The organism is Oryzibacter oryziterrae, from assembly GCF_021864535.1.
Lineage (GTDB): Bacteria > Pseudomonadota > Alphaproteobacteria > Rhizobiales > Pleomorphomonadaceae > Pleomorphomonas > Pleomorphomonas oryziterrae.
On the sequence record NZ_JAKJIC010000001.1, the window covers coordinates 396117 to 451753 of the forward strand.

Here is a 55637-nt window from a genome sequence, read left to right on the forward strand (position 1 = left end):
GCATGGGCCAGATGCGCGACAACATCAAGTATGTGCATGTGAAGATGCGGGGCGCCACGCCGCCGGGTATCTATAACCTCACCTATCGCGAAGCGCTGTTCCACGGCGTGCAGGCGCTGCGCCTGACGCCCACCAATGGCGTCGCGCCGCTTGGCCGCAATGGCCTGTTGGCCCACACCTACATGCTGCGCGTGCCCGGCGACTCCAACGGCTGCGTGGTGTTCAAGAACTACAGCCGCTTCCTCGCGGCCTTCAAGCGCGGCGAAATCCGCCAGATGAAGGTGGTGCCGAGCGTGAAGCCGTCGGCTACACAGCGGGTGGCGTCGCTGTTCTTCGGCTGAGAGCTTGGCCTAAACTTTACCGGACCCTGCGTGTGATACCTGTATTTTGCTATTTTAACGGGCGGCCGGCAGGGCTGTACTGACGATTGGCAAGGCTGCCGGAGAGGTATCGATGCGAAGCGAGATTGTAGAGGTACTTTCCGATCAAACCAACGCAGTCATCATGCGGCATCCTGCCCGTGCCTATCCGGGGGTACTCGTGCAGGGCGACAGTCTATATACTTTGTGTCAACGCGCTGATGCTGCGTGCAATGAGGTAGGGCGAGGTCAACCAGGCTTCAGTGAGGTCAATTTTCTTCGCAATGCACTATGGGTTTACCTTACTCACTACAAAGTTTCACTATTTGAGCACGGTATAGCGGTGCCCTTTTCTGAAGATTCGGTACCATGACGTGGCTATTCCGACAGACAGAGGCTTCAGCAATTAAGCCGTGCCCTTGCCATTTTCATTCCAAGGCGCTTGAGGCAATCTGGTGGTGGGTGTCGAGCCGCAGGCTGGTTCGGGCTCTTTCTTTCGCGCTGCAACAAGACGTCTCGACATCTTGGGCGGGGATCGCTATTCGGTTTGGCGGTTGTTTTCCTGCTGGATCGCGTTGAGGCGTCATGATCGTCGACAGTCATTGTCACCTGGACTTCCCTGATTTTGCCGATGAACGCGACGCGCTGGTCGAACGGGCCGCGGCGGCCGGCGTCGGGCTGATGGTGTCCATCTGCACGCGGGTGCGGCGCTTCCCTGAGATCGCCGCCATCGCCGAGGCCTATCCGTCGGTCTATTGCTCGGTCGGAACCCATCCGCATCAGGCGGATGAGGAGAATGACGTCACCACCGAGGAACTGGTGCGGCTCGCCGCCCATCCCAAATGCGTGGCGATCGGCGAGGCGGGGCTCGACTATTTCTATGATCACGCGCCGCGTGTCGAGCAGGCCGAGGGGCTGCGCCGGCATATCGCGGCGGCGCGCATCACCCAGCTGCCGCTGGTGATCCATTCGCGCGACGCCGATGACGACATGATCGCCATTCTGGAAGACGAGATGGGCAAGGGCGCCTTTCCGGCGCTGCTGCATTGCTTCTCGTCGGGCCGCACGCTGATGGAGCGGGCGGTTGCCATCGGGCTCTATGTGTCCTTCTCGGGCATCCTGACCTTCAAGCGTTCGGAAGAGATCCGCGAGATCGCCCGCGACGTGCCGATGGATCGGCTGCTGGTGGAGACCGACGCGCCCTATCTGGCGCCGCTGCCCTGGCGTGGCAAGCGCAACGAGCCGGCCTATGTGGCGCATACCTGCAAGGTGCTGGCCGAGGTGAAGGGCGTGCCCGTGGAGGAGATGGCGCGGGTGACCACCGACAATTTCTTCCGCCTGTTCGCCAAGGTGCCGCGCGAGGCCTTGCAGCCATGAGCGGAGAGCGTCTGCGCGTCACCATACTCGGATGCGGCTCGTCGCCCGGCGTGCCGCGCATCGGCAACGACTGGGGGGCGTGCGACCCCAACGAGCCGAAGAACCGGCGCCTGCGCTCGTCGGTGATGTTTGAACGGATCAGCGGGCAGGGCGTCACGCGGGTGATCGTCGACACCGGCCCGGACTTCCGCGAGCAGATGCTGCGCGCCGAGGTGGGCGTGGCACATGCGGTGATCTACACCCATCCGCATGCCGACCATATCCACGGCATCGACGAGCTGAGGCAGTTCGTCATCAACGGCAAGCATCGCGTGCCGATCTATGCCGACGCAGCGACGCTCGATCGGCTGAAGCAGGCCTTCGGCTACTGTTTCGAGACCCCAACGGGCTCGGCCTATCCGCCGATCGTGCGGGAAAATCTGGTGACGCCCGGAAAGGCCTTCACCGTGGACGGTCCCGGCGGCCCGATGGAGATCCTGCCCTATGCGCAGGTGCATGGCGACATCATCAGCATCGGCTATCGCGTTGGCGACGTGGCCTATTCCTCCGATATCAACGCGTTGCCCGACGAGACGGTGCCGCTGATCGAAGGCGTCGGCATGTTCATCGTCGACGCGTTGCGCTACACGCCGCATCCCAGCCATTTCAGCGTCGACGAGGCCATTGCTGCGGCCCGGAGAATCGGCGCGAGGCAGACCATTCTGACCCACATGCATATCGATCTCGACTATGCGACGCTGAAGGGGCGGCTGCCGGCCGACGTGGAGCCAGCTTATGACGGGCTTTACGTGGAAAGGACTATCTGAAGGCGGGTGAAAGAAATTCTGAATCTCGCTTTTGCGAAATTGCACCTTCCATTTTCACAATCATAGATTGCTCAAATGCGGCGAATCCTTGATTATTAAGGATTTATAAATGTGCCAACCCCTTGATTTCGCTTGGCAGGGCGTATCCGTGCCCGCTGCATTGCAGCAATTGTTCGTTCGGCCAATTAAGTCGACATTCCATTTTCGCATGACAGAAATGATCTAAGCCATCTGGTATGCACGAAAATGATGAGTATCTTTCCTATGCACAGAGGGAAACCAAGGGTCTGAAAGAAGCCAAAGGGCACCGGACCCCAGCTTGGAAAGAGGTACGAAATGTTGGCTCGACTGAAGACCATCACCCGCAGTCTCAAGGCGCCGTCCGCTCAGGAACGTGAAGCAGCCTATCTCGACGAAGCCTGTGACCGTCTCGAGCTTGAATATCGCCAGCGGCAGATCGATCGCGGCCTGTTCCGGGCCCGCGGCAGCTATCCGCTCTGATGATCGCCGGGCGCATGGGGCGCCCCGATCGACCGATGACTTGAAAGGAATATAAAATGTTTGGACAGATCAAGAAGATGGCCAACGCCCTCAAGGCCCCCAGCCTGCGTGACCGCCAGATGGCCTACCTCAACGAAGCCGCCGACCGCTTCGACCTGGAATATCGCGAGCGTCAGCTCGATCGTGGCACCTTCGGTCGCCGCGGCCTGTGATTGACCGCGGCTTGAGCAATCAAGCCTCGGACTTGGCGGCCTGCCAAAGGGCCTCCATCTCTGCAAGCGACGCCTCCTTCGGCTGGCGTCCCGCGTCGGCAAGCCGGCGCTCGATGTAGGAAAAGCGTCGCCGGAACTTCTCATTGGTGACGCGCACGGCGCCCTCGGGATCGATGCCGAGGTGGCGCCCGAGGTTGGCAAGGGCGAACAGGACATCTCCCAGTTCGCCTTCGATGGCAGGCCGGTCGCCGGCGCCATCGATCTCCGCCTCGAGCTCGGTGAGCTCCTCCCGGATCTTGGCGATCACCGCCTTCGGGTCATTCCAGTCAAAACCGACGCTGCCGGCCTTGTCCTGCAGCTTCACCGCGCGCATCAGCGCGGGAATGGCGACGGGCACGTCGTCCAGGAGGCTGGCTGCCGCCGGGGCGGCCGTCTCGCCGCGACGGGCTGCCTTCTCGGCCTTTTCCTCCGCCTTGATGCGAGCCCACGCGCCCTTGGCCATCTGCGGCGAGCGCGCCTCTTCCGGCCCGAATACATGCGGATGGCGCCGGATCATCTTGGTGGTGATGGCCTCGACCACGTCGGGGAAGGCAAAGGCGCCTTCCTCCTCGGCCATGCGGGCGTGGAAGACCACCTGCAGCAGCAAATCCCCCAGTTCATCACAGATATCGTGCCGGTCGCCGCGCGCGATGGCCTCGGCCACCTCGTGGGCTTCCTCCAGCGTATAGGGGGCGATGGTCTCGAAGGTCTGCTCGACGTCCCAGGCGCAGCCGGTTTGCGGGTCGCGTAGGCGCCGCATGATCTCGATGAGAGTGCCGATATCGCGCCCTGGCTGCATGGGGTGGTCCTTTCCTTGGCTTGACGCTGCAATGCCCTGTTTGGGCGGGGCTTGTCAAATGGGGGAAGGGTGGGGCACCCCAGCCGTCATGATCCGCGGAGGCGGACCATGACGAGCTTGGGGACGAGCTTGGGGGCGGGGAGATTGACGTCGAGGGGCGCAGGACCGCTTCGATAACGAACAGGCAATCCACGGCCCCCTTGTGCGGCTCCGCCTCTGCGCGCATGATCTGCGCACCTCAGGATCGTCCCGTATTTCAGGCTTGAGGCCTTTTGTTACCGGAGAATTTCCATGTGGGATTTCAGTATTGCGCGCGCCATCGGGCTGATGGTGCGGACCATGCCCTTCATTCTGACGCGCATGGCAATCTATTTCGGCATCACCTTCGCTTATATCGTCGCCACCGGCATCGGGGCGGCGATCGGTTATGGCATCGGCCATGTGGGCAGTGATCCCGCGGCCTTCGGCTTCTGGGGCGGGGCGGCGGGCTTCGTCTTCGTATCGATCGGTGTCTACTGGATCCGCGAGTATATCCTCTACATCGTCAAGGCCGGGCATATCGCCGTGCTGGTGAAGCTCATGGATGGCGAGACGCTGCCGGACGGGCAGGGGCAGGTGGCCTATGCCAAGACGGTGGTGACCGAGCGCTTCGGCGAGGCGAGCGTGCTGTTCGCGCTCGACCAGCTGATCAAGGGCGTCATCGGCGCCATCACCGGGTTGATCGGCGGCATCGCGTCCTTCATTCCCATCCCCGGGCTGGACGGTCTGGTGCGCTTCGTCAACGCGGTGATCCGCATGTCCATGACCTATGTGGACGAGGTGGTGCTGGCCTATAACATTCGCATCGGCTCGACCAACCCGTGGGAGACGTCCTGCGACGGGCTGGTGCTCTATGCGCAGAATGCCAAGACGATCGTGAAGAACGCCATCTGGCTGACCATCTTTCTCTACATCTTCGCCGGACTGGTGTTCGTTCTCATTCTCGGGCCGATGGCGGCGCTGTTCTATCTGTTCCCCGGCGACGCCTCGGTGTGGGCGGTGCTGGCGGCGATCGTGTTCGCCTGGGCCTTCAAGGCGGCGGTGCTGGAGCCCTTTGCCATCGCCTGCCTGATGGAGGTCTATTTCAAGGCCATCGAGGGCCAGACGCCCGACCCGCTGTGGGATCGCCGGCTGAGCGACGCGTCGGCCAAGTTCCGCGACCTCAAGGACAAGGCGTTTGGCGCCGGCGGACAGCCGGCCACCGCCTGATGCCTCCAGTGCATTGATTCAGTCAGAGGAGTCACCTTGAGCGGTATTCAGCGCACTCGATTTTCTTGTTTGTGCCGCGACTTATCCACTCGGACTACCCCTTGCGGGCCGTACCATCCGAGTGGGTCGATGCACTAGGCGTTGTCAGCCCTGGAGCCGCAAGGCGACCAGGGCCGGACGGGAGAGGTGGCCGATATCGGGCAGGACGGCGTGGGCCAGGTGCTGCAGGACGTCGCGCGAACTGGTGCCGGACAATACGGCCACCCGGACGCCGGCGCCGGCAGACCGGCCCATTTCCATGTCGTGGGGATTGTCGCCGACCACGGCGATTTCCTCGGGCGGGATGGCGAGGGCCGCGGCGAAGGCCTGCACCATGCCAGGGCCGGGCTTGACGCCGTGGCCACTATCATAGCCGGCTACGAAATCGACGAGATCGGTCAAGCCGAAATGGGCGAGCATGGTGCGGATGGCGCCTTCGCTGTCGCTCGAGGCGATGCCGATCCGAAGTCCCTCGCTCTTGAGTCGGCTGAATAACGCGGCGAGATCGGTCAGCGGCACCGAGCTTGTGGCCGAGCGGGTGAAGAGGTCGTCGAGTTCGACAACAAGCGTGTCGGGGGCGACGGGGCTGCCGGCCTCGACCCAGGCTTCGGCGATTTCGCGGGTGTTGCCGGCGGCGAGCAGGCTGTTGGACCGGGTGATGCCGGTCGTCTCGTCCATGCCGCCAAGGTCGAGCAGGACCGAGGCGAGGGCCGTGTCACCAGCGGCAGCGAGCAGTGCGGCCTTGCGGTTCATCGGGCCCCAGGTGAGGTGATAGTCGATCAGGGTGCCGTCCTTGTCGAACAATACACCCTTGATGTCGTCAGTCATGATGAGCCCTCGTCCGTCGCGCCCCGCAAGGCGAGGTTTCAGCCAAGTACAATGATGCGATTGCCTCGGCAAGATGAGTCCCGACAAGCAACTGGTCGATCACGCAGTTTTTGATCGCGTTATCGCAAACATCGCCGTGGGAGCGGTTGCGGCGGGCGCGTCGGGCTTTGATCGCAGCTGCCGGGATGGGGCGATCGCATCGTGGCGCGCGCGCAACCGTCTGAAATTCGAAAATCGCAATATTCATAAGCGGTTATGCAGCGATCATCTTGCCTGGTTTCCGGGCAGCGTCATTCTTGCGGCAAGTCGCCGGTTGCGCGGTAACATGTTACACCGGCCGGGCGCGGGCGTTAACGACGATTTTTGCTGCAAGTATTGAACACCACTACATTTTTCCGCCAGATTTCGATATTCTATTAACGGCTTCGAACTAGGCTGGTGCCGGTCTCCTGAAATCGCAGGTTCATCGTGGAACAGATGCTGAGTGGCTCCGGTTTGGCTCTGGTGGGCTCGATGGTGGCTGCAACCCTTGCCTTTGCAATGGGTTTGGTCTGGCTGAGCGATCGAAGCCAGAAGGCAGTCGGTTGGATCGCCATGGCGTTGGCGCTGGGCGGGATCGCCGCGGCGCTGTCGGCGGCGCCGGATGTGGTGCCGTCCCTGCGCTCGGGCCTGATCGCCGACATCGCCATTGCGCTCTGTCTCGGCGTGATGTGGCACGGCTTTGCGGTGTTCGAACATCGCCAACCAAAGCTCTGGGCGACACTCGGCGGCGCGCTGCTCTGGTGTGTGCTGGCCTTCGTGCCGACGCTGGTGGGCCATCACACACCGCTGGTCGTGATGCAGGCGGCCATGGTGACGGCCTATGCCTGGGCGGTTGCGGCCGGGCTGATCCACGGCGGACGGGAAGAGCCGCTGCCGGCCCGCTGGGCGGCCGCCACGCTGATGATCTTCCACGGCGGGCTGGCGCTCATGCGCATCCCCATGACCTATTTCTACGACGTCTCACCTCAGGACTTTGCCGTCGAAGATTCGCTCTTCGCGCTGGAAGGTACGCTGTTCGCCGCCTGCGTCGCCATTGCCATGCTGGCGCTGGCTACCCAGCGGGCCTCGGCGCGCTATCGCAAGGCGGCGGAGACGGATTCGTTGACCGGCATCGCCAACCGCCACATGTTCATGCGCCACGTGGATCCGATGGTGCGCCGGGCGACGGACAAGGGCGTGCTGATCCTGCTCGACCTCGATCATTTCAAGGTGATCAATGACATGTATGGCCATGTGCAGGGCGACCTGGCGCTGATCGCCTTTGCCGACACCATCAAGGGTGAGGTGAGCGAACCCGATCAGCTGGGCCGCATCGAAGGCAAGCAGTTCGCGCTGTTCATGCCGGACGTGACGCTCGACATCGGCATCCACGTGGCCGAGTATCTGCGCCGCAAGACCGAGGCGGTGCGGCTCGACATCAACGACATGCGCATTCCCCTGACCATGAGCGCCGGTGTCGCCGCCGTGGCCGATACGGGGCCGGATCTCGACGCCCTGCGGGCTGCCGCCGAAATCGCCCTGCGCGATTCCAAATCCGGTGGCCGCAACCGGGTGACGCCCTTTTCCAAGGTATTGAAAGTGCGCGAGCTTGCCCGCAAGGGCGGCCTCAAGGCGGTGAGCTGACGTCCAAGGCTTGATAAGTGGCCCCTCGACGCGCAAAATATCGCCCGGACTTGGTTGCCAAGCGACAATCAGTCGAGTATGTGGGGGCCGCGCGCCTGTTGCGACCGGCCGCGATCTGGTGAGAGCTCGTAGCTCAGTCGGTAGAGCACGTGACTTTTAATCATGGGGTCATGGGTTCGAATCCCATCGAGCTCACCATTTTCCACTTAAAATCAGTAGTTTATACGAAGGGCCTTGTTCGCTTTAGCAGGGCGGTCGCGGTCTGCGTTGGGTCTGCGCTGACGCTGGCAAGGCGCAGCCATTTCAACAGGAAGGGCGCTCTCAGTGCTTATCGCTCACTGCGATTTTGCCGGGCGCGTCCAGTACTGACTTTGCCTTGTTCCCGGATTTGACCTGCGTACAAAAAATTAGTACGATTGACCATGATCAAGAGTTTTCGGGACCGTCGAACGGCTGATCTCCATGACGGGCTGGCGGCAAAGGGCTTGCCGGCGGATGTGTTGAAGCGTGCGGTTTCCAAGCTTTTCCTGATCGACACCGTCACACGGCTCGAGGATCTGCGCGTTCCACCTGGCAACAGACTGGAAGCCTTGTCCGGACAGCGTTCCGGCCAACATTCGATCAGGGTCAACGATCAATGGCGCATCTGTTTCATCTGGAAGGATGGCGACGCCCATGAGGTTGAGTTCTGTGACTATCACTGAAGGAGCCACGGCCATGACACGCGAAATACCGCTGCCGCACCCCGGTGCCATCCTTCGTGACGAGTTTCTGGAGCCCATGGGACTGTCGGTCTATGCCTTGGCCAAGGCGATCGAGGTGCCGCGAAGCCGCATCAACGAAATTTGTCATGGCCGACAGGGTATCACGGCGGCGATCGCGCTGCGGCTGGGACGCTTTTTTGGCGTTGATCCGCAGTGGTTCATGAACATGCAGGCCAGATATGATCTGGAAACGGTCGCAGCAGACATGGCCGACGCGCTGCAGCGCATCAAGCCGCGGGACGCGGCCTAAGGGTAGGGTTTGGGGGCGGCACGAGTTGCCGGAGATCGGACGACCCGAGTTGGCGGGAGAGATGAAACGGGCGCGAGACGGGATGAAGTCACGTCTTGGATGTCAGTGTCTCTGCATGTCGAATGGTGTTGTGATGCTTGCAACAAACGCCCTTCAAATAATGCGTGATCATCCGGATTCCGTTGGCCGATAGTCATAAAAACGTCTATGTTTTCGTGAATCGATTTTTCGATCCTTCCCAAGCTGCGTCCATTCCGTCGCGCTCGTCCCCTCACGGTGATCGAAGTGAATTTTGGTGTCCGTATCGGAGCGTTGTTCTACGTCTCCGCCTTCATGTATTCGACCTGGTTGACCCGCATGCCCGACGTGCTGGCGCATTTGCAGATCGACAAGGCGACCATGGGGCTGGCGTTGCTCGGCGGGCCGGTTGGGGCGCTGGCAATCGGGCCGTTTGCCGGGCGGCTGATCGGGCGCTTCTCGGCCGGCTGGGCCGGGGTGATCGGCGTCTGCGGCGCCTCGCTGATGCTGATCGGCATCGGCAACGTCAGCCATTGGTTAGCGCTGGCGCTGGTGCTGTTCGGCATGGGCCTGTTTGCGGGCCTGTTCGAGATCGGCGCCAACTCCGGTGCCGAGCGGCTGGAAGTGGCCACCGGCAAGAAGTTCCTGTCGCAGTGCCATGGCTTCTGGAGTCTCGGCAACATGTCCGGCGCGCTGGTGGCGGGCGTGTTTGCGCAGGCGGGTGTGAACATCGGCGTGCATTTCTCGCTGGTCGGCCTGGTGCTGGCGGCGGCGGCGCTGGCCATCCGCAACCTGCTCCCCGATCCGATGTTCGTGCGCCCCGACGCGGCGGCAGCGGCCGAAGAGAAGCCTGAAGGCAAGCGGCGCAATCTGCTGCCGAGCCTTGCCATCGTGGGCATCTGCTGCATGGCCTTCGGCGTGACCGTGGCTGAAGGCGCCGTCTACGACTGGTCGACGCTCTATATTCGCGCAGACATCGGCGGCAGCCCGTTTGGCGCCTCGGTGGCCTATGCCATCTTCGGCGTGTGCATGGCGGTGGGGCGGCTTGGCGGCGACGCGATCCGTGCCCGCTTCTCGGCGGTGTCGATCGTGGTGGTCTGTTCGGTGATGACGGGCCTTGGTCTGGTGGGCTTCGTCTTCGCGCCCAACGTGATCCTGGCCGCCAGTGCGCTGGCGCTGATGGGCGGCGGCGTGTCGCTGGTGATGCCGATCTCGATCATGGCCGCCGGTGCCAAGCCCGGCGATCCCGCGCAGAATGTGGCGCTGATGTCGATGCTGATGACCTTCGCCTTCATGTTCGCGCCGCCGGTGTTCGGCTTCGTGGCCCAGCATTTCGGGCTGGAAACGGCCTTCCTGATGCTGCTGCCCATGGTGGCTCTGACGCTGGTCTGCGCACCCTCTGCACGGACGCCGACGGCAGCGAAGGCGGGGCCTCTCACCGAGACGCCGCACGCCCATACACCGGCAAGTCTCTGATCCCAAGGGATGCACGGGGCCGGGCCTGCCTGGCTCCGTGTTTATGCTCGATTGTCCGCCTGTTCGATTTGACTAAGGTGCGCGCCGCATGAAGCCGAGGTCGGCTTCGCTCCGTCCGTACGAGTGGGGGTCTCGTGCCGGCGGTTTGCCTTATCGAACACGGGACACATACAATGAGCCACGCGACAAGCGGTGATTCCTCCGCCAATCCCGCGCCGATCGGCCTGATGGGCTTCGGCATGACCACCGTTCTGCTCAATCTGCACAACGCCGGTTTCTTCCCCCTCGATTCCATGATTCTCGCCATGGGCATCGTCTACGGCGGTTTGGCGCAGGTGATCGCCGGCGTGATGGAATGGAAGAAGGGCAACACTTTCGCCGCCACCGCCTTCACGAGCTATGGCATGTTCTGGCTGTCGCTGGTGACGCTGCTGCTGCTGCCGAAGACCTCGCTGGGCGTAGCCGGTCCGGATGCCAGCGCTATGCCGGCCTATCTGGGCATGTGGGGCCTGTTCACCGCCGTCCTTTTCATCGGCACGCTGAAGCTCAATCGGGCGCTGCAGGTGGTGTTCGGATCGCTGACCGTGCTGTTCGTCCTGCTGGCGGTGGGCGACGCGCTGGAGAATCCGGCGATCAAGCAACTGGCCGGCTGGGAAGGCCTGTTCTGCGGCGCTTCGGCCATCTATGCGGGCCTAGCGCAGGTGCTCAACGAGGTCTATGGCCGGACGCTCTGGCCGCTCGGACCGGTGGCGCGCGCCTGACGCGATGTTCCTTGCCTTGGCAGAGGCGGGAACCGTGACTATGTTCTGACTTCCGAGTGGATGGAACGCGACATTTGAAGCCCGAATGTCATGACAGTTTTATCCACCAGATTCAAAAGCTTGTGAGCCTCGATACCGCGAACCTCGGGTAGCCGATATCGCGCTCGGGACACAGGCTTTCAAGCGGAGGTCGCGCCATGGTCAAGGTCATCAAGCAATACAAGCCCGGTGGGCCCGAGGTGCTTCAGGTCGAGGATGTCGATCTGGCACCGCCGGCTCCGGGCGAGGTGCGCCTGCGTCATACCGCCATCGGCGTCAACTTCATCGATACCTATTTCCGCTCGGGGCTCTACAAGGCGCCGGGCGGTTTTCCGTTCACGCCCGGCAGCGAGGCGGCCGGTGTGATCGAGGCGGTCGGCGAGGAGGTCGAGGGGTTCAAGGTGGGCGACCGTGTCGTCTATACCGATGCGGGCGGCGGTTACGCACAGGCGCGCAACATCGGCACCGACGATCTGCTGCTGATCCCCGAGGGCGTCGACGACAGGACGGCGGCGGCGGTGCTGCTCAAGGGCATGACGGTGCAGTATCTCATTCGCCAGACCTTCAAGGTGGGGCCGGAGCATACGGTGCTCTGGCACGCCGGTGCCGGCGGCGTGGGGCTGATTGCCGGTCAGTGGCTGAAATCGATCGGCTGCACGTCCATTGCGACGGCTGGTTCGCCTGAGAAGGTGAAGCTGGCGCTGGAGGCGGGCTTCACCCATGCCATCGACTACCGGACCGACAATTTCGTCGAGCGCGTGGCCGAGATCACGGGCGGGACGAAGTGCGACGTGGTCTATGATTCCGTCGGCAAGGACACGTTCCCGGCGTCGCTGGACTGCCTGAAGCCGCGCGGGCTGTTCGTGTCCTTCGGCAACGCCTCCGGGCCGGTGTCCGCGTTCGAACTCAGCCTGCTGTCGCAGAAGGGATCGCTGTTCGCCACGCGGCCGACGCTGTTCAGCTATACCTCGACCCGTCCGGCGCTGGAGGCTTGTGCGGCGGATCTGTTCGCGCAGATCAAGAGCGGCGTGGTGAAGGTGACGATCGGCCAGGAGTTCCCGCTGGAAGACGTCGCGAACTGCCATCGGGCGCTTGAAAGCCGGGCGACGGTGGGGGCGACGATCCTGACGGTGTAATACCAATTCTGCCCTAGATGCTGATGCATCGGCTCATTGAAGACATTTCGAATGTCTCATCTGCATCAAGGGCATGAGAAGTTCGAAAGCGGCATGCCGAGGGTCATTTTCAATGATGCTCGGTATAAGCGGGCCGCTGCCACGATCTCCTGCTGTGCGAATGACGGCGGCATTCCGCCGTCATTTCGCCGGTGCCAGGGCATTGCCGGGCGCAATTGCATGCGCTTGCCCATGGAACCTTTGTTTCTCATCCGTATCTGTGCTTATCTTTCGCAGCGTGGACTTGTTCGGGTCTGCGCGAATCCCGGGTTGTTTCGTTGTGTGCCGTTCCCTTGGGAACAGCGAGCAAGCTGATGGCAAGACATATTGGCTGGAACGGCGGCGTGCCTATGGCGCTGCATCAGCAAAATGGAGTTTGAAATGCCCTTTACCGTGATCACCGGGACCGATGGACCCAACACTGTCACCATCGGCGCGTCCCAGTCTGGCAAGTTCGACATTCGAACCCTGGGTGGCAATGACACGATCAAGCTGTTGCGATCCGACGACCTCGGTGGCGGGCACAAGGTCGATGCCGGTTCGGGCAATGACACGGTACTCAATCTGTTCGAAGGCAACAATGTGATCGTTCTCGGCAGCGGCAACGACACCTATCTCTGCAACGGATTCACGGCCTTCAACGAAAGTGATGTGGTCAGTGGCAACGCCGGCAATGACACTTTCGGCTTCAGCACCTTCATGAGCACCTACAATGGTGGGGACAATGACGACCTGTTCATCAGTGACGGCTGGCAGAATGTGATCAACGGCGGCCCTGGGTCGGATACCGTTTCCTATCAGGACCGTGCGCTGAACTCGGCCTTCATCAACTCCGCCGTGACCGTCGACCTCGCGGCCCAAAAGGTTGCCACGGGCGCCAGCCGGATCGAGACACTGTCCAGCATCGAGAATGCCAAAGGATCGGCCAAGAATGATCTGCTGTTCGGCAATTCGGGCAACAACAAGCTGACCGGGCTGGCCGGTGACGATGGAATTGATGGTGCAGCCGGCAATGACACTCTGGAAGGTGGTCTGGGACATGACGAACTGCTCGGCGGTGCCGGCGCCGACAAGTTCGTCTATTACCACCTGCGCAATGACTCGGGCGATCAGATCGACGACTTCAACCCCGCTCAGGGCGACAAGATCGAACTCAAGAACGGCGCCCCCTTCGGCGGGCTGACTGTCGGCGCATTTTCAAACAGCGGCCAGTTGAAAGTTGGCGCCAATCCGGTGCCGAACGCAAGCAAGCCGACGCTGCTCTACGACACCGATACGGGCATCCTCAGCATGGATCCGGACGGCACGGGGGCGAAGGCCAAGGTGGAGTTCATCCAGTTCGTCGGTGTCCCGACGCTGCATGCCTCCGACTTCCACGTGTTCTGAGACGACTCACACCGCGAAAGAGGTGCCGCAGCCGCAGCTGGCTGTGGCATTCGGGTTGTTGATCTTGAAGCTCTGGCCCATGAGATCGTCGACGAAGTCGATTTCCGATCCGTCCATGAAGGGCAGGCTCATGGCGTCGATCAATACGGTGGCACCGTTGCGGGTGACGACGGTGTCATCGTCATTCTGATCGCTCACCAGGTTGAATTTATAGGAGAAACCAGAGCAGCCGCCGCCCTCGACGGAGATGCGCAGGGCGGTCTTGCCGGATTCCTTTTCCATGACCTTGGCAATGCGACGGGCAGCGCGTTCGGTGAGTTCGATGTGTCCGGTGGCAGTCATTTGGATCGGCGTCCCAATCATCGCTTGAATGTCATCAATTGCTTGCAATAGGTAGGTCTGCGAAGCGCAAAGTCAATTGGTGCGTTCATCAGGATTTCGGGAGGCGGGTTGTGAGCGGATTGGGTTTTGGCGTCGAGCCGCGTGCGCCTTATGCCGTGGACCCGTCACAGAGCCGGGGGCGTCTTGTGGACGAGCCCGACAGCCCGACCCGTACGCCCTACCAGCGCGACCGCGACCGCATCGTGCATTCGACGGCTTTCCGCCGGCTCAAGCACAAGACGCAGGTGTTCGTCTATCACGAGGGCGACCATTTCCGTACGCGGCTGACCCATACGATCGAGGTGGCGCAGATCGCCCGTGCCCTGGCGCGCGCGCTCCGGCTCGACGAGGATCTGGCCGAGGCGCTGGCGCTGGCCCATGACCTTGGCCATACGCCCTTCGGGCATACGGGCGAGGATCAGCTCGATCTCTGCCTCGCGCCCTATGGCGGCTTCGACCACAATGCACAGTCGCTCCGGATCGTGACCGAACTCGAGCGGCGCTATGCCGAGTTCGACGGGCTGAATCTTGCGTGGGAGACGCTGGAGGGGCTTGCCAAGCACAACGGGCCGCTGACGACGGCGGATCGGCAGCCGATCGGCAAATATGCGAGCAAGGGGTTGCCGGTGGCCTTCCTGAGCTATCCGGGCATCTGGGGCCTCGACCTTCACACCTATGCCAGCGCCGAAGCGCAGGCGGCGGCGATTGCCGATGACATCGCCTATGACGCCCATGACATCGACGATGGCCTCCGTGCCGGACTGTTCAAGATCGACGATCTCAGGGGACTGCCGCTGATCGGCGGGTTCCTGACGGCGATCGAGACGAAATATCCCGGTCTCGACGAGCATCGCACCATCAACGAGATCACGCGCAGGCTGATCACGGCCATGGTCGAAGACGTGATCCGGCATTCGCTTGCCAATTTCGACCGGTTGAAGCCGCGGTCGGCCGATGACGTGCGCAACGCCGGCGAGACTTGCGTGACCTTCTCCAGCGAAATGACGGCAATCGACAAGGCGATCAAGGGCTTCCTGTTTCCGCACATGTACCGGCATCCGGCGGTGATGCGCGTGCGCCGGGATGCCGACCGGGTGGTGAAGGACCTGTTCGATCGCTACTTCCTGCATCCGGACATGATGCCGGCGGAATGGCGCGAGGGGCTCGACAAGACCGACGACACCGTGCTGGCGCGCCGCGTGGCGGACTACATAGCCGGCATGACCGACCGCTTCGCCGTGCAGGAGCACCGGCGCTGGTTTGACGACACACCGGAATTGCGGTAGTCCCTCGGCCCGAATTTCCTGCGCAAAACGCGCTTCCGAGGTAGAAAATGAATATCTTCGATGTGTTCGGCGACCGGATCCGGGGCGCGATCAAGGGTCTTGGCCTCGCGATTGCCGATGCCGACCTCACGCGCATCTCCGTCGAACCGCCGCGCGACCCGAGCCACGGCGATCTCTCCACCAACGCGGCCATGGTGCTGTCCAAGCCGCTGGGGCTGAAGCCGCGCGAGCTGGCCGACAAGATCGTCGCAGCGCTCTCGGGCGATGCCGACGTGACCTCGATTGAGATCGCCGGTCCGGGCTTCATCAACCTGCGTCTTTCCACGAGCTTCTGGCTTGGTTTCCTGGGCGCTGCGCTGAAGCTTGGCGCCGACTATGGCCGCACGGGTTTCGGCAAGGGCAAGAAGGTCAACGTCGAATATGTGTCGGCCAACCCGACCGGGCCGATGCACGTGGGGCATTGCCGTGGCGCCGTGGTGGGCGACGCGCTGGCGCGCCTGCTGGCCAAGGCCGGCTTCGACGTGACCAAGGAATATTACATCAACGACGCCGGCGGGCAGATCGAAGTGCTGGCCCAGTCGGCCTTCCTGCGCTACCGCGAGGCGCTTGGCGAAGAGATCACCATTCCCGAGGGGCTCTATCCCGGCGACTATCTGAAGCCGGTGGGCGAAGCGCTGAAGGCGGCGTATGGCGACAAGCTGCTGTCCATGCCCGAGGCCGAGTGGGCGCCGATCGTGCGCAAGACCACCGTCGACCTGATGATGGACATGATCCGCTCCGATCTGGCGCTGCTGGATGTGCGGCACGACGTGTTTTTCTCGGAGAAGACGCTGCATGATCGGGTGGGCGACAAGGCCTCGATGATCGACGAGATGGTTGCCGAGTTCCGCGGTCGCGACCTTGTCTATGACGGCCGCCTGCCGCCGCCCAAGGGGCAGCTGCCGGAAGACTGGGAAGATCGCGAGCAGGTGCTGTTCCGCGCCTCGGCCTATGGCGACGACATCGACCGGCCGCTGATGAAGTCGGACGGCAGCTACACCTATTTTGCCGGCGACGTCGCCTACATGCGCGACAAGTATCTGCGCGGCTTCAAGGAAATGATCTTCATCCTCGGTGCCGACCATGGCGGCTATGTCAAGCGCCTGCAGGCGGTGGGCAACGCCATTTCCGGCGGGACCATCGATGTGGTGGTGCGCCTGTGCCAGCTCGTCAAGCTGTTCCGCGACGGCGAACCGGTGAAGATGAGCAAGCGCTCGGGCGACTTCGTCACGCTCGCTGACGTGGTGGAAGAAGTGGGCCGCGACGCCGTGCGCTTCATGATGCTGATGCGCAAGAACGACGCGCCGCTTGATTTCGACTTTGCCAAGGTGATGGAACAGTCCAAGGACAATCCCGTGTTCTATGTGCAATATGCACATGCACGTTGTCATTCGATCTTCCGTCAGGCGGGTGAGCAGGCTCCGGAAATCGACCTGAAAATTGTCGCGAACAGCCCACTTGAGCCTCTGACTGATTCGAGCGAGCTTGCGCTGGTCAGGAAACTGGCGGAGTTTCCGCGCATCATTGATGCCGCCGCCGACGCGCATGAGCCACACAGGGTTGCATTTTACCTGTACGAACTCGCCAGTGACTTCCATACCCATTGGAACCTCGGCAAGGAACAGGTACATTTGCGAATTGTTAACCCTGTTGACCCAGTGTTGACCAAAGCGCGCCTTGCTCTCGTGCAGGCGGTCAGCAACACGCTTGCGTCAGGTCTCGACGTTCTTGGGGTGAGTGCTCCGAACGAGATGCGGTGAGCGGAGGCTGACGCCGAACCGGGGAACGAGCGTTGCCAGAAGAGATTACGCGGCGGAAAGAACCAAGGTCGATGCTCAGAAGCAATGCTGCCGAACGGCGAGTGCCTGCGGGACAAGAGCCCGGCGTCTATGACGACGCCGAGGATCAGGAGATCCTTGCCGAACTCCTGAACATGCCCGGGCAGAAGCACCCGACACGTCTCGACGATTTCGCCGAAGCTCTGGCCGCCGAGCTGGACAGTGAAATCGCATCCATGAACCGCGTCGATCCCGTGACGGGCCGCGTCAGCCGCCCGTCGAATGCGCGCAAGCCGTCCTATGATCCGTGGGACGATGATGCGCTGGACGAGTTCCTCAACGAAGCCGAGCTGAGTGGCTATGACCTTTCAGCGCCGGACATGAACTTTGCGCCGCCCCAGCAAGGGCAGGGCGAAGAGCAGTCGCAGGGGCGCCGCCGTTTCGGCCTGATCGGCCTTGTGGCCGGCATTGCGCTCGCCGGCAGCCTTGGTGTTGCCGGTTGGATGGTGCTCAGTGGCGGGGCCGGTCTTGGCGAAGCGCCCTTCGTGAAGGCGCCGACCACACCGTTCAAGGTGGCTCCCGATCCGAGCGTGGCCGATGCTACGCCGACGCAGGAAGGCGAGGCGGTGTTCGACAGCGTGGGCGGTGTTCCGGCCAAGAGCGAAGAACGTCTGGTGACGCGCAACGAGCAGGTGCCCGAACTGCCGTCGGTGACGCCGCAGGTCTCTCGCGTGACCTTGCCGGATGGCCGCCAGGTGGATGCGGATCTGCCGGCGGGCATCGATCCGACCGACACCGGCGCACGCCGTGTCCGCACCGTGCTTGTGCGTCCTGACGGCACGCTGATCGAAAATCCTGACAGCGCTCCCGGTGCGTCCATGGCGCAGCCATCGCAGCCGCAGCAGCCTTCGGTGATGGATGCCATTGCCGCAGCCGATCCGTCTGTGCCGCAGTCTGAAGACGGCACGTCGGCGAGCGGCCTGCCGCCGCTTGCGTCCACCAACCAGACGACACCTCCCGACCCGGCACCGCAGCCGCCGGTCATTCAGTCCGTGACGCAGCCGGCGCCGGTGGCGGGACAGACCGGCGAGGCGCCGGCGATGCCTGACGCCACCGCTGCTGTTCCCACGATGACCAATGTGCCGCTGCCGACCGCGCGTCCGCCGGTGCCTCGTGCGACCGCCCAGGCGGCCGACGCAAATGGTCCGCTCGATCTTGCCGCCGCCGCGCAGACGACGCAGCCGGCTCCGGCCGCCGTTGCTGCGCCGCAGCCGGTGGCCCAGCAGCAGGTGGCGGAAGCGACCCCGGCGCCTGCCGTCCCGGCTTCGACGGGTGGTTCGGCGGCTTATGTGCAGCTGTCGTCGCAGCGGAGCGAAGATGCTGCCCTTGCGGCCTTCCGGTCGCTGCAGAAGAAGTTCCCCTCGGTGCTCTCCGGTGTGACGCCGGAAGTGCAGAAGGCCGATCTTGGTGCCAAGGGCATCTACTACCGCGTGAAGATCGGCAAGGCATCCAAGGCGGATGCGGTGAGCTTCTGCCAGTCGCTGAAGGACGCCGGGGGCGATTGCCTGATTACCCGCTGACCTGCGTTGTTGCTATGATCCAACATGAGCCGCGCTGGAACTTCATGCGAGTTCGGCGCGGCTTTTCGTTTGACAAGGGACTGCCATGACACTTGCCTTCGTCACCGGTATCGCCGGCTCCGACCTGTTGCCCGAAGAGCGCGCCTTCGTGCGTGACGCGGCGCCCTGGGGGCTGATCCTGTTCCGCCGCAATGTGGTGTCGACCGAACAGCTCAAGCGCCTGACGGCTGACTTCCGCGACGCCGTGGGTTGGAATGCCCCGGTGCTGGTGGACCAGGAAGGTGGCCGCGTGCAGCGTCTGACGGCGCCGAACTGGCCGAAATACCCCTCCGGCCTTCGCATTGCCGCGGCGGCGCGGCTTGCCGGCGACGAGACGCTGATCGCCGATGTGGCGCAGGTGATGGCCGAGGACATGCGCCTTGCCGGCATCACCATCGACTGCGCGCCTTGCCTTGATCTCTACATTCCCGGAGCAACCATCGCCATCGGTGACCGCTGCTATTCCGGCGATCCGCAGGTGGTGGCAGCGGCCGGGCGACAAATGGCCAACGGCTTGCTCGCCGGCGGCATCCTGCCGGTGATCAAGCACCTGCCGGGCCATGGCCGGGCCATGGTGGACAGCCATCACGAGCTGCCGGTTGTCAACGAGAGCCTCGACCTGTTGGCGGCATCCGATTTTGCCCCCTTCGTGGCGCTGGCCGACCTGCCGGCGGCGATGACGGCGCATCTCATCTACAAGGCCGTGGATCCTGATCGCCCGGCGACGCAATCGCCCATCGTGATCGGGGAGATCATCCGCGGGCTGATCGGGTTTGAGGGGCTGCTGTTCTCCGACGACCTCTCCATGAACGCGCTGAAGGGAACGCTGGGCGAGCGCGCCAGGGCGACCATTGCGGCCGGCTGCGATATGGCGCTGCATTGCAACGGGTTGATGGACGAGATGCGCCAGGTGGCGGCGGAAGCGCCGGAACTCAGCGGAAAAAGTCTCGAACGGGCCAACAAGGCATTGAACAGCGTTCCGGCTCCGTCGCATATGGATCGCGAGGCCGTGCTGGCGCGACTGGCGGCGGCTCTCGCCGTGCATGACGGCGCTGCTAGCATTTGAGCTTTGAAGGCGGAGCATGGGCAAGGCGGGCGATGAGGACTGGGGAGCCGAAGTGCCTGTCGTCGATGACGACGGGGAGGGCGCCTTTGTCGTCGATCTCGCCGGCTTCGAAGGACCGCTGGACCTGCTGCTGACGCTGGCGCGCAGCCAGAAGGTGGACCTTTCCCGCATCTCCATCCTGGCGCTGGCCAACCAGTATCTCGATTTCATCGAACGGCTGCGCGGGATGCGTCTGGAAGTGGCCGCCGACTATCTGGTGATGGCGGCCTGGCTCGCTTATCTCAAGTCGCGGCTGATGCTGCCGGTGGAGGAGAAGGCCGAAGACGAGCCGAGCGCGCAGGAGCTGGCCGAGCTGCTGGCGAAGCGCCTGAAGCGGCTGGAAGCCATCCGGCTAGCGACGGAGCTGCTGATCGCCCGCCCGAAGCTGGGCGTGGACGTTTTCGCCCGCGGCGCGCCGGAAGCGGTCGGCGTCGAGCGGCGCTTCGTGTGGGAAGCGAGCCTCTATGACCTGCTGGAAGCCTATGGCAGCCAGCGTCAGCGCGACATGGTGCGGGTGCATCACGTGCGCCGGCGGCAGGTGTGGGCGCTGGCGGACGCGCGCGAGATCCTCGAACGGCTGGTCGGCGCGATCCCCGACTGGTCGCCGATCGAGGCCTATCTGATCACCTACATGACCGGTCCGGAGTCGCGGGCCACGGTGCGCGCTTCGGCCTTTGCCGCCTCGCTGGAACTGGTGCGCGAGGGCAAGCTGGAGATCAGGCAGTCGGAGCCCTTCGCGCCCATCTATCTGCGCAAGGGCAGCGGCAAGCCCGATGACGGAAGCGAGCCGGACACGGCGAGCACGGAGGAAACGCCATGAGCCGACAGGACGACCACGAGGGCCATGCGGGGCTGCACGTGCTCAAGGGCAATCGCACGCCCGAGGAGCACGAGCGCTGGATCGACGCGCTGCGCTCGGTGGAGGCCATCCTGTTCGCCGCGCAGGACCCGCTGTCGGTGGAGGAAATCGCCGAACGGCTGGGACCGGGCGTCGACATCAAGCGGGTGCTCAGGGACCTCAAGACCATGTATGCCTCGCGCGGCGTCAACCTCGTGGAGGTGGCGGGCAGCTGGATGTTCCGCACCGCGCCGGACCTCGCCCATCTGATGCGCAAGCAGGCGGTGGAGACGCGCAAGCTGTCGCGCCCGGCGCTGGAGACGCTGGCCATCGTGGCCTATCACCAACCGGTGACGCGCGCCGAGATCGAGGAAATCCGCGGCATCACCACCGCCAAGGGCACGCTGGACGTGCTGCTGGAGACCGGCTGGATCCGCATGCGCGGCCGCCGCAAGGTTCCGGGGCGACCGCTGACCTACGGCACCACCGACACCTTCCTCAGTCATTTCGGCCTGGAAGCCATCACCGATCTGCCCGGTCTCGACGACCTCAAGGGCGCCGGCTTCATCGAAGGCGTGGTGCCGCAGGGCTTCTCCATCCCGGTGCCGCGCGACGGGGACAGCCTGCTGCCGGACGAAGAGCCGCTGACGGAAGTGGACCTGATCAACCTCGCGCCGTTGCCGGTGGAGGAGTGAGAGGTGAGCGAATTGAACATGTTAGCTTGTTCAAACAGACAACGTGCAGAGGTGCTGGTCGGGGAGCCGTGGAACTTCGAGTCCAGCGCAGGTAAAGGCCGCCTCACCCTGAAATTCTATGGCAAATTCGTATATAATAACAAATATTATTCTATTGCCAAATGCACACCGTTCCTGTGGAAGGGGGCTATAGTTTCTAAGGTCTTTGTATCATTTAGGCATATTCCAGATTTTAACTCTAATGACTATCAGGTGTATTTGGTTTTTCACGTATTTGGAAAACGCATTCGACCAAAGGATATAAGCTTTGACGATGAGAACCTTGGGTTCATCATTGGTGGACTGAAACTGATGTAGTCACAATCCAGCGGAAATGAGTGAGATTTCCGAAGTACAAGACGGCGGCTTTCAGGCGGTACGAAGGCCTCAACCCGCTTCTGGTTTCAGTGACGCAGCGTAAATGCGCTGCTTCTCAGCCTCAACTTTGGCTCCTTCCATGCAGAAGAAAGTTACATCCGCACCGTCAGAATATACAGGTTCCCCGTTCAAGCTCATTTCATGGAATGGAGGACTTGGCCCCTTGCGTCATCCTGAAAACATGTGCGAGAGGTTCAGGATTGATGTCGGCGCTTGTACTGCCGGCTAGGGAATCCTTGGTATGGCGTCTTCCTCTTCCAGCGATGTCGACTCGATTGTGCCGGTGCGGCCCCGGCGCGGGACGGCGGCGGCGACGATTGCGGCGAGTCTCTCGTTCGAGAACATCATTCATGCCTATGACGGCGTGCCGGCGATCAAGGACGTGAGCCTGACTGTCGAGCCGGGGCGGATCCTGTGCCTGCTCGGGCCGTCGGGCTGCGGCAAGTCCACCATGTTGCGCATTGCCGCGGGGCTGGAGCAGCCGCTGTCGGGGCGGGTGACCATCGGCGGGGTGGAGGTGACGGGGCCGGATCGCTTCGTGCCGCCGGAAAGGCGCGGCGTGGGGCTGATGTTCCAGGACTATGCGCTGTTCCCGCACATGAGCATCAAGGCCAATGTGATGTTCGGGCTCACCTCGCTCGACCGGCGCGAGGCGGAGCGGGCGGCGCTGGCGGCGCTGGCGCGGGTGGGGCTGGAGTCCCATGCCGAAGACTATCCGCATGCGCTGTCTGGCGGCGAGCAGCAGCGCGTGGCGCTGGCGCGGGCCATCGTGCCGCGTCCGTCGGTGCTGCTGATGGACGAGCCCTTCTCGGGGCTCGACAGCCGTCTGCGCGACAGCGTGCGCGACGAAACGCTGGCGGTGCTGCGGGAAAGCCGGGCGACGGCGGTGATCGTGACCCATGATCCCGAGGAAGCGCTGCGCATGGCCGACCATGTGGCGCTGATGCGCAAGGGGCGGCTGGTGCAGTTCGACACGCCGGAGCGGGTCTATTCGCATCCGGCGGACATCAAGGCGGCGCGATTCTTCTGCGAACTCAACGAGATTGAGGCCGTGGCGCGCGGCGGCCGCGTGGAGACGCCGCTCGGTACCTTCAGCGCGGGCGCGGTGCCGGACGGGGCCAAGGCGACGGTGTGCATCCGACTGCCGGGCGTGCTGATCGGCGAGCCGGGGCAGGGGGCGGCGGCGCGCGTGGTGCGCCAGCGGTTCCTCGGCGTGGTCTGGCTGGTGGAGCTGGCGGTGGAGGGGATCGACGGGCTGATCTCCGCCCGCGTGCGCAATCCGGATGCGCTGCAGCCGGGCAAGGATGTGGGCGTCAGCGCCGATCCGCGCGACGTGCTGGTGTTTGCCGCGTGACGAGACTGTCAATTTTGCCGTGGACATTGTCCTGGACAGTGTTCGGTACTAAATGTCCGGCTAAGGTGGGTGTTGCGCACGGGCTTTGTTGCGATGGTCTGACCATTGTGCAAGAGTGCGGCACGTTTGGTGTGGGTCGATGACCCGGGAGTAAGTGATATGGGTTCGCTGAGCATCTGGCACTGGCTGATTGTGCTGGTCGTCGTCCTTCTTCTGTTCGGCAAGGGCAAGATTCCCGAGCTGATGGGTGATTTCGCCAAGGGCATCAAGAGCTTCAAGAAGGGCCTGTCGGAAGACGAAGAAAAGGCTGCCGACGCCAAGGCGCTCGATTCCCAGCCGGGCACGCCAGTGTCGAAGTCGGAAGACCAGAGCAAGGTCTGACTTTCGCCGCTTTGCTGGAAAAAGCTCCCCCGGACACGCGGGGAGCCTTTCTTGCGCCTTTGATCCGCTGAGATGGACGTGGCCGAATGTTTGAAGTTGGCTGGAGCGAAATCCTGGTGATCGCCATTGTGGCGCTCATCGTGTTTCCCACGAAGGATCTGCCGAAACTCTTGCGCACCGTCGGTCAGGTGGTGGGAAAGGCGCGGCGGATGGCGGGGGACTTCCAGTCGCAGTTCAACGCGGCCCTGAAGGAAGCCGAGCGCGAGATTGACCTTGAGAATACCAAGGAAGGTCTGAAGTCGATCAATCCGATGACCGATCTGCGCAAGACGCTTGATCCGATTCGCTCGCTTGGCGACGACATCAAGAAGTCGGTGACGGCAGCTTCCACGGTCACCCCGGCTGCGACGGCCTCAACGGTGGATGGCCCGATGGATCTGGGCAAGCTGGTGAGCGAGCCGGCCCCGGCTGCCGCAACCGAGCCGGTGGCAGCGCCGACGGTTCAGCCGGTTGCTGAGCCCGTGGCCCAGCCGGTGGCTGCCTCTGTGACCGAGACCAAGGAAGGAGGCGCCGCATGAGCGCCGATGACGACGAGATCGAGGCCTCCAAGGCGCCTCTCATCGAGCATCTCAAGGAACTGCGGTCGCGCCTGTTGAAGTCCATCTTGGCGCTGCTGGTCTGCTTCCTGGTCTGCTTCTATTTTGCCAACGATATCTTCAACATCCTGGTGGTGCCCTTCGAGCGGGCCGCCGGTGCCGACCAGCATGTGCAGCTAATCTATACCGCGCCGCAGGAGTATTTCTTCACCCAGCTGCGTCTGGCGCTGTTCGGTGCCTTCTTCATCGCCTTTCCGGTGATCGCCACGCAGATCTACATGTTCGTGGCCCCGGGGCTCTACAAGCACGAGCGGCAGGCCTTCCTGCCTTATCTGGTGGCGACGCCGGTGCTGTTCCTCTGCGGTGCGCTGCTGGTCTATTTTGCGGTGATGCCCGGCATCCTGCATTTCTTCATGGCGATGCAGCAGGCCGGCGGCAACGGCAAGGCGGAAATCTCGCTGCTGCCGAAGGTGTCGGAATATCTGAGCCTGATTGAGACGCTGATCTTCGCCTTCGGGATCGTGTTCCAGCTTCCCGTGGTGCTGACGCTGGTGGCGCGCATCGGCCTGATTGACGAAAATGACCTCAAGAGGTGGCGGCGCTATGCGATCCTGCTGTCCTTCGTGGCGGCTGCCATCCTGACGCCGCCCGATCCGCTCAGCCAAATCATGCTTGCGGTTCCGACCATGCTTCTCTACGAAGTGTCCATCGTTGCCGTCAGATTCATGAAGAAGCGCAGCGAGAGCCGGGACGTAGCCACCACCGAAGACTGATGGCGGCATTCCCTCTCGTTGCGGGGAAGCCTCAAATGCTCGATATCAAGTGGATTCGCGAAGATCGTGATGCTCTCAAGCGCGCGCTGATGCGCCGCGGGCAGTCGGAAGAGGCCGCCGAGGCGGTGGTTGCCGACGTCATTGCCCGCGACGATGCGCGCCGCGCCCATATCAAGGCGCTGCAGGAAGCGCAGGAACGCCGCAACTCCGCCTCCAAGGAAATCGGCAAGGCCAAGGCTTCGGGTGACAACACCCGCGCCGCCGAGCTGATGGAAGAAGTGGCCAAGAGCAAGGCCTTCATCCAGGACGGCGAAGCGACCGAACGCGAACTCGATGCCGCGCTGGACTATGCGCTGGCGACCATCCCGAATTTCCCGCTCGACGACGTGCCACAAGGCGCCGACGAGAAGGACAATGTCGAGCATCACCGCCACGGCAGCCCGCGCGAGATCAACTGGGCCAAGGAGCATTTCGAACTCGGTGAGGGCCTCGGCCTGATGGACTTCGAACGCGCCGCCAAGCTGGCCGGCGCCCGCTTCACGGTGCTGAAGGGCAATCTGGCCCGGCTCGAGCGCGCGCTCGGCCAGTTCATGCTGAACCTGCACACCACCGAGCATGGCTATACGGAAGTGATCCCGCCGCTGATGGTGCGCGACGAGGTGATGTATGGCACGGGCCAGCTGCCCAAGTTCGCCGAGGATCTGTTCAAGACCACAGATGGCCGCTGGTTGATCCCCACCGCCGAAGTGCCGCTGACCAATCTGATCCGCGAGGAAATCCTCGACGAGAAGGATCTGCCGCTGCGCATGACGGCGCTGACGCCGTGCTTCCGCTCGGAAGCGGGCTCCGCCGGTCGCGACACCCGCGGCATGCTGCGCCAGCACCAGTTCAACAAGGTGGAGCTGGTGTCGATCACCTCCGCCGACACGTCGATTGCCGAGCATGAACGCATGCTGGGCTGCGCCGAAGAGGTGCTGAAGCGCCTCGGCCTCAGCTATCGCGTGGTGACGCTGTGCACCGGCGACATGGGCTTCGGTTCCCAGAAGACCTATGACATCGAGGTGTGGCTGCCGGGCCAGAAGACCTTCCGCGAGATCTCGTCCTGCTCGGTCTGCGGCGACTTCCAGGGCCGCCGGATGAACGCGCGCTATCGCCCGACCGGTGAGCCGAAGGGCACGCGCTTCGTCCACACGCTGAACGGTTCGGGCGTGGCGGTCGGCCGCGCGCTGATCGCGGTTATGGAAACCTACCAGAACGAAGACGGCTCGATCACCGTGCCGGACGTGCTGGTGCCGCTGATGGGTGGGATCACCCGTCTCGAAAAGGCCTGAAGGGAGACCCGCGTCACGCGGGGAGCGACATGCGCATCCTGATTTCCAATGACGACGGCTTCGGCGCTCCGGGGATCCTGGCGCTGGAGCGTGTGGCGCGTCAGTTGACGGATGACGTGTGGGTGGTGGCGCCGGAGACCGATCAGTCCGGGCTGGCGCACTCGCTGACGCTGCATGACCCCCTCAGGGCGCGCGAGATCGACAATCGGCATTTCGCCGTGCGCGGCACGCCGACCGATTGCGTGATCATGGCGATCCGGCAGTTGATGCCGGATGCGCCCGATCTGGTGCTGTCGGGCATCAATGCCGGCGCCAACATCGCCGATGACGTCACCTATTCCGGCACGGTGGCCTGCGCCATCGAAGCGACGCTGCTCGGCGTCCCGGCCATTGCCCTGAGCCAGGCCTATGACTGGGGCGGCAATGGCACGATCCCCTACGACACGGCTGAGGCGCATGCGGGGGGCATTCTCAAGCGGGTCTGGGAGCAGGGCATTCGCAAGGGGACGCTGGTCAATGTCAATTTCCCCGACTGCGCGCCGGACAGGGTTGCCGGCGTCGAGGTGACGCGGCAGGGAACCTTCGATCACGGCATCAAGGTCGACGCACGCGTCGATGCGCGCAAGAAGGCCTATTACTGGCTTGCCTACGCGCGCGGAGAGTGTGAGTCGGCCGTGGGTACGGACGCCTATGCCATTGACAACAAGAGAATTTCTGTCACGCCCATGCGGCTTGACCTGACGGACCACGACGGTCTCTCCCGGCTGAAGTCCGCCTTCTGAAGGGCCGGGATTTCAACAGGTTTTCCACAGACGCAATAATTCTGAAAGATGATGCTCGGATTTACGATGCATCAAAGAGATTGACCTAATTTTAGCCATGGATTTCGGGGATGCCGGCCCGGATTTTGTCTGGTTCTGCATGAGAGTATGGGTCGTTGATGAAACCCTTTGACCTGGACAGGGTAGCCATGGCGGAGCTGACGATGAAGCTCCGCGGCATTGGAATAACCGATACGCGTCTGTTGGCCGCCCTGGAAACGATCCCCCGACGATTGTTCATTTCCGCCGCCTATCAGGCCAGCGCCTATCTCGACCGCTCCGTTCCGATCGAGTGCGGGCAGACGCTCAATGCGCCGTCGATTGTTGCCACCATGGTGGCGGCGCTGGATGTGCGGCCGGAGAATCGCGTGCTGGAAGTGGGCTGCGGTACAGGCTTTCAGGCGTCCATCCTGTCCAAGCTGGCGAGCCATGTGGTGACCATGGACCGCTTCCGGACGCTGATCGACATCGCCGAGGACCGGTTCACGGCGCTGAAGATCAACAATATCACAGCCTTGCTGGGCGATGGCCTCGAGGGCTTCACCCGGCATGCGCCCTATGATCGCATCCTGGTGGATGGAGCGGTGGAGAAGGTACCGACGGCGCTGCTTGACCAGCTGGCCGATCGCGGATCGCTGGTGGCGCCGGTGGGTGCGGGTAACGTGCAGACCCTTGTCCGCATCACGCGCGACGGGCGCCTGTTCCACCGGGTTGAGCTGGGCACCGTCAGGACATTTCCATTGAAGGAAGGCGTGGCCCGCAAGCTGTGAGTCGCAGCCTGCAAGCGCCGTCGCAGGGCAGAAGCGTCGTCGGACGCTCGGATTTGCCTGCCTGATTTTTGTGATAATTCCGCCATTTCTGCGATGTGAAGGCGCGGCATTTTCGTCGCCTTAAGCCTTTATCAACGTTACTGCGGCTTAATCATTGCCAGTTGTGTTGCACTGTCGCGAGACCTGAAGACCATGAGTAGCTTTGCGAAGTCTGATAGAACCCGCTTACTGGCGCAGGCAGCCTTTGTGGGCCTTATGACCAGCGCTCTTGCCGGGTGCAGTTCCGATGTGAGTCGTTTCGGTGATGTCTTCGAACCGACGAGCAATGAGAGCCAGATCGTCGGCAGTACGGGCGGCATGCGTCCCGATCCGATGACGACGGGATCCATACAGTCCCAGCCGGTCTACACGCCGGCTCCGGTGGCCTCGACCGCGCCGCTGACCTCGACGGCCTTGCCGCCGCCTCCGGGTGCCACTGCCAGCAACGCGCCCTTCGTGCGCAACGATGGCAACTCGTCGCTGTCGGCGCTGCCGGCTCCGACCAACATGCAGACGGCTGCGATTGCCAACACCACCGGCTGGACGCCGACCAATGGCACGGCGGTGACGCTGCGTCAGGGCGATACGCTGCAGGTTCTGTCGCGCCGCTACGGCGTGCCGGAAGCGGCGATCGTTTCGGCCAACGGCATCGGCCCGAACACGCCGCTGCGCGTCGGTCAGCAGATCATCATTCCGGGCAACAACGGGACGCATGTTGCGTCGGCCCAGCCGACACTGCCGTCGTCGCCGACGCTGGGGACCATGACCGTGCCGCCGTCCCGTCCGGCGATCACCGCGCAGACCACCATTCCGTCCACGCATGTGGCAGGCGGCACCGTCTACGTGGTCAAGCCCGGCGACAGCCTCGGCAAGGTGGCCAACAGCTTCGGCCTGCGTTCGGCGGAAGTGGCCAAGGCCAACGGCTTTGCGCCCGATCAGCCGATCCGCATCGGCCAGAAGCTGGTGATCCCGGTGGCCGGTGCCCAAGTGGCCTCGGCGGCACCGACCGCCACGGCGACCGATGCTCTTCCGTCCGTGCCGCTGCCGGCGACCAATGGCAAGCCGCCCGTCGCGACGCTTCCCGCCGCTCCGCAGCAGCCGACGCAGGTTGCCGCCGTTGCGCCGCCGCAGGTGGTGACGCCTGCCAGCCTGACGACGACCAGCGCGTCCACGACGTCTTCCGCTGCTGACGGCAGCTTCCGTTGGCCGGTGCGCGGGCGCGTGATCTCCGCCTATGGCTCCAAGCCCGGTGGCGAGCGCAACGACGGCATCAACATCGAGGTGCCCGAGGGCACGCCGATCAAGGCGGCCGAGGGCGGCGAGGTGATCTATGCCGGCAATGAGCTCAAGGGCTTCGGCAACCTGATCCTGGTCAAGCATCCGAACGGCTTCGTGTCGGCCTATGCGCATGCCAGCGAAATCCTGGTTCGCCGTGGCGACCAGATCATGCGCGGCCAGACCATCGCCAAGGTGGGCCAGTCGGGCAACGTGACACGCCCGCAGCTGCATTTCGAACTGCGCCAGGGCAACCGTCCGGTGGATCCGCTGCCGCTGCTGTCCGGCTGATCGATATTGCTGGAAATAAAAAGGCTCCGAATCCAAGTGGTTCGGAGCCTTTTTTCATTTGAAGTGTCAGCAGTGGATCAATCGTGCAGCGTCAGCTTGTGGGCCTTGCAGAAATCCACCGGGCCGCGGTTCTTGTAGCCGTCGGCAAACAGCGCCTGAACGGTGAGAACGCAAGGGTTGCCGGGCTGGAAATCGATCTCGATGGAGCCGCCCGGAGCGACCGACACATAGGAGCTGGCGGCCAGACCGGGCACGCCGGCAGCCCCGGCTTCGAACGAGGTCATGGCGACCGAGCGGTTGTTGATGATGGTGGCGTGCTGCGGCACCGTGGTTTCCTGGGCCTGAGCCAGGGCCGGAACCAGCAGGACTGCGGCGATAGCAAGAGTGGACAGACGCATTTCAAAACTCCCCGTGATTTGCGCAAGGACGTCATTAGCGCAAGGGCATGTTCGCGTCATGATGGTAGTGTGGCGAAGTTGAGAAACTTTCTGTCGTGATCTTGATCACGAGGGGCGAGCCGGTCTTGCGGCCGGCGCGCCACGCCTTTTGTCACTTCCAGCCGTCAGGGAAGATGCGCTCGTCTTCGGCGACGCAGGCGATCTGCTGTTCGGAGGCCTGGCGGTCGCGCTGGGAGAAATAGGCGCCGGCGGCCTGACCATTGGCGCAGATTGGCTTGGCGATCACGCCATAGCCGTGGGAGGAGAGGCAGCTTGCCACATAGCGTTCGCGCAGGTCGGCGTTGACGTCGCGGGTGGAGACGGTTTCGGGAAAGTCGAAGCCACCTTCCTCGCGGCACATCTGCACGCCGTCATCGATCTCGCGGCAGCGGATGAAGCCGTCGCTGTGGTGGCCGGGGTGCACAGTGGTGACCATCACCTGCGGGATCTTGTAGATGGAATCGATGCGGCACTGGTCGGCGACACTCTGCCGCTCGGCAAAGGACGAGCCGGGCTTGTAGACCACCGCCACCGGGCCGGACATGCAGCCCCCGAGCAGCAGGCCGATCAACAGGATCGACTTCTTCATGATTTTCCTCCCTCAAGGGTGGCCATGGCCAGGCGCCCCGCCAGATCCTGGACGAACTGCCAGGCGACACGTCCCGATCGGGCGCCGCGCGTGGTCGCCCATTCGAGCGCCTCGGCACGGAGCTGATCGGCCTCCACCTTCAGCTCCATGGCTGCCACATAACCGGTGACCATGTCGAGATAGTCGTCCTGCGAGCATTTGTGGAAGCCGATCCACAGGCCGAAGCGGTCGGACAGCGACACTTTTTCCTCGACGGCTTCGCCGGGGTTGATGGCGGTGGACCGCTCGTTCTCCATCATGTCGCGCGGCAGGAGATGGCGGCGGTTGGAGGTGGCGTAGAAGAGCACATTCTCGGGGCGCCCCTCGATGCCGCCTTCAAGGACGGCCTTCAGCGACTTGTAGGACGTGTCGTCGTGATCGAAGGAGAGGTCGTCGCAGAAGACGATGAAGCGATAGGCGGCTTCGCGCAGCAGCGTCATCAGCTCGGGCAGGCTCTCGATGTCCTCGCGGTGGATCTCGATCAGCTTGAGAGGCTTGAAGCGGTCGTCGCCGGCGTGGCGCGCATTGACGGCGGCCTGCGCCGCCTTGACCAGCGACGACTTGCCCATGCCGCGCGCGCCCCAGAGCAGCGCGTTGTTGGCCGGCAAGCCGCGGGCGAAGCGCTCGGTGTTCTCGACGATCAGGTCGCGGCTGCGGTCGACGCCCTTGAGCAGGCCGATGTCGACGCGGTTGACCTTGGCGACCGGCTGGAGCGAGCGGCTGGTCTGGGCCCAGACGAAGGCGTCGGCCGCGTCGAAGTCGGGTGCGACCGTTCGCGCCGGTGCCAGTGCCGCCAGCAGCGAGACGATGGACTGAAGGTGACTGTTCAGCAGGTGGATCGGATCGTCGCTCATGGTGGCTCCGTCATGCAGTGAAGACGGGAGCATAAATCAAAGGGCAAGGAGCTTGGCAATTGCAGGGGCGGCGCCAGCGGTACGCCGGTGAAGAATGTCGCGGGTGAGTGAAGGATAAAAGACGGGTAGAGGCGCCCGGTGTGATACTTAGCCCGCACCGGGAGGCTGTCGTTGCGCCTGCCAATCAAATGTGGGGCTGCACTGGAAAAAGTGCGGGGAGACGCCACATGCAGGGCCGGGCGAGGTCCGGGGCAGGGAGCTCGACCGTCATGGTACTCAGTTGTTTGCCTGAGAGCCATCGTGGTTGGCGGGGTGGAAAGCGGAAAGTTCGGTGCGCCTCTTGAATTGATTTCAGCGCAAACCCAACCTTCCGTTTGCATTGGCGCGCAGCCTGAGTATATTCCGGCCACTTTTAGGGTGGCGCCTGCACTGCGTTCGCTTGCCCGAGTGTGCGCGTTCCCAAGCCCTTCCGACCGGAAGGGCCATCTGTTGGAGTAGCTTTCGATGTTCATCACCCCGGCCTTTGCCCAGACGGCTGACGCCGCCGGCGGCGCCAATGCCATGCTGATTCAGGTCTTCCCGTTCGTTCTGATCTTCGTGGTCATGTACTTCCTGCTGATCCGCCCGCAGCAGCGCAAGCAGAAGGAACACCAGGAGATGATCAAGAATCTCCGCCGTGGCGATGTTGTGGTGCTGGCCGGTGGCCTCATCGGCAAGATCACCAAGGTGGGCGACGACGGCGAGATCGTTCTCGACATCGGCGAAGCCGGGTCCAAGGTTCTGGTGCGTGCCGCCGGTTCGGCCGTGCAGCAGCTGCGCACCAAGGGCGAGCCGGTGAAGGACGCCGCGGCCAGCTGAGCCGAACACGCTTTGAACGCGGCCCCGGACATGCTGGATGACCGGGGCAGCGGCAGGACTGGCGGGGCAGGACCCGCCTTCGACTTACCAGGATGTTGGGGCCGTCGATGCTTTATTTTTCCCGCTGGAAAGTGACCGCGATCCTGCTGACGATTCTCGTCAGCCTTCTCGTCCTGGTTCCGAATTTCCTCTCGTCTGACCAGATCAAGAACAGCTGGCCGTCCTGGCTGCCCGGGCGTCAGATCGTGCTCGGCCTCGACCTGCAGGGCGGTGTGTATCTGCTCTATCAGGTGGACACCGAGGACTATAAGGCCAAGCGCCTGAAGGCCCTGGAAGGCGACATCCGCAACGTGATGCGTCAGGACCCGCGCGTGGGCTATACCGGCCTCGGCACGCAGGACGACACCGTACAGCTGCGCATCCGCGACACCCAGAGCTATGACGAGGCGGCCAAGCGCCTCAACACGCTGCTCAATCCGCTGAACCAGGGCGTGCTGGGCGGCTCCACCGTCACCGAGTTTCAGCTGGACCAGCAGGCTGACGGCCTGATGCGTCTGACCTTCAACCAGGCCGGTCTGCAGCAGCGCCTTGCCAAGGTGATCGAGCAGTCGATCGAGGTCATCCGTCGCCGCGTCGACCAGTTGGGCGCCACCGAGCCGTCGATCCAGCGCGAAGGCGCCGACCGCATCCTGGTGGAAGCGCCGGGCGAGAAGAACCCCGAGCGGCTCAAGAACATCATCGGCCAGACCGCGCAGATGACCTTCCATCTGGTCGACCTCAACGTGTCGCCGTCGGAAGCTGCCAAGGGCAATGTGCCGCCGGGCGAAGTCCTGCTGCCGTCGAAGGAGGCCGATGGCCAGCCCTTCGTCGTCGAGGAAAACCCGCTGATGACCGGCGAGGATCTGACCGACGCACAGGCCGGCTTCAACAGCCAGACCAACGAGCCGATCGTGTCCTTCCGCCTGTCGACCTCGGGTGCGCGCAAGTTCGCGCTGGTGACGTCGGAGAACGTGGGGCGTCTGTTCGCCATCGTGCTCGACAACCAGATCATCTCGGCGCCGCGCATCAACGAGCCGATCACGCAGGGTTCGGGACAGATCTCCGGTCACTTCACCATCGAGACCGCCAATGATCTCGCCGTGCTGCTGCGCGCCGGTGCGCTGCCGGCCAAGCTGTCGGTCGCCGAAGAGCGGACCGTCGGTCCGGGCCTTGGCGCCGACTCGATCGAAGCCGGCAAGATGGCGGCGATGATCGGCACGGTGTTTGTCGTGATCTTCATGATCTCGTCCTACGGCCTGTTCGGCATCTTCGCCAACGTGGCGCTGCTGGTGAACCTGGTGCTGATCTTTGCCATCATGACCATCCTGCAGGCGACGCTGACACTCCCGGGCATCGCCGGCGTGGTGCTGACCATGGGTATGGCGGTGGACTCCAACGTGCTGATCTACGAGCGCATCCGCGAGGAACAGAGGCAGGGACGGTCGCCTGTGACGGCCATCGACATCGGCTTCCAGCGCGCCTTCGGCACCATCGTCGACGCCAACATCACCACGCTGATTGCCGCGGCGATCCTGTTCGAGATGGGCTCAGGCCCGGTCAAGGGCTTCGCCGTCACGCACGTGATCGGTATCGTCACCACCATGTTCACCGCGATCACCTTCACGCGCCTGCTCGTCGCCGTCTGGGTGCGCCGCGCCCGCCCGGCGCACATTCCGCTCTGATCGGGACGAAGTGAGGATTTGAAAATGCGTCTGCTTCGACTGTTTCCCGACGACACCAAGATCCCGTTCATGAAGTGGAGGAAGTATTCCTTCATGTTCTCGGGTATCCTGTCGGTTCTGTGCTTCCTTGCCTATTTCACCCTCGGCTTCAACACGGGCATCGACTTCCAGGGCGGCACGCTGATCGAGATCCAGACCAAGAGCGGTCCGGCCGATTTGCAGCACATCCGCGAGCAGCTGAACGGGCTCGGCCTTGGCGAAGTGCAGGTGCAGGAGTTCGGTGCGCCCGACGACGTGCTGATCCGCATCGTCCGCCAGGAAGGCGGCGACGACGCGCAGATGGCCGTGGTGGACAAGGTGAAGGGCGTGTTCGGCGAGACCGTCGACTACCGCCGCACCGAAGTCGTGGGCCCGCGTGTTTCCGGCGAACTGGCGCAGAACGGCATTCTCGGCATCATCTCGGCGCTGGCCATGATCATGGTCTATGTCTGGTTCCGCTTCGAGTGGCAGTATTCGCTCGGCGCGGTGATCGCGACGCTGCACGACGTGGTGCTGACCATCGGCCTGTTCGCCGTGGCGCAGCTGGAATTCAACCTGTCGTCCATCGCCTCGATCCTGACCATCGTCGGCTATTCGCTGAACGATACCGTGGTGGTTTACGACCGAATTCGCGAAATGCGCCGCAAGTACAAGCGCATGAACCTTCTGGTCATGCTCGACCTGTCGATCAACCAGACGCTGACGCGCACCACCAACACCGCATTGACCACGCTGATCGCGCTTCTGGCGCTGTTCGTCTTCGGCGGTGAGGTGATCCGGTCCTTCACGGCGTCGATGCTGTTCGGTGTGATCGTCGGTACCTATTCGTCGATCTTCATCGCGGCGCCGATCCTGATCTTCCTCGATCCGCAGCTGGCTGGTGACAAGTCGGCCAAGCGCGCCGACGAGGCCGAGGACGCGGAAGACGCGGCGGCCGAGAAGGCGTGAAGGCCCGGGCGGGCGGGTTTCGGCGGAGCCGCTGAAGCCCATTCCGCATCGGCAGACTTTCCTGATGAGAATACTCGAAATCCGGTCCGATGGCCGGATTTCGTTCTTTCCTAGAGCGCTTTCCGAGCTGATGGAAACATCAGGTCGACTAGAAAACGCTCCAGATTCAATAGGTTGAGTAGCCGCTTTTCGATCATGTTGTTTCAACACGATCGGCGGGTGCTCCAAGGAGCGTGGCATGAAGCTGTTCGAACCGCGCGGCCGTCGCACTCTGGAACCTCGGGATCAGCATTTCCCGACGCCGGTGCCGATCGATGCCTATGGTGACGGCGGGTTCCGTTTTGCGGACATGTCGCATCGCGGCTCGATCATGGTGCTGCCGTCGGGCGTGCATGGCTGGTCGGCAGTGACGCCCAAGGATGTCACCCTCGAGACCCTGGCGCTGGCGATTGATCAGGCCGGCGAATATGACGTGCTGCTGGTGGGCACCGGCGTTGATCTCGTGCCCTTGCCGGGGGCGGTTGCCGCGGCGCTGCGCGAGCGGGGCGCGCGCTTCGAGGTGATGTCCACCGGCGCGGCCATCCGCATCTTCAACATCATGATCGGCGAGAACCGCAAGTTCGCGGCCGCCTTCCTCGCGGTCGAGTGACGGCGCCATGACCAGCCCGTCTCGCCTTGACGACGCCTATGCCCATTGCGGCAAACTGGTGGAGGCGCAGGATCGCGACCGCTGGCTCGCCAGCCTGTTCCTGCCCGAGGACAAGCGCCGGCATGTTCTGGCGGTGCTGGCCTTTTCCGCCGAGGTGGCGCGCGTGCGCGAAAGCGTGCACGAGCCGATGCCGGGCGAGATCCGCCTGCAGTGGTGGGTGGACGCGCTGGAGGGCGAGGCTCGCGGCGACGTGCATGCGCATCCGGTGGCGGCGGCGGTGATCGACACCATCCGGCGCTTCTCGCTCCGGCGCCAGACCTTTGTGGATCTGGTGGCCGCGCGCCGCTTCGATCTCTATGACGATGTGATGCCGACGCTCAACGATCTCGAAGGCTATGCCGGCGAGACGGCTTCGGCGTTGTTTCAGCTTGCGGCGCTGATCCTCTGCGAGGGCAACGATCCGCGGTCGGCTGATGCGGCGGGGCACGCGGGCGCGGCCTATGCCATGACCGGGCTGATGCGGGCGCTGCCGATCCACGCGCGACGCAATCAGGTGTTCATTCCCAATGACGTTCTGGCGCGGCACGGCCTGGTGCCGGAGGATATCCGCAACGGCGTGATCAATGTGCAGGTCGAGAAGGTGCTGGCCGAGATGCGCGCGCATGCGGCCCATCATCTCGACAAGGCGCGGGCGGCGATCGGCGCCATCGACCCGCGCGCCAAGCCGGCTTTCGTGGGGCTGTCGCTGGTGAAGCCGTGGCTCGGCCAACTCAGCCGGGCCCATCCCTATGGTCCGCCGGTGGACATTGCGTCCTGGCGCAAGCCGGTACTGATGTGGTGGTGGTCGCGGCGGCGTTGATGCCTTGCCTGAGTGCCAGGGCATTGGCGCGTTGATTTCAGCTCGAAAGACTCACTTGCCTTGAGGGCATGAGAAACCCGAACGGGGACTACCGAGTGTCATTTTCAATGACACTCGGCAAAGGGCGTTGCCGCGAGGGCGGCTTCGTCGTCGGTCAGGGCGCAGAGGAACCGTCGGTCAGCTTGCGCTTCAGCGCGGTGCCGGCGATGCCGAGCGCGGCAACCGTGCCGATGATGCCGCAGGCATAGCCGCAGCCCTGGCCGCAGGCGCCGTTGGCACAGGTGGCGCCGGCGCCGCTCATGGCCGTGGCGATGCTGGCACCGGCGGTGACGATGCCGCCGCGCGCCTTGGCGAGCGCGCTTGAGGCCGCTTGCAGGACGGGCGCGCTCATTCGGCCGGCTCCGCGATGACGTCGGGTTCCAGGCTCTCGATCAGGGGCTGACGCTTCCAGCCGTCGGCACCCTGCGCAAAGCTGAGGGCGCCGGTGGCGCAGGAGGCGACGCACTGGCGGCAGGTGATGCAGCCGCTGCGATTGTAGGTGACGGGAGCCGCCTGATCGGCCGAGAGCTTCAAGGCGTTCATCGGGCATTCCTTGACGCAGGTGGCGCAGCCCGTGCACTTCTCGGCGGCATAGCGGATCTTGTAGGTGAAGGGCAGCTTGGCGCCGAGGGCATGCAGGCCCGACTGCCAGGCGCCGACCGGGCACATGTAGGCGCAATAGCCGCGGCCGCCCTTGGTGAACAGGCCGAAGAGCACCAGCCAGAGCAGGGCGGTGATGATGGCGGACGAGGCGAGGAAGCCCGTGGCGCTCCACAGATTGCCCGTCATGATGCGCTCCAGCATGGAGTAGGAGCAGAGCGCGCAGGCGATGGAGCCGCCGGCGAAGGGCGCCGCAAGATAGCCCGCGAGGAAGCCATAGCGGATGCCGGTGGGGTTCACATAATTGGTCCAGTCGATCTTGAAGCGGTCGGGCACCAGGCGGGAGAGATATTCCGACGTGGCGCCGGCGGCGCAGAGGCGCCCACAGAACATGGGGCCGGCCAAGAGAGCGGTGGCCGAGAGGATCACGAAGGTCATGCCGTAGACGGTCAGGACGTTGAAGCCCTTGCCGCTGAAGAGATCTGTGAGCTGGATGCGCAGGCAGGTGGAGTGGATGTTGGCGTTGACCGGATCGCCGAGCAGCGTGCCGAGCGCCTTGGTCCAGAGAGCGAAGGGCGCATAGAACAGCGCGAAGCCGAGGACATAGCCGGGGAAGCGGCGATAGCGGAAGGCCGTTGACGGCGGCAGGCGATTGACGCGGCCCGTGTTGGCGTTGAGGCTGGACATGGTGAGTATTCCTGAGAAAAGATGTTCGATATCAATGGGCTGAATGGTCCATCATCATGTGGTCCGGCATGTCGGACATGGATGCGGACATCCCGCCGGCGCCGGAATCGAAGACGCGCAGCGGCACGCGGGCGAGCGTGGAGCCGTCATCGACATTCTTGACCAGCAAGGCGGTTTCGAGCGGCGTGGCGGAGCCGCGCGCTGCGGGCGGGACCGTGAAGATCAGGTAGACATTGGCCTTGCCGCCGGCGGCAATGTTGGTGATGCGGCTGAAATCGGCTTCGTTGCCGTTGATCTGCACGCCGGCCCCAGCCGGGTTGCCCTCAAGGCTCAGGCGCACGTCGAGCGGCTTGTCGGTGCCGTTGACGAGGCTCTTGGCGCGGAAGGTAACGGTGTTGGGCGCGAGCAAGGCCTTCGGCAGGCGTTGGGCCGCGAGATCGACCTCGACCGGCGGCACCTCGGCGGCGGGCAGAGTGACGGAGAACTTGATGACTTCGTTGGTGCCGATCCCGGCGTTGTAATAGCTCATGGCGACGGCAGAACCGGCCGCGCCGAGCAAGGCGACGGCAAAGGTCGCCAGCTTGGACAAACTGGGCATTTGAAGAATTCCGTGTGGGAGCTTCCGCCTCTGGCCGGCGGAAAAGGGTCGAACCATGCTGTGAGGCGCACGGTGAGGGCGTCTCAGTTGGGCAGATTCGGCGGCTTGTTCAGCTCACAGCACGGGCGGTCCGCGGGGCGACGGGCCGTCGACAAGGAGAGACGACGGCAGGGGTTGCGCGTCGCGCGGCAGGGCGACGGGCTCACGCGGGGCGGCAAGGACGATGGCAGGTCCCGTGTCGATCGCGGGCGCGTCGACGGCCCCTTGCAGGAGCGGCAGGCAAAAGACGCAAGTGGGACCGGGAAGGTGGTCGTCGCTCTCGGTCGGCGTCCCCTTGGCGTCGAGCATGATCATGCCGCTGGCGGCGCAGATCATCATCTGGCCGTCGTTACCGGCAAAATAGGGCGTGCGCGCTTCAGCCGATGGCTGGGCCAGCAGCAGGACGGCCAGCACATTGACCAGCACAGCGCAAAGACCGAGCACCGACGCAACCGAACGGCGGATCATGCCCCGTTTCGGATCGGTAGATCGATCGTAGAATTTGCGCTGACGTGGCGCCATGCGAACCCGCGCGCCCCCTCGCTGTCCGTAGGTGTCCTATAGGGGATTACCAATAATCTGACGGAATGCGCAGGTTCAATGCGGGGAAATACGCTGATGTGAGGCGAATTCACACAAAGGTGCCGTGACAATAGTCACGGCAACCACCGGCAATACGCTATGGAAAAGATCAGTCGCGGGCGGCGATGCGTTCGCGCAGCCAGGCGTGCAGTTCCTCTTCCACGAAGGCGATGCGGCTCTCGCCGAGGCGCACGGGACGGGGGAAGGTGCCGGCGGCCATCATGCGCTTGATCGAGGAGACCGACAGCGTGGTGATGGCAGACGCCTGCTTCATGGACAGAAGCGTCGGGGTGACGATCTTTGCCGGCTTGGCTTTGCGCTCGGCCCGGGGCGCCTCGGCAGGCGTGAAGGCGTCGCGCGTGGCGGCCTGCATCTGGTGAACAGCATTGTCAGGGTCGGGTTGCAGATCAGGTTCAGAATTGACCGGCTCGGCGGGACGCTTCACAAAGTCGAACGTAAGCTTCTCCAGCTTGTCGAGGGCACGCCTCAGACCAGCATTTTCCGACAACGCCAAATTCTCGCGACCAGACTGCCCCATACCCACACCCCTGTTATCCTTGTGCAAACGCCATCGCTTCCTGCGGGAGTCTGCAAGTGAGGAGCTTTTGTGCCTCTCAGTAAGACACTATCGCAGACATTGGTTCAAATTGAATTTACGCCGATGGCTAGCCTCTGGATTGATGAATGAACAGTGGATGGCGCTCAACCTGCGTGACAATACTGGGAAACGCTGGACTTGCGGACGCGGCAGTGGCAGACCGTAATCTTGCTGGTCTGTTCTGGAGCAGGTCCGGATCCAAGCACCCCTGTGGGTGCTTCATGGGGGGTAATGATGAGTAACGACCGAATCGTCGAAGTCACGCAGACATCGTGGCTTTCGCGAATCAAGAATGCCTTGGCCGGTATCGTGATCGGCCTGATCCTGATCCCGGTGTCGCTGGGCGTGATGTTCTGGAACGAGGGCAGGGCCGTGGTCACCGCCCGGTCCCTGGCAGAAGGACGCGGCCTGGTGGTCTCGGTGGACAGCGCCAAGGTCGATCCGGCCAATGAAGGTCACCTCATCCACATCACCGGGCCGGTGAAGGGCGTGGGCACGCCGGAGGACCAGTTCCTCGGGGTGAGTGCTGACGGCCTGCGCATCGAGCGCAAGGTGGAAATGTATCAGTGGAAGGAAGACTCCCACTCCGAGACGCAGAAGAAGCTCGGCGGCGGCGAGGAAACCACCACTGTCTACACCTATACCAAGGTCTGGACCGACGAAGCGCTGGATTCCTCCAGCTTCAAGGAGCCGGACGGTCACCAGAACCCGCCCAAGCCGGTGGGTAACGAGACCTTCAGCGTTGACGAGGGCAGCCTCGGCGCCTTCCAGCTGACGAGCGATCAGCTCGGCTATTTCGGCAAGAGCGAGCCGCTGGTGCTCCCTTCCGACAAGGCCGATGACATGCGCGAGCGCCTCGGCACCGACAAGGCGGCGCGTATTGCCGGCGGCAAGCTGCTGGTCGGCTTCTCGGCCGATGCACCGATGGTCGGCGACCTCCGGATTTCCTATGTGGTGGTGAAGCCCGACGTGGGTTCGCTGGTGGCGGCGCAGAAGGGCGAGGGCGTGGCGCCTTACCGCACCGAAGCCGGCAACGATCTGTTCCTGACCGACAATGGCAACGTTTCGGCCGACGACATGTTCGCCGAAGCCGTGACGGCCAACACCATCATCACCTGGCTGATCCGCGCAGGCGGCTTCCTGCTGCTGTTCATCGGTTTCCGCCTGATCCTCGGCGTGATCTCGGTGCTGGCCGATGTGGTGCCGTTCATCGGCTCCATCGTCAGCTTCGGGCTCGGCATCATCGCCTTCGTGCCGACGCTCCTGCTCGGCGCCACGACGATTGCCATTGCCTGGCTCTACTACCGTCCGCTGGTGGCGATTGCAGTGATTGCGGTTGCCGTGCTGGCGACGGTGGGTGCGCTCTACCTGCGGCGCAAGCCGGCGGTGAAGGTGGCCTGACGATCAAATGCGAGGGTGCGGCTGCATGATGCGGCCGCAATCCTTCAGCATGCTTGAACCAAAGCGAGGCAAGCCGTTGATCGCGGCTTGCCTATTTCATTTTGTAGCCCGATTATAGGCGCTTAGCTTGAAGACACGATTCATGCGGATGGGCCGGATGACGTCGAGCGAATGAACAAAGGCGTGGTCCTCCTCCAATGATGCGGCAGTATGAACTCGTCGAAAGGATCCAGCGTTACAATCCCAATTGCGACGAGAACCTGCTGAACCGCGCCTATGTCTACGCCATGCAGAAACATGGCTTGCAAAAGCGGGCGTCCGGCGACCCCTATTTCTCGCATCCGCTTGAAGTGGCTGCCATTCTCACCGACCTGAAGGTGGACGACGCCACGATCGTCATCGCGCTCCTGCACGACACGATCGAGGATACGGACGCCACGCGGCAGGATATCGACCAGAAGTTCGGCGTCGAGATCGGCCAGCTGGTGGAAGGTCTGACCAAGCTCAAGAAGCTCGATCTGGTGTCCAAGCGCACGGCGCAGGCGGAAAACCTGCGCAAGCTGCTGCTGGCGATCGCCGAAGATCTGCGCGTGCTGCTGGTGAAGCTGGCCGACCGGCTGCACAACATGCGCACGCTGCATTTCGCGCCCGAGCACAAGTGGGCGCGCATCGCCGAAGAGACGATGGAGATCTATGCGCCGCTGGCCGGGCGCATGGGCATGCAGGACATGCGCGACGAGCTTGAGCATCTGGCCTTCAAGACGCTGCATCCGGATGCCTTTGCCGCGATCCAGACCCGGCTCGACGAGCTGCAGGAAAAGAACCAGACGCTGATCGCCGACATCGAGACCGAGCTGTCGGAAACGCTGAGCAAGCGCGGCATCACGGCGGAAGTCAGCGGGCGGCGCAAGCAGCCCTATTCCATCTTCCGCAAGATGATCTCCAAGCAGGTGGGCTTCGAGCAGCTGTCGGACATCTATGGCTTCCGCGTCATCGTCGACGATGTGGACACCTGCTATCGCGCGCTGGGCGTGGTGCACCAGCTGTGGCGCACGGTGCCGGGGCGGTTCAAGGACTATATTTCGACGCCCAAGCAGAACGGCTATCAATCGCTGCACACCACGGTGGTCGGCCCGCATCGCCAGCGCGTCGAGCTGCAGTTCCGCACCATGGAAATGCATCAGGTGGCCGAATACGGTATCGCGGCGCACACGCTCTACAAGGACAAGGTGGGCGAGGGCGGCCAGCTGCCGAAGATCTCCGAGGAGACGGAGGTTTACGCCTGGCTGCGCCAGACCGTCGAGGCGCTGGCCGAAGGGTCGAGCCCGGAAGAGTTCCTCGAGAATACCAAGCTGGAGCTGTTCCAGGACCAGGTGTTCTGCTTCACGCCCAAGGGCTTGCTGATCGCGCTGCCGCGCGGTGCGACGCCGATCGACTTTGCCTATGCGGTGCATACCAACGTGGGCAACACCTGCGTCGGCTGCAAGATCAACGGTCGCATCATGCCGCTGGTCACCGAGCTCAAGAATGGCGACGAGGTGGAGATCATCCGTTCGAAGGCGCAGGTGCCGCCGCCGACCTGGGAGACGATCGCCGTCACCGGCAAGGCGCGCGCCGCCATCCGCCGCGCGACCCGCGAGGCCACGCGCAAGCAATATGCAGCGCTGGGCCGGCAGGTGCTGGAAACCGTCTTCGTCCGCGAAGGGCGCGAGCTGTCGGACGCGCTGCTCGAGCAGGCGCTGCCACGCCTGTCGCAACCGTCGGTGCCGGATTTGCTGGCGGCCGTCGGCCGTTCGGAAGTGCCGTCGGCGGACGTGCTGAAGGCGGCTTTCCCCGATTATCGCGAGGAACGCTCGACCCGTCAGGGCCGTGGGCATACGGAGGAAGGCTGGTATTCCTTCGCTGCGCGCGCCGGCGTGATGTTCCGCGGCGACACCGACCAGCTGACCGATCTCGGCCTGCCGATCCGCTCGATCGCCGCCGACCTGCCGGTGCGCTTTGCGCCCGACGGCGGTGCGGTGCCGGGCGATCGCATCGTCGGCATTCTGACGGAAGGTGAGGGGATCACCATCTATCCGATCCAGTCGCCGGCCCTGGTGGCCTTCGACGACAAGCCGGAGCTGTGGCTGGACGTGCGCTGGGACGTGGACGCGGACGATCCAATCCGCTTTCCGGTGCAGATATCGATCCAGTCGATCAACGCGCCGGGCTCGCTGGCCCGCATCGCGCAGGCGATCTCCGACACCGACGGCAACATCGACAACATCCGCATGGCCCGGCGGACGCCGGACTTCCACGAGATCGTCGTCGATCTGGAAGTGTGGGATCTCAAGCATCTGATCAGCATCATCAATCAGATCCGCATCCTGTCCAATGTCAGCAAGGTCGAGCGGGTGAACGGGTAGGGCAGCATGATCATCGGCATCGGCAGCGACCTCATCGACATCCGCCGCGTGGAGCAGACGCTGGAGCGCTTCGGCGAGCGGTTCGTCCGCCGGGTGTTCACCGACATCGAGCGCGAGCGGTCCGAAAAGCGCAAGGAGCGCGCGGCGTCCTATGCCAAGCGCTTTGCGGCGAAGGAAGCCTGTTCCAAAGCGCTCGGCACCGGCATCCGCATGGGCGTCAACTGGCGCGAGATGGGCGTCGTCAACCTGCCGAGCGGCCAGCCGACGCTGGCGCTGACCGGTTCGGCAGCCGAACGGCTCGCCGGCCTGACACCGCCCGGCATGATCGCCCGCATCGACCTGACGATCACCGACGATTATCCGCTGGCGCAGGCCTTTGTGGTGATCTCGGCGTGGCCTGAGGGGTGGCCGGGATCGTTCCAGCCGCCGGTTGCGAGGTAACCGCCCTAATTCGGCTTCTTTTTCAGGCTTTCCGTTGCGGAAGTGCGGGGGGTCCGGTAAAAGCCGGTAGCCGCGTAACTACGCGAAACAATCGAATCCGAGGCTGGTCGATGTCGGTGACAAACAATGATGCAACAGTGAAGGACGGTCTTTGGGAGACGATCAAGGTCGTCATCCAGGCGCTGCTGCTGGCGGTGGTCGTGCGCACCTTCCTGTTCCAGCCGTTCTCGATCCCGTCGGGCTCGATGATGCACACGCTGTTGATCGGCGACTATCTGTTCGTATCGAAATATTCCTACGGCTACAGCAAGTACTCGTTCCCCTATGGTCTGGCGCCCATCGACGGCCGCATCTGGGGCAGTGCGCCGCGCGCCGGCGACGTCGTCGTGTTCAAGCTGCCGGCGGATCATTCGACCGACTACATCAAGCGCGTGATCGGCCTGCCGGGCGACAAGATCCAGATGAAGCAGGGCGTGCTCTACATCAACGGCCAGCCGGTGAAGCGCGAGTATACGGGCGACTTCGTCGATCACGATTCCTTCGGCAATGAAGTGCGCGCGCAGATCTGGCGCGAGACGCTGCCGAACGGCGTTACCTACGATACGCTCGATCGCGGCGTGACCGATGGTGACAACACCCGCGAGTTCGACGTGCCGCCCGGCCATTACTTCATGATGGGCGACAATCGCGACAACTCCGCCGACAGCCGCATCGACGGTTCGGGCGTCGGCTATGTTCCCTTCGACCATCTCGTGGGCAAGGCTCAGGTGATCTTCTTCTCCATGGACCAGGACGCCAAGCCCTGGATGTTCTGGAAGTGGCCGACCTCTGTCCGCTGGGATCGCATGTTCACACTGCTCGACTGATGGCTCAACTGACACATTTCGAAAAGCTGATGGAGGCGCTCGAAAAGCGCCTCCAATATCATTTCAAGGACCGTACAGGGCTTGTGCGCGCGCTCACCCATCGCAGCGCCGTGCCCGGCGACAAGGTGGCCCATGAGAGCTACCAGCGTCACGAGTTCCTGGGCGATCGCGTGCTGGCGCTGGTGGTGGCCGAGATGCTGTTCAAGGCCAATGACAAGGCCGACGAAGGCGATCTGGCGCGGCGTCTCAACCAGCTGGTCCGCCGGGAAACCTGTGCCGAGATCGCGCTGGAGCTTGATCTCGGCGACGTCATCCGTCTGGGGACCGGCGAGCGTCAGTCCGGTGGGCGGCGCAAGGAAGCGATCCTTGGCGACGTGATGGAGGCGGTGATCGCAGCCATCTATCTGGACGGCGGCTTTGAGGTGGCCAAGGACTTCGTGGAGCGCAACTGGGCACCGCACATGCAGCGGCTGCCGGGCCAGTTGCGCGACGCCAAGACCTTGCTGCAGGAATGGGCGCAAGGGCGTGGGCACGCCGTGCCGACCTATGAAACGCTGGAGCGCACCGGACCCGACCATGCGCCGGTGTTCACCGTGGCCGTTCTGATCGATGGCGCACAGGTCGGGACAGGCACCGGCAAGTCCAAGCGCGAAGCGGAACAGGCCGCGGCCGCTGCAGCTCTCGCCGAGCGCGCAGACGGTTGAGACGGCGCCGGTTTCAGGCGGATAATCGCGTAGAATTCGACTATACTGGCAAAGCCGAAGGGCTGCCAAACCATCATCGATCGGTTTCCACGAACAAGGCCAGAGCCTTGTTCCTGCAAGCCGGTCATCAGGAGACGACCTTGACCGAAGTTGAAACCAATTCCACCCCCGAAGCGACCGTACCGACGCAGGCGGGCTTTGTGGCGCTGATCGGCGCTCCCAATGCCGGCAAGTCCACGCTGCTGAACCAGCTGGTCGGCGCCAAGGTGTCGATCGTCAGCCACAAGGTACAGACGACGCGCGCGATCATGCGCGGCATCGCCATCAAGGGGCCGTCGCAGGTGATCTTCGTGGACACGCCGGGCATCTTCCAGCCCAAGCGCACGCTGGACCGCGCCATGGTCAACACCGCCTGGGGCGGCGCCTCGGACGCGGACATCGTGGCCGTGCTGATCGACGCCAAGCGCGGCATCGGCGAGGAAGTGACGCGCATCTTCGACAAGCTGGCGGATATCCGCCATCCGAAGATCCTGATCATCAACAAGATCGACACGGTGAAGCGCGACTCGCTGCTGGCGCTCGCCGCCGATCTCAATGCCCGCGCCAAGTTCGAGGCGACGTTCATGGTGTCGGCGCTGAACGGTTCGGGCGTCGAGGACCTGATGGGCTGGCTGGCCGAGCAGGTGCCGGTCGGGCCGTGGCTCTATCCCGAGGACCAGATCTCCGATCTGCCGATGCGCATGCTGGCGGCCGAGATCACGCGCGAGAAGCTGTTCCTGCGCCTGCACGACGAGCTGCCCTATTCCTCCACCGTCGAAACCGAGCAGTGGAAGGAAATGAAGGACGGCAGCGCGCGGCTCGAGCAGACCATCTATGTGGAGCGCGACAGCCAGAAGAAGATCGTGCTGGGCAAGGACGGGCAGACCATCAAGGCCATTTCCATGGCGGCGCGCAAGGAGCTGACGGACATCGTCGAACGGCCGGTGCACCTGTTCCTGTTCGTCAAGGTGCGCGAGAACTGGGCCGAGGATCCCGAGCGCCTGCGCGAGATGGGTCTCGACCTGACGCTCAAGTCCTGAGACCCTGCCGTCGAATATGCATGACTTGTTGGCCGGAGGGCGGGCTGGGCATGTCCGCTCTCAGGCACGCAGGCGCCTGCGGTCGAGGCAGGAGACGACGCAGTTCCGGCCGGCGGACTTGGCCTGATAGAGCCGGGCGTCGGCGAGCGCTGCGATGGTTGCCCGGTCAATCCGCTCGATGGTCGAGGCGACGCCGATGGACACCGTGATCTTGAGGCCGGCAGCGATTTCAACCCAGTTGTGACGGGCGATCAGCTGGCGCAGGTTCTCGCAATGCTCGTGCGTGCCATCGGTTCCCGTGCGGGGCATCAGCAGGGCAAACTCCTCGCCCCCCAGTCGCGCCGCGAGGATGCTGGCGCGGCTGTTCTCCTTGAGCAACTGGCCGAGCCGGCGCAACACCTTGTCGCCGACGAGGTGGGAGAAGCGATCGTTGACCCGCTTGAAATGATCGACGTCGATCATGGCGAGGGAATAGAGGCGGTTGCGGCTGTCGAGCTCGGCTTGCGATATCTCGAACTGACGGCGATTGTTCAGCCCGGTCAGCGGGTCCAGCAGGGCCGCAGCGGCAAGAAGTTCGTTTTTCAGCTTGAGATCAAGGCAGTTGCGTTCGAGGTCGATGGCGCGCTGGGCTTCGTGTTCCGCGAGGCGACGCAGTCTCTGGATATCGTAGGAGACTTCCGACAGGCGCACATGCTTCTGCGTGGTTTCTTCCGTGAACTGGAGATGGCAGATGTGGAAGCGCTTGTATTCTTCCAGCGCCTTCTCGAAGTTGCCCTGCCTTGCATAGGCGTCGGACAGGAATTGCGACGCGTTCATCTGCGGGAAGTTGCGGTTGGACATGAGGCCAAGTTCGCGGACTTTTTCGAACAGGCCAATGGCCTCCTCGATCTGCCTGGCGTCCAGCAAGGCGCGCGCCTTGAGGGACAGGAAGTGATCGTGGCATCGGCGATAGTCGGCGCCCTCCAGTGTCTCGTAGGCGAGCAACTTCTCTTCTGCGAGCTTCAGTTTTCCAAGATAGAGATAGGCGTCCGCCGAGTTCATGAGACACAGGCGTTGGGCCCAGGTGTCTCCGGTCGCGCAGGCCAGATTGTAGGCCTCTTCCTGAAAGGCAATGGCTTGCCACTGCTTGGACTGCCAGGCGCCGTCCTCGCCGGCTTCGCGTGCGATGTCTGACGCTTCGCCCCAGATGCCGCCGAGGTTTATGAGCCACCAGGACATCATGACGTCGTCATGCAGGGCCTTCGCGATGTCGATGGCCTTGTTGACGAACTCGAAGGCACGGTCGACCACGCGCGCATTCCAGAAGATGACGGCGATGACGTTGAGGCACAGGCTGCTGACGGCAAGGTTCCGTTGCTGGTCGGCGTGGTTGAGCGCCGTGATGGCTTCGGAAAAGGCGTCCTCCGTGAGGCCGATCTCGAGGAGCAGCCAGGCCTTGAATGCGCCGGTGCGTGCCAGATACTCGTGATCCTGAACGCTTCGCCAGTGCTCGATGGCGGCGCGGGCCAGAGTGAGGCCTTCTTCCGGGTAGCCAATCTGGAAGCAGCACCAGGCGAGATCTGTCTGGCAGCAGGCGACCCGGTGCCAGTCGCCCTGCGCCTTGGCCTGTTCGAGATGTTCAAGGAGCAGGCTGCGGGCTTCATCCGAGCGACCAAGGCAGCCGAGTGACCAAGCTTGAGCGAGACGTTCTTCGCCACTTGCCACTGGCGGACAAAGAGCACTCATGTTTTCCCCCACCCAGTCTGCATCGTTTTACGCGAACGATTTGCATTCGTTAGGATTATGGGACAAAGGATAAAAATTTACTGACAACATGGGTGAGGAAGGGGCTTTGGTATGCTCTTGCTCACTCACCGTGGCTGCGCGTCGGAACGAATGCCGGTCGATTGCGTAAAATCAGCATATCTCAGGATATCTTTCGTTGAAAGAGCGGGAGGACTGTCAAAAGTCCGATGCAATGAATTTTCCTATGTTAAGCAAAATTTGCGCTGGCCTGCGTGGGCAGAGAGACGGTTTGCCGGCTTTTTGACTGAATATACACCATCTTTCGAGATGAAACTTTTCGTCAGGGTTGAGTGCCCTTGTCGCCACAGCCAAACGGCCGGCCCTGACTGATTCTCAGGGCCGGGTCGAAATGCCGGACTGTCCGGTTTTTGGAGGATGTGCGGCAGGATCAGCCGAGTTCGGACCAATAGGTTCCGTCCGGCAGCGACTTGGCCTTGCCGACGAGTTCTTCGCCGCTCAGTTGAGCCAGCACATCAAAGAGCACCTTGGCGTCGGCGATCTCGTCGGCGACGGGCCGGGACGGGATGCCGGCGCGGAAGCCCTCGCGCAGTTTGACGAAGACGGCATCATCCTTGGCGCCCATCATCGGGCGAATGCGCTCCCACTCGGCGTCGGTGGTGCGCAGGATCTCCTTGGCGTCGTGCGAGGCGGCGATGAAGCCCTTGGCGACGTCGAGATTGGCCTTGGCCCAGCCTTCGGAGAAGGTATAGCCGACGGCGGAGATGGCCCCCTTGGCCCCCATGGCCTTGGCGGCATCAAGGCCGGAGGCGATGGACTTGAAGCCCTGCGTCTCGAGGCGCACACAGAAGTTCCAGAAGGTGAGGGCAGCGTCGAGCTCGCCGGCGGTCAGCTTCTCCGACAGCAGCGGCGGGGCACCGAACACCGGCTCGCATTCCTTGGCGAGTTCGATGCCGAAGTCGCGCTTGGCCATGCCCTGCAGCAGCAGCCAGTTCTTGTCGATCGGGCCGCCGGCGACGCCGACCTTCTTGCCCTTGAGATCGGCCAGGGTGGCGATGGCGGAGTCGGCCTTGACCATCACCGAGCCGACGGACGAGGAGAAGGGGGCAAAGGTGAGATCCGATCCGGCGCCGCGTTCGTGCGCGACCAGCAGCCAGTCCGACGTGATCAGGTTGGCATCCCCGGCCTGAAGGGCGATGCGGGTGGCTTCGTTGTTGGCAACCTCGACCACGTCGAGCGCAAAGCCGTGCTTCTTGTCGAGGCCGTTGGTCCTGATGACGTCGAGTTCCCAGTTGACGGTGCCGGTCTTGAGGACCGCGATCTTGATCGTCGCGTCTGCGGCAAAGGTGGATCGCGTGCCCCCAAGCACCACGGCACTACCGGCCATCAGAGCAAGAAACTGGCGCTTGGTGAAAGATCTCGACGACATACTGGCCTCCGAAACAACGAGCCAGCACCGGATTTGCGCTGGCTGGGAAATTTTCTCCATGATACAGAGGCGGGGTCTTGCCAGACATTAAATTTCCGCAATTATTACAAGACTAAATGTCGCGCTCGATGGTGAAGTGCTTGTCTTTGCGCATAAAATGTTGACACTTCCGTCAATTGCAAGGGGCGAGGGCGAGTCTCACAGATGCGGACCGACGGCTTGGTCAGCCGCCGACTCGGTTGCAGGTTACCGTTGGACTTTGATGCGGAGCATCTGCCGTCCTGAACGAAGATTGCGACGTCGACAGGAGAAAGTGCTTGGTCACCTTGAAGGACGTGGCGCGTGAAGCCGGCGTTTCGCCCAAAACCGTTTCGCGGGTGATCAATGACGATCCAGCGGTCAACGGAGAAACACGGGACGGCGTGCTTGCTGTGATCCAGCGGCTCAACTACGTGCCGGACTATGCGGCGCGGATGATGCGGGCCAGTACGTCCTCGGTGGTGGGATTGATGACCGACGTCGTCGCCACGACGCCCTATGCGGTCGACATCATTCGGGGCGTTCATTCTTCGCTGAAGCAGGATGCCCATACGCTGCTGATTGCCAATACCGAGGGCGATACGACCCTGGAGCAGGAGTATTGGCGGGTGTTCCGGGCGCACAAGGTGTCCGGCGTGGTCTTCGCCACGATGTTTCACCGGGCGCTGCAGCTCAACAATCCGCATTTCGACAAGCCGATCGTGCTGGCCAACTGCTACAGCAATCGCCGCGATCTGCCAGCCGTGCTGCCGGACGACGAGGGCGGCGGTTATACGCAAGCCCAGCATCTGATCGAGCTCGGGCATCGGAAGATCGGCATCATCACGCTCAATCCCGTGTTGCGCGCGGCCTCCTTGCGGGCGGCTGGCTATCGAAGCGCCTTCTCCGAGGCGGGGCTGAGTTTCTCGTCGGCGATCGAACTGCCCGGCTATGCCGGACCTCTGGATGATGAGTCCCTGGTGGGATACGAGGCCGCGCTGGAGCTTCTGCAACGCAAGGATCGGCCGACGGCGATCATCTGCGGCAATGACAAGGTGGCGATCCAGGTGTTTGCCGCCGCGGCTTTCCTGGGACTGTCGGTGCCGGGTGACCTGTCGGTGATCGGCTTTGACGACATGCAGGTGATCACCGAGACACTTCGACCGCGCCTGACCTCGGTCGGGCTGCCGCATTATGAGATGGGTTTGACCGCCATGAACCTGCTCAAGGCGGCCGCTCAGCAGGAGGCGGGCGTGCTGACGAGGACGCCGACACTGCTGGCCTGCCCGCTGGTGATCCGCGACTCCTGCCGCCAACTGGTTTAGGGGCGGACAGGGCACGCCATCGTCAATCGGGCGGAAACAATCCATTCGATGTAACGCAACTTGTTCCCTCTGGGTGGGCAATCTACATATAAGCCCAGAACACCGGACGCGTGGCCTATGGTCTGACGCAGGCTCCGGTACAAGGAATGCGGCCATCATGACCAGTCTCAGCACTACATTCGCCGATCTCGCTCCGACGCCGCGCATGCCGACGGTGTTCGTCGGTCACGGCAGCCCTATGAATGCCATCGAGGACACGACCTATAGCCGCGGCTGGCGCAAGCTTGGGGACAGTTTGCCGGCGCCCAAGGCGATCCTGGTGGTCTCAGCCCATTGGATGACGCGCGGCACCACGCTGGTGCATGTGAAGGACCAGCCGCGGACCATCTATGACTTCGGCGGGTTCCCGCCGGAACTCTATGCCCAGAAGTATGCGGCCCCGGGAGCGCCGGACGTTGCTGCGGCGACCATGGATCTGATGCGCAACCATCATGTGGAAGCCGACGAGAAGTGGGGACTCGATCACGGCGCCTGGTCGGTGCTGATCCAGATGTTCCCCGAAGCGCAGTTTCCGGTCTTCCAGCTGTCGATCGACCTGACGCAGTCGCCGGCGCAGCATTTCGCTCTGGCCAAGGACCTGAAGGCGCTGCGCGAACGCGGCGTGCTGATCTTGGCGAGCGGCAATCTGGTGCACAATCTCTATGCCATGTCCTGGGACGGCAAGCCCTATGACTGGGCCGTGGAGTTCGACAGCCGACTGTCCGACTTCATCGCCAAGGGCGACTACCAGTCGGTGGTGGATGCGCCGCGCCTGGGCCGGCTGATGCAATATGCCCATCCGTCGATCGAGCATTTCCTGCCCATCCTCTATCCGCTGGCGGTCGCCGACAAGGCGGATACGCTGAGCTTCTTCAACGAGGGCATCGATCTTGGCTCGGTGTCGATGAAGTCCTTCATCCTGTCCTGAACGGACTGTCCGGATGAGCTGAAATGACGACGGCCCGGCTGGTTTCCCAGCCGGGCCGTTTGGCATTGCAACGCGCGTCCCCGCTCAGTCGGCGTGGATGTCGTTGTCCTTGGTCTCGCGGATGAACAGCATGCCGATCACGAACGTGGCGCTGGCCACAACGATCGGATACCAGAGGCCCGAGTAGATGTTGCCGGTGGCCGCCACCATGGCAAAGGCGGTGGTGGGCAGGAAGCCGCCGAACCAGCCGTTGCCGATGTGATAGGGCAGGGACATCGAGGTGTAGCGGATGCGGGTCGGGAACAGTTCGACCAGCATGGCCGCGATCGGGCCGTAGACCATGGTCACGTAGAGAACCAGCACGAACAGGATGGCGACGACGACCGTCGTGTTCATCTGGGCCGGGTCGGCAGCGGCCACCGCATAGGTGGTGGTCTTGACGCCGTCCTTCTCGGTCTCGGTGGCCTTGATCGGATAGTTGGCTGCCTGCAGGGCCTGCCACGCAGCGGTGGTGAAGGTGCCCATGCTGGCCTTCAGCTGATCAGCCGGCAGGCCGCGACCGTCGAAGCTCGGGATCACGGTGGAACCGATCTTGATGGAGGCGATGGTGCCGGCCGGAGCGGCTTCGTTCTGGTAGGTCAGATAGTTGTTGGCAAGGAAGCCCTTGGCAAGGTCGCAGGAGCTGTTGAAGGCGACCTGGCCCTTCAGCTCGCCCGGGACGAACTGGAAGGAGCATTCGGCCGGATCGGCAACGACGGTGATGATGGCCGCGTCGGAAGCGCGGGTCAGGACCGGGTTGGCGTTTTCGGCCAGAGCCTTGAACAGCGGGAAGTAGGTGAGGGCGGCGAGCAGGCAGCCCAGCATGATGATGGGCTTGCGGCCGATCTTGTCCGACAGCCAGCCGAAGAGAACGAAGAAGGGCGTGCCGATGGCAAGCGAGACGGCGATCAGGATGTTGGCGGTGACCGAGTCCACCTTCAGCGTCTGCGTCAGGAAGAACAGGGCGTAGAACTGGCCGGTGTACCAGACGACGGCCTGACCGGAGGTGAGACCCAGCAGCGACAGGATCACGACCTTGAGGTTGGACCAGCGGCCGAAGGCTTCGGTGAGCGGAGCCTTGGAGACCTTGCCCTCTTCCTTCATCTTCTTGAAGGCCGGGCTTTCATTGAGCTGCAGACGGATCCAGACGGACACGGCGAGCAGGGCAACGGACACCAGGAAGGGAATGCGCCAGCCCCATTCCTTGAAGGCAGCTTCGCCGAGATAGGTGCGGACGCCAAGGATCACGAGCAGCGACAGGAACAGACCCATGGTGGCCGTGGTCTGGATCCAGCTGGTGAAATAGCCGCGCTTGCCCTCGGGGGCATGTTCGGCAACGTAGGTGGCGGCGCCACCATATTCACCACCGAGCGCAAGGCCCTGCAGCAGGCGAAGCGAGATCAGGATGATCGGGGCCGCAACACCGATGGAGGCGTAGCTCGGCAGGATACCGACCAGGAAGGTCGACAGACCCATGATCAGGATGGTGATCAGAAAGGTGTGCTTGCGGCCGACGAGGTCGCCGAGGCGACCGAACACCAGCGCGCCGAACGGGCGCACAGCAAAGCCGGCGGCGAAGGCGAGCAGCGCGAAGATGAAGGCCGCAGTGGGAGCAACGCCCGAGAAGAACTGGGCGGCAATGATGGCCGACAGCGACCCGTAGAGGTAGAAGTCATACCACTCGAACACGGTTCCGAGCGATGACGCGAAAATGACACGCCGTTCGGCGGCGGTCATACCGGACGACGAAGCGCCGCCAGCGGTGACAGTACTCATCCCTTTTCCTCCCAAGCAAAAGGCCCTGAACGGAACGGCTCCGGCCTGGCGCAGACTTCAAGCCTGCGCCGGCTCCTCCCGGAGCGTGTTCGTCAGCTTCATATAAGCCACACCTAAACTAGCGCGATAGATGCCCTTACAGTAAACTTTGGTATAAGAAACCGTAGTTTCGTGAGCGTCAACCCGAGAAAGTCACGGGGTTTTCGCGTTTGACCGGCTTTTTGGCTGGTCATTTGCACGAGAATGCAAATTTGCATGGCATCATGATTTTAGATGCATCGCAAAATACATGAATGTTTGAAATATAAATCGCGAGATGTCACAAATTTAACTGGGTTTTCACAAGGAAAACCTGGCGTATTTGATCGACATAAAATAGGTGAAATACCGTAATTGGGAAGTTATCCCATCCGTGTCTGCACGCTATGCGCTGGCGATTGCATGAAGGGTAGGGGAGCTGACCTAAGGTAAAACGCTTAAGTTCGCGGCAATGCATTCACTGCATCAACCGGATGCATGCCAAGCAACTTGTGCAGTTTGCATAGGAAGCGCGAGGTGCAAAAATCATTCACCCGGCTGTGCTGCAACGCACATCGCGCATAAGTACAAACCCATATGTGGATGACGAAGGCGCAAAACGCCTTCGCGCATCGTCATAAATCCGCAGAAGTTCGGCGGATTTGTGACGGATCATCCTCAGGAAAAATAGGGGGCGAGATGGGTCCGCACGCGTTCCAGCGGAGTGGCGCCGCCGAGATCGGGCACGAAGGTGGTGCCGGTGATCGCTTCGAAGGCCTGGATGTAGACCTTGGACGTTTCGAGAATCACGGAGTCGGGAATTTCGGGAATCGGATCCTTGTAGGGATCGCAGCGTTCGCCGACCCAGGCACGCACGAAGTCCTTGTCGAAGCTCTGTGGCCGCGACCCGGAGGCGAGGGCGGCTTCGTAGGTCGCGGCGATCCAGTAGCGGCTCGAATCGGGCGTGTGGATTTCGTCGGCGAGCACGATATTGCCATCGGCGTCGGTGCCGAACTCATATTTGGTGTCGGCGAGGATCAGGCCACGCTTGGCGGCGAGCTCCTGGCCCCGGGCGAAGAGGCGCAGCGCATAGTCCGAGACGGTAGCCCATTGCTGGGGCGTCAGGAGCTTCTGGTCGAGGATCTCAGCCCCGGACAGCGGTTCGTCATGGCCACCGTCGAAGGCCTTGGTCGTGGGCGTGATGATGGGCGTCGGCAGCTTTTCATTGTCGCGCATGCCGTCGGGCAGGGTGATGCCATACATGCTGCGCTGGCCGGCCTTGTATTTGGTCAGGATCGAGGTGCCGGTGGTGCCGGCAAGATAGCCGCGCACCACGATTTCCACCGGCAGGATGGTCAGACGGCGGCCGACCACCACGTTGGGATCGGGATAGTCCAGCACGTGATTGGGGCAGATGTCGGCAGTCTGTTCGAACCAGTAGCGCGCCGTCTGCGTCAGGACCTGGCCCTTGAAGGGGATGCAGGCGAGGATGCGGTCAAAGGCGCTGACGCGGTCGGTGGTGATGATGATGCGGCGGCCGTCGGGCAGGTCGTAGTTGTCGCGCACCTTGCCCTTGTAATAGGCCGGAAGCTCCGGGATGAAGGCATCGGCGAGTACGCGATCAACGGTCATGGCATGTCCTGCGACGAAATGGGATCGGGCCGGGAAAGCCGGCTTTTCGTTCCCGTGTCCTAGCATTGCGGCGGCACGAAGAAAAGGCGCGCGCGCTGGGCTTTTGGCGGCCGTGAGATGAACAAAT

58 protein-coding genes and 1 tRNA gene (1 of these 59 only partly in view) are annotated in these 55637 nt (G+C 63.1%); 44 read left to right on the forward strand and 15 right to left on the reverse strand.

Annotated elements, in window-relative coordinates:
• The 6 genes from L2I41_RS01800 to L2I41_RS01820 all read left to right on the forward strand — a co-directional run.
• Window positions 1-341: the 3' end of a DUF2778 domain-containing protein gene (locus L2I41_RS01800; protein ID WP_237151784.1), read on the forward strand. Its footprint begins 721 nt before the window's first position; the window shows 341 of its 1062 coding nt (coding positions 722-1062); its start codon lies beyond the left edge, outside the window; it ends in the stop codon at window positions 339-341.
• A gap of 112 nt (window positions 342-453) precedes the next feature.
• Entirely contained in the window at window positions 454-732 is a 279-nt protein-coding gene (locus L2I41_RS21600) for a DUF6959 family protein (protein ID WP_390633694.1), read from the forward strand.
• 212 nt (window positions 733-944) lie between these two features.
• Window positions 945-1736, forward strand: coding sequence for a TatD family hydrolase (locus tag L2I41_RS01805; RefSeq protein WP_237151785.1), 792 nt, complete (start codon window positions 945-947; stop codon window positions 1734-1736).
• A complete protein-coding gene (locus L2I41_RS01810) occupies window positions 1733-2542 on the forward strand; it encodes an MBL fold metallo-hydrolase (protein ID WP_237151786.1) in 810 nt (269 codons plus the stop codon). The genes L2I41_RS01805 and L2I41_RS01810 overlap by 4 nt, the downstream gene beginning before the upstream one ends.
• Before the next feature lie 336 nt (window positions 2543-2878).
• Window positions 2879-3043 (forward strand): DUF3563 family protein, encoded by a 165-nt coding sequence (locus L2I41_RS01815; protein WP_237151787.1) that lies wholly within the window; start codon window positions 2879-2881, stop codon window positions 3041-3043.
• A gap of 56 nt (window positions 3044-3099) precedes the next feature.
• Window positions 3100-3255, forward strand: coding sequence for a DUF3563 domain-containing protein (locus L2I41_RS01820; protein WP_237151788.1), 156 nt, complete (start codon window positions 3100-3102; stop codon window positions 3253-3255).
• 19 nt (window positions 3256-3274) lie between these two features.
• Here L2I41_RS01820 and mazG read toward each other — a convergent pair whose 3' ends face one another.
• The gene (gene mazG / locus L2I41_RS01825) at window positions 3275-4093 is read right to left on the reverse strand and encodes a nucleoside triphosphate pyrophosphohydrolase (protein WP_237151789.1); all 819 of its coding nucleotides are present in this window, start codon (window positions 4091-4093) and stop codon (window positions 3275-3277) included.
• 291 nt (window positions 4094-4384) lie between these two features.
• Here mazG and L2I41_RS01830 point away from each other — a divergent pair, with 291 nt between their 5' ends.
• Window positions 4385-5341: a hypothetical protein gene (locus L2I41_RS01830; RefSeq protein WP_237151790.1), complete on the forward strand. Its 957-nt coding sequence runs from the start codon at window positions 4385-4387 to the stop codon at window positions 5339-5341.
• A gap of 144 nt (window positions 5342-5485) precedes the next feature.
• Here L2I41_RS01830 and L2I41_RS01835 read toward each other — a convergent pair whose 3' ends face one another.
• Complete coding sequence (locus tag L2I41_RS01835) at window positions 5486-6208, reverse strand: HAD family hydrolase (protein WP_237151791.1); 723 nt, start codon at window positions 6206-6208, stop codon at window positions 5486-5488.
• Window positions 6209-6281: 73 nt separating this feature from the next.
• On the opposite strand from L2I41_RS01835, the gene L2I41_RS01840 reads away from it, so the two are divergent.
• The 9 genes from L2I41_RS01840 (at window position 6282) to L2I41_RS21515 (ending at window position 13742) form a co-directional block, all read left to right on the forward strand.
• On the forward strand, window positions 6282-6587 hold the full coding sequence (locus L2I41_RS01840) for a hypothetical protein (protein WP_237151792.1): 306 nt from the start codon (window positions 6282-6284) through the stop codon (window positions 6585-6587).
• 98 nt (window positions 6588-6685) lie between these two features.
• The gene (locus tag L2I41_RS01845) at window positions 6686-7873 is read left to right on the forward strand and encodes a GGDEF domain-containing protein (protein WP_237151912.1); all 1188 of its coding nucleotides are present in this window, start codon (window positions 6686-6688) and stop codon (window positions 7871-7873) included.
• Window positions 7874-7995: 122 nt separating this feature from the next.
• A tRNA-Lys gene (locus L2I41_RS01850) sits at window positions 7996-8071 on the forward strand.
• Between the two features lie 224 nt (window positions 8072-8295).
• The gene (locus tag L2I41_RS01855; RefSeq protein ID WP_237151793.1) at window positions 8296-8577 is read left to right on the forward strand and encodes a type II toxin-antitoxin system RelE/ParE family toxin; all 282 of its coding nucleotides are present in this window, start codon (window positions 8296-8298) and stop codon (window positions 8575-8577) included.
• A gap of 13 nt (window positions 8578-8590) precedes the next feature.
• On the forward strand, window positions 8591-8887 hold the full coding sequence (locus L2I41_RS01860) for a HigA family addiction module antitoxin (protein ID WP_237151794.1): 297 nt from the start codon (window positions 8591-8593) through the stop codon (window positions 8885-8887).
• Between the two features lie 285 nt (window positions 8888-9172).
• A complete protein-coding gene (locus tag L2I41_RS01865; RefSeq protein WP_237151795.1) occupies window positions 9173-10381 on the forward strand; it encodes an MFS transporter in 1209 nt (402 codons plus the stop codon).
• Between the two features lie 173 nt (window positions 10382-10554).
• Window positions 10555-11142, forward strand: a complete 588-nt coding sequence (locus L2I41_RS01870; RefSeq protein WP_237151796.1) for an acetate uptake transporter — start codon at window positions 10555-10557, stop codon at window positions 11140-11142.
• Between the two features lie 197 nt (window positions 11143-11339).
• A complete protein-coding gene (locus L2I41_RS01875; RefSeq protein ID WP_237151797.1) occupies window positions 11340-12317 on the forward strand; it encodes a quinone oxidoreductase family protein in 978 nt (325 codons plus the stop codon).
• A 420-nt stretch (window positions 12318-12737) separates the two neighbouring features.
• Entirely contained in the window at window positions 12738-13742 is a 1005-nt protein-coding gene (locus L2I41_RS21515) for a calcium-binding protein (protein WP_304610542.1), read from the forward strand.
• 6 nt (window positions 13743-13748) lie between these two features.
• Here the strand turns inward: L2I41_RS21515 and erpA are convergent, their stop codons facing one another.
• Entirely contained in the window at window positions 13749-14084 is a 336-nt protein-coding gene (gene erpA / locus L2I41_RS01885) for an iron-sulfur cluster insertion protein ErpA (RefSeq protein WP_237151798.1), read from the reverse strand.
• 110 nt (window positions 14085-14194) lie between these two features.
• Here erpA and L2I41_RS01890 point away from each other — a divergent pair, with 110 nt between their 5' ends.
• The 15 genes from L2I41_RS01890 to L2I41_RS01960 all read left to right on the forward strand — a co-directional run bounded on the left by L2I41_RS01890 (window position 14195) and on the right by L2I41_RS01960 (window position 29531).
• Window positions 14195-15409 carry a deoxyguanosinetriphosphate triphosphohydrolase gene (locus L2I41_RS01890; RefSeq protein WP_237151799.1) on the forward strand — a complete coding sequence of 405 codons (1215 nt, stop codon included), beginning with the start codon at window positions 14195-14197 and terminating at the stop codon, window positions 15407-15409.
• Between the two features lie 47 nt (window positions 15410-15456).
• Entirely contained in the window at window positions 15457-17208 is a 1752-nt protein-coding gene (gene argS / locus L2I41_RS01895; RefSeq protein ID WP_237151800.1) for an arginine--tRNA ligase, read from the forward strand.
• 71 nt (window positions 17209-17279) lie between these two features.
• Window positions 17280-18806 (forward strand): SPOR domain-containing protein, encoded by a 1527-nt coding sequence (locus L2I41_RS01900; protein WP_237151801.1) that lies wholly within the window; start codon window positions 17280-17282, stop codon window positions 18804-18806.
• 85 nt (window positions 18807-18891) lie between these two features.
• Window positions 18892-19911, forward strand: coding sequence for a beta-N-acetylhexosaminidase (gene nagZ, locus L2I41_RS01905; RefSeq protein WP_237151802.1), 1020 nt, complete (start codon window positions 18892-18894; stop codon window positions 19909-19911).
• 16 nt (window positions 19912-19927) lie between these two features.
• Window positions 19928-20770: a segregation and condensation protein A gene (locus L2I41_RS01910; protein WP_237151803.1), complete on the forward strand. Its 843-nt coding sequence runs from the start codon at window positions 19928-19930 to the stop codon at window positions 20768-20770.
• Window positions 20767-21483, forward strand: a complete 717-nt coding sequence (gene scpB / locus L2I41_RS01915; protein WP_237151804.1) for an SMC-Scp complex subunit ScpB — start codon at window positions 20767-20769, stop codon at window positions 21481-21483. The genes L2I41_RS01910 and scpB overlap by 4 nt, the downstream gene beginning before the upstream one ends.
• 3 nt (window positions 21484-21486) lie before the next feature.
• Complete coding sequence (locus tag L2I41_RS01920) at window positions 21487-21840, forward strand: hypothetical protein (protein WP_237151805.1); 354 nt, start codon at window positions 21487-21489, stop codon at window positions 21838-21840.
• Window positions 21841-22141: 301 nt separating this feature from the next.
• Window positions 22142-23254: an ABC transporter ATP-binding protein gene (locus tag L2I41_RS01925; protein ID WP_237151806.1), complete on the forward strand. Its 1113-nt coding sequence runs from the start codon at window positions 22142-22144 to the stop codon at window positions 23252-23254.
• Window positions 23255-23413: 159 nt separating this feature from the next.
• Window positions 23414-23635: a twin-arginine translocase TatA/TatE family subunit gene (locus L2I41_RS01930; protein WP_237151807.1), complete on the forward strand. Its 222-nt coding sequence runs from the start codon at window positions 23414-23416 to the stop codon at window positions 23633-23635.
• Between the two features lie 86 nt (window positions 23636-23721).
• Window positions 23722-24213: a Sec-independent protein translocase protein TatB gene (gene tatB / locus L2I41_RS01935; RefSeq protein WP_237151808.1), complete on the forward strand. Its 492-nt coding sequence runs from the start codon at window positions 23722-23724 to the stop codon at window positions 24211-24213.
• Entirely contained in the window at window positions 24210-25004 is a 795-nt protein-coding gene (gene tatC, locus L2I41_RS01940) for a twin-arginine translocase subunit TatC (protein WP_237151809.1), read from the forward strand. Before tatB ends, tatC begins: the two co-directional genes overlap by 4 nt.
• 35 nt (window positions 25005-25039) lie before the next feature.
• On the forward strand, window positions 25040-26335 hold the full coding sequence (gene serS / locus L2I41_RS01945) for a serine--tRNA ligase (RefSeq protein WP_237151810.1): 1296 nt from the start codon (window positions 25040-25042) through the stop codon (window positions 26333-26335).
• A gap of 29 nt (window positions 26336-26364) precedes the next feature.
• On the forward strand, window positions 26365-27117 hold the full coding sequence (gene surE / locus L2I41_RS01950; protein ID WP_237151811.1) for a 5'/3'-nucleotidase SurE: 753 nt from the start codon (window positions 26365-26367) through the stop codon (window positions 27115-27117).
• A gap of 188 nt (window positions 27118-27305) precedes the next feature.
• Window positions 27306-27926, forward strand: coding sequence for a protein-L-isoaspartate(D-aspartate) O-methyltransferase (locus tag L2I41_RS01955; RefSeq protein WP_237151812.1), 621 nt, complete (start codon window positions 27306-27308; stop codon window positions 27924-27926).
• A 288-nt stretch (window positions 27927-28214) separates the two neighbouring features.
• Entirely contained in the window at window positions 28215-29531 is a 1317-nt protein-coding gene (locus L2I41_RS01960) for a peptidoglycan DD-metalloendopeptidase family protein (protein ID WP_237151813.1), read from the forward strand.
• A gap of 77 nt (window positions 29532-29608) precedes the next feature.
• On the opposite strand, the gene L2I41_RS01965 is transcribed toward L2I41_RS01960, so the two are convergent.
• The 3 genes from L2I41_RS01965 to L2I41_RS01975 form a co-directional block, all read right to left on the reverse strand.
• A complete protein-coding gene (locus L2I41_RS01965; RefSeq protein ID WP_237151814.1) occupies window positions 29609-29929 on the reverse strand; it encodes a hypothetical protein in 321 nt (106 codons plus the stop codon).
• 151 nt (window positions 29930-30080) lie between these two features.
• Window positions 30081-30557 (reverse strand): hypothetical protein, encoded by a 477-nt coding sequence (locus tag L2I41_RS01970; RefSeq protein ID WP_237151815.1) that lies wholly within the window; start codon window positions 30555-30557, stop codon window positions 30081-30083.
• Window positions 30554-31450 (reverse strand): ATP-binding protein, encoded by an 897-nt coding sequence (locus L2I41_RS01975; RefSeq protein ID WP_237151816.1) that lies wholly within the window; start codon window positions 31448-31450, stop codon window positions 30554-30556. Before L2I41_RS01975 ends, L2I41_RS01970 begins: the two co-directional genes overlap by 4 nt.
• A 504-nt stretch (window positions 31451-31954) precedes the next feature.
• Here L2I41_RS01975 and yajC point away from each other — a divergent pair.
• From yajC to L2I41_RS02000, 5 genes are all read left to right on the forward strand, one after another.
• The gene (gene yajC / locus L2I41_RS01980) at window positions 31955-32308 is read left to right on the forward strand and encodes a preprotein translocase subunit YajC (protein ID WP_237151817.1); all 354 of its coding nucleotides are present in this window, start codon (window positions 31955-31957) and stop codon (window positions 32306-32308) included.
• Between the two features lie 107 nt (window positions 32309-32415).
• Window positions 32416-34029 (forward strand): protein translocase subunit SecD, encoded by a 1614-nt coding sequence (gene secD / locus L2I41_RS01985; RefSeq protein ID WP_237151818.1) that lies wholly within the window; start codon window positions 32416-32418, stop codon window positions 34027-34029.
• 24 nt (window positions 34030-34053) lie between these two features.
• Window positions 34054-35016 carry a protein translocase subunit SecF gene (gene secF / locus L2I41_RS01990; RefSeq protein WP_237151819.1) on the forward strand — a complete coding sequence of 321 codons (963 nt, stop codon included), beginning with the start codon at window positions 34054-34056 and terminating at the stop codon, window positions 35014-35016.
• A 238-nt stretch (window positions 35017-35254) separates the two neighbouring features.
• Entirely contained in the window at window positions 35255-35665 is a 411-nt protein-coding gene (locus tag L2I41_RS01995; protein ID WP_237151820.1) for an Mth938-like domain-containing protein, read from the forward strand.
• A gap of 7 nt (window positions 35666-35672) precedes the next feature.
• Window positions 35673-36524, forward strand: coding sequence for a phytoene/squalene synthase family protein (locus L2I41_RS02000; RefSeq protein ID WP_237151821.1), 852 nt, complete (start codon window positions 35673-35675; stop codon window positions 36522-36524).
• Window positions 36525-36678: 154 nt separating this feature from the next.
• Here the strand turns inward: L2I41_RS02000 and L2I41_RS02005 are convergent, their stop codons facing one another.
• The 5 genes from L2I41_RS02005 to L2I41_RS02025 form a co-directional block, all read right to left on the reverse strand.
• Window positions 36679-36915, reverse strand: coding sequence for a hypothetical protein (locus L2I41_RS02005; RefSeq protein WP_237151822.1), 237 nt, complete (start codon window positions 36913-36915; stop codon window positions 36679-36681).
• Window positions 36912-37850 (reverse strand): 4Fe-4S binding protein, encoded by a 939-nt coding sequence (locus tag L2I41_RS02010; protein ID WP_237151823.1) that lies wholly within the window; start codon window positions 37848-37850, stop codon window positions 36912-36914. Before L2I41_RS02010 ends, L2I41_RS02005 begins: the two co-directional genes overlap by 4 nt.
• Before the next feature lie 31 nt (window positions 37851-37881).
• Entirely contained in the window at window positions 37882-38448 is a 567-nt protein-coding gene (locus L2I41_RS02015; protein ID WP_237151824.1) for a hypothetical protein, read from the reverse strand.
• A gap of 114 nt (window positions 38449-38562) precedes the next feature.
• Window positions 38563-38955 carry a DUF2946 family protein gene (locus L2I41_RS02020; protein WP_237151825.1) on the reverse strand — a complete coding sequence of 131 codons (393 nt, stop codon included), beginning with the start codon at window positions 38953-38955 and terminating at the stop codon, window positions 38563-38565.
• Between the two features lie 223 nt (window positions 38956-39178).
• Window positions 39179-39577 (reverse strand): helix-turn-helix transcriptional regulator, encoded by a 399-nt coding sequence (locus L2I41_RS02025; protein ID WP_237151826.1) that lies wholly within the window; start codon window positions 39575-39577, stop codon window positions 39179-39181.
• A gap of 324 nt (window positions 39578-39901) precedes the next feature.
• Here L2I41_RS02025 and L2I41_RS02030 point away from each other — a divergent pair, with 324 nt between their 5' ends.
• From L2I41_RS02030 to era, 6 genes are all read left to right on the forward strand, one after another.
• The gene (locus L2I41_RS02030) at window positions 39902-41068 is read left to right on the forward strand and encodes a TMEM43 family protein (protein ID WP_237151827.1); all 1167 of its coding nucleotides are present in this window, start codon (window positions 39902-39904) and stop codon (window positions 41066-41068) included.
• A gap of 197 nt (window positions 41069-41265) precedes the next feature.
• The gene (locus tag L2I41_RS02035) at window positions 41266-43473 is read left to right on the forward strand and encodes a RelA/SpoT family protein (protein ID WP_237151828.1); all 2208 of its coding nucleotides are present in this window, start codon (window positions 41266-41268) and stop codon (window positions 43471-43473) included.
• Between the two features lie 6 nt (window positions 43474-43479).
• The gene (gene acpS, locus L2I41_RS02040; RefSeq protein WP_237151829.1) at window positions 43480-43914 is read left to right on the forward strand and encodes a holo-ACP synthase; all 435 of its coding nucleotides are present in this window, start codon (window positions 43480-43482) and stop codon (window positions 43912-43914) included.
• 110 nt (window positions 43915-44024) lie between these two features.
• Window positions 44025-44780 carry a signal peptidase I gene (lepB, locus tag L2I41_RS02045; protein WP_237151830.1) on the forward strand — a complete coding sequence of 252 codons (756 nt, stop codon included), beginning with the start codon at window positions 44025-44027 and terminating at the stop codon, window positions 44778-44780.
• Window positions 44780-45484, forward strand: a complete 705-nt coding sequence (gene rnc / locus L2I41_RS02050) for a ribonuclease III (protein ID WP_237151831.1) — start codon at window positions 44780-44782, stop codon at window positions 45482-45484. Before lepB ends, rnc begins: the two co-directional genes overlap by 1 nt.
• A gap of 140 nt (window positions 45485-45624) precedes the next feature.
• Entirely contained in the window at window positions 45625-46563 is a 939-nt protein-coding gene (gene era, locus L2I41_RS02055) for a GTPase Era (RefSeq protein WP_237151832.1), read from the forward strand.
• A 60-nt stretch (window positions 46564-46623) separates the two neighbouring features.
• Here era and L2I41_RS02060 read toward each other — a convergent pair whose 3' ends face one another.
• On the reverse strand, window positions 46624-48288 hold the full coding sequence (locus L2I41_RS02060; protein ID WP_237151833.1) for a GGDEF domain-containing protein: 1665 nt from the start codon (window positions 48286-48288) through the stop codon (window positions 46624-46626).
• A 448-nt stretch (window positions 48289-48736) separates the two neighbouring features.
• A complete protein-coding gene (locus tag L2I41_RS02065) occupies window positions 48737-49735 on the reverse strand; it encodes an ABC transporter substrate-binding protein (RefSeq protein ID WP_237151834.1) in 999 nt (332 codons plus the stop codon).
• 317 nt (window positions 49736-50052) lie between these two features.
• Here L2I41_RS02065 and L2I41_RS02070 point away from each other — a divergent pair, with 317 nt between their 5' ends.
• Both L2I41_RS02070 and ygiD read left to right on the forward strand, forming a co-directional pair.
• Window positions 50053-51078, forward strand: a complete 1026-nt coding sequence (locus tag L2I41_RS02070) for a LacI family DNA-binding transcriptional regulator (RefSeq protein WP_237151835.1) — start codon at window positions 50053-50055, stop codon at window positions 51076-51078.
• Window positions 51079-51235: 157 nt separating this feature from the next.
• Window positions 51236-52045: a 4,5-DOPA-extradiol-dioxygenase gene (ygiD, locus tag L2I41_RS02075; RefSeq protein ID WP_237151836.1), complete on the forward strand. Its 810-nt coding sequence runs from the start codon at window positions 51236-51238 to the stop codon at window positions 52043-52045.
• An 84-nt stretch (window positions 52046-52129) separates the two neighbouring features.
• Here the strand turns inward: ygiD and L2I41_RS02080 are convergent, their stop codons facing one another.
• Both L2I41_RS02080 and L2I41_RS02085 read right to left on the reverse strand, forming a co-directional pair.
• Entirely contained in the window at window positions 52130-53860 is a 1731-nt protein-coding gene (locus L2I41_RS02080; protein WP_237151837.1) for an MFS transporter, read from the reverse strand.
• 696 nt (window positions 53861-54556) lie between these two features.
• Window positions 54557-55510: a phosphoribosylaminoimidazolesuccinocarboxamide synthase gene (locus tag L2I41_RS02085; protein WP_237151838.1), complete on the reverse strand. Its 954-nt coding sequence runs from the start codon at window positions 55508-55510 to the stop codon at window positions 54557-54559.
• Between the last annotated feature and the right edge of the window lie 127 nt (window positions 55511-55637).

Excerpts from the sequence above, each read along its gene's own strand:
- L2I41_RS21600 (WP_390633694.1), top strand. The coding sequence starts at position 454 with ATGCGAAGCGAGATTGTAGAGGTACTTTCCGATCAAACCAACGCAGTC.
- L2I41_RS01805 (WP_237151785.1), top strand. The coding sequence starts at position 945 with ATGATCGTCGACAGTCATTGTCACCTGGACTTCCCTGATTTTGCCGAT.
- L2I41_RS01810 (WP_237151786.1), top strand. The coding sequence starts at position 1,733 with ATGAGCGGAGAGCGTCTGCGCGTCACCATACTCGGATGCGGCTCGTCG.
- L2I41_RS01815 (WP_237151787.1), top strand. The coding sequence starts at position 2,879 with ATGTTGGCTCGACTGAAGACCATCACCCGCAGTCTCAAGGCGCCGTCC.
- L2I41_RS01820 (WP_237151788.1), top strand. The coding sequence starts at position 3,100 with ATGTTTGGACAGATCAAGAAGATGGCCAACGCCCTCAAGGCCCCCAGC.
- mazG (WP_237151789.1), bottom strand. The coding sequence starts at position 4,093 with ATGCAGCCAGGGCGCGATATCGGCACTCTCATCGAGATCATGCGGCGC.
- L2I41_RS01830 (WP_237151790.1), top strand. The coding sequence starts at position 4,385 with ATGTGGGATTTCAGTATTGCGCGCGCCATCGGGCTGATGGTGCGGACC.
- L2I41_RS01835 (WP_237151791.1), bottom strand. The coding sequence starts at position 6,208 with ATGACTGACGACATCAAGGGTGTATTGTTCGACAAGGACGGCACCCTG.
- L2I41_RS01840 (WP_237151792.1), top strand. The coding sequence starts at position 6,282 with ATGAGTCCCGACAAGCAACTGGTCGATCACGCAGTTTTTGATCGCGTT.
- L2I41_RS01845 (WP_237151912.1), top strand. The coding sequence starts at position 6,686 with ATGCTGAGTGGCTCCGGTTTGGCTCTGGTGGGCTCGATGGTGGCTGCA.
- L2I41_RS01855 (WP_237151793.1), top strand. The coding sequence starts at position 8,296 with ATGATCAAGAGTTTTCGGGACCGTCGAACGGCTGATCTCCATGACGGG.
- L2I41_RS01860 (WP_237151794.1), top strand. The coding sequence starts at position 8,591 with ATGACACGCGAAATACCGCTGCCGCACCCCGGTGCCATCCTTCGTGAC.
- L2I41_RS01870 (WP_237151796.1), top strand. The coding sequence starts at position 10,555 with ATGAGCCACGCGACAAGCGGTGATTCCTCCGCCAATCCCGCGCCGATC.
- L2I41_RS01875 (WP_237151797.1), top strand. The coding sequence starts at position 11,340 with ATGGTCAAGGTCATCAAGCAATACAAGCCCGGTGGGCCCGAGGTGCTT.
- L2I41_RS21515 (WP_304610542.1), top strand. The coding sequence starts at position 12,738 with ATGCCCTTTACCGTGATCACCGGGACCGATGGACCCAACACTGTCACC.
- erpA (WP_237151798.1), bottom strand. The coding sequence starts at position 14,084 with ATGACTGCCACCGGACACATCGAACTCACCGAACGCGCTGCCCGTCGC.
- argS (WP_237151800.1), top strand. The coding sequence starts at position 15,457 with ATGAATATCTTCGATGTGTTCGGCGACCGGATCCGGGGCGCGATCAAG.
- L2I41_RS01900 (WP_237151801.1), top strand. The coding sequence starts at position 17,280 with ATGCTCAGAAGCAATGCTGCCGAACGGCGAGTGCCTGCGGGACAAGAG.
- nagZ (WP_237151802.1), top strand. The coding sequence starts at position 18,892 with ATGACACTTGCCTTCGTCACCGGTATCGCCGGCTCCGACCTGTTGCCC.
- L2I41_RS01910 (WP_237151803.1), top strand. The coding sequence starts at position 19,928 with ATGGGCAAGGCGGGCGATGAGGACTGGGGAGCCGAAGTGCCTGTCGTC.
- scpB (WP_237151804.1), top strand. The coding sequence starts at position 20,767 with ATGAGCCGACAGGACGACCACGAGGGCCATGCGGGGCTGCACGTGCTC.
- L2I41_RS01925 (WP_237151806.1), top strand. The coding sequence starts at position 22,142 with ATGGCGTCTTCCTCTTCCAGCGATGTCGACTCGATTGTGCCGGTGCGG.
- L2I41_RS01930 (WP_237151807.1), top strand. The coding sequence starts at position 23,414 with ATGGGTTCGCTGAGCATCTGGCACTGGCTGATTGTGCTGGTCGTCGTC.
- tatB (WP_237151808.1), top strand. The coding sequence starts at position 23,722 with ATGTTTGAAGTTGGCTGGAGCGAAATCCTGGTGATCGCCATTGTGGCG.
- tatC (WP_237151809.1), top strand. The coding sequence starts at position 24,210 with ATGAGCGCCGATGACGACGAGATCGAGGCCTCCAAGGCGCCTCTCATC.
- serS (WP_237151810.1), top strand. The coding sequence starts at position 25,040 with ATGCTCGATATCAAGTGGATTCGCGAAGATCGTGATGCTCTCAAGCGC.
- surE (WP_237151811.1), top strand. The coding sequence starts at position 26,365 with ATGCGCATCCTGATTTCCAATGACGACGGCTTCGGCGCTCCGGGGATC.
- L2I41_RS01955 (WP_237151812.1), top strand. The coding sequence starts at position 27,306 with ATGGCGGAGCTGACGATGAAGCTCCGCGGCATTGGAATAACCGATACG.
- L2I41_RS01965 (WP_237151814.1), bottom strand. The coding sequence starts at position 29,929 with ATGCGTCTGTCCACTCTTGCTATCGCCGCAGTCCTGCTGGTTCCGGCC.
- L2I41_RS01970 (WP_237151815.1), bottom strand. The coding sequence starts at position 30,557 with ATGAAGAAGTCGATCCTGTTGATCGGCCTGCTGCTCGGGGGCTGCATG.
- L2I41_RS01975 (WP_237151816.1), bottom strand. The coding sequence starts at position 31,450 with ATGAGCGACGATCCGATCCACCTGCTGAACAGTCACCTTCAGTCCATC.
- yajC (WP_237151817.1), top strand. The coding sequence starts at position 31,955 with ATGTTCATCACCCCGGCCTTTGCCCAGACGGCTGACGCCGCCGGCGGC.
- secD (WP_237151818.1), top strand. The coding sequence starts at position 32,416 with ATGCTTTATTTTTCCCGCTGGAAAGTGACCGCGATCCTGCTGACGATT.
- secF (WP_237151819.1), top strand. The coding sequence starts at position 34,054 with ATGCGTCTGCTTCGACTGTTTCCCGACGACACCAAGATCCCGTTCATG.
- L2I41_RS01995 (WP_237151820.1), top strand. The coding sequence starts at position 35,255 with ATGAAGCTGTTCGAACCGCGCGGCCGTCGCACTCTGGAACCTCGGGAT.
- L2I41_RS02000 (WP_237151821.1), top strand. The coding sequence starts at position 35,673 with ATGACCAGCCCGTCTCGCCTTGACGACGCCTATGCCCATTGCGGCAAA.
- L2I41_RS02005 (WP_237151822.1), bottom strand. The coding sequence starts at position 36,915 with ATGAGCGCGCCCGTCCTGCAAGCGGCCTCAAGCGCGCTCGCCAAGGCG.
- L2I41_RS02010 (WP_237151823.1), bottom strand. The coding sequence starts at position 37,850 with ATGTCCAGCCTCAACGCCAACACGGGCCGCGTCAATCGCCTGCCGCCG.
- L2I41_RS02015 (WP_237151824.1), bottom strand. The coding sequence starts at position 38,448 with ATGCCCAGTTTGTCCAAGCTGGCGACCTTTGCCGTCGCCTTGCTCGGC.
- L2I41_RS02020 (WP_237151825.1), bottom strand. The coding sequence starts at position 38,955 with ATGATCCGCCGTTCGGTTGCGTCGGTGCTCGGTCTTTGCGCTGTGCTG.
- L2I41_RS02030 (WP_237151827.1), top strand. The coding sequence starts at position 39,902 with ATGAGTAACGACCGAATCGTCGAAGTCACGCAGACATCGTGGCTTTCG.
- L2I41_RS02035 (WP_237151828.1), top strand. The coding sequence starts at position 41,266 with ATGATGCGGCAGTATGAACTCGTCGAAAGGATCCAGCGTTACAATCCC.
- acpS (WP_237151829.1), top strand. The coding sequence starts at position 43,480 with ATGATCATCGGCATCGGCAGCGACCTCATCGACATCCGCCGCGTGGAG.
- lepB (WP_237151830.1), top strand. The coding sequence starts at position 44,025 with ATGTCGGTGACAAACAATGATGCAACAGTGAAGGACGGTCTTTGGGAG.
- rnc (WP_237151831.1), top strand. The coding sequence starts at position 44,780 with ATGGCTCAACTGACACATTTCGAAAAGCTGATGGAGGCGCTCGAAAAG.
- L2I41_RS02060 (WP_237151833.1), bottom strand. The coding sequence starts at position 48,288 with ATGAGTGCTCTTTGTCCGCCAGTGGCAAGTGGCGAAGAACGTCTCGCT.
- L2I41_RS02065 (WP_237151834.1), bottom strand. The coding sequence starts at position 49,735 with ATGTCGTCGAGATCTTTCACCAAGCGCCAGTTTCTTGCTCTGATGGCC.
- ygiD (WP_237151836.1), top strand. The coding sequence starts at position 51,236 with ATGACCAGTCTCAGCACTACATTCGCCGATCTCGCTCCGACGCCGCGC.
- L2I41_RS02080 (WP_237151837.1), bottom strand. The coding sequence starts at position 53,860 with ATGAGTACTGTCACCGCTGGCGGCGCTTCGTCGTCCGGTATGACCGCC.
- L2I41_RS02085 (WP_237151838.1), bottom strand. The coding sequence starts at position 55,510 with ATGACCGTTGATCGCGTACTCGCCGATGCCTTCATCCCGGAGCTTCCG.